Below are 56,842 nucleotides of genomic sequence, written 5' to 3'. Positions count from 1 at the left end.
ACGGCAGAAAATGCAGTTGGATGAAAGCTACAAACTGCTGGAGCAGCTGACAAACTATAGCGACTCGCCGTCCTGCAAGGAGAAAAAAGTCTGTTCCCTGACGGAGGCGAAAGATACGTTCAGCGCCGATTATGAAAAAGAGCCGGGCGTCTCCGGGCCGCTGAAAGTGGGTAACTCGCTGGTGGATGCGTTCACCCTACAGTATTACGAAGGATTCCCGGCAGACCAGGTGGCATGGGGGGAAATCAAAACCGATCAGCAGTGGCGCGTGCTGTCGAAGCTGAAAAACGGCTACCAGGACTCGCTGTTTACCTCGACGGACGTGGCGCAGAACGTGGCTAAACCGTTGGTGAAGTACATTGATAAAGCGCTGGTGACCGAACAGGCCAAAGCGCCAAAAATTACCCTGCTGGTGGGGCACGACTCCAACATTGCCTCGCTGCTGACCGCGCTGGATTTCAGGCCGTATCAGCTGCACGACCAGCAGGAACGAACCCCGATTGGCGGTAAAATTGTCTTCCAGCGCTGGCATGACAAAAACACTAACCAGGAGCTGATGAAAATTGAGTATGTCTACCAGAGTTCAGAGCAGTTGCGTAATGCCAGCGTGCTGTCGCTGCAATCTCCTGCGCAGCGCGTGACGCTGGAGCTGAAGGGCTGTCCGGTAGATGGCAACGGCTTCTGTCCGATCGATAAATTCAATGCGGTGATGAACAACGCGGCGAAATAGAAGAAACCCCCCCGCGCGGGCGGGGGGAACATTCAGACGTTTTTACGTTCGATGGTTTGCTCGCCCCAGAACAGCGAGTCTTTGTCGGTTTTTTCGAAGGCGCGAACCAGCACTTCATCGTTGCCTTCTTCCCAAATCTGCTCAGCCAGCTTTTCGTCATACCTGGCGACTTCAAAGATGGCTTCTGCAATCTCCGGAGAGGTATTGCGTAAACTTGCCCATTCGCCCACGTGGTGAGCTTTGGATTCTTGAGTTGGCATACTTGTCCTCCTGTTGGGTTAGCCGTTCAGTTTTTTGGCAAGACCCGCGACGTATTCACCCTGATAGCGGGCGATCGAAAGTTCTTCATTGCTTGGCTGACGTGAACCATCCCCACCGGCAATGGTTGTCGCGCCATACGGTGTCCCGCCACGAACCTGGGAAACATCAAACAGTTCCTGCGCGCCGTAGCCAATCGGCACAATCACCATCCCATGATGTGCAAGGGTAGTCCAGGTTGAGGTGATCGTCTGCTCCTGGCCGCCGCCTGTGCCGGTAGAGCTGAACACGCTGGCCAGCTTGCCGTATAACGCGCCGGAGGCCCAGAGCCCGCCCGTCTGGTCGAGGAAGGTGCGCATCTGGCCGGACATATTGCCGAAGCGGGTCGGGGTGCCGAAGATAATGGCATCATAGTCCGCGAGCTCCTGCGGGGTGGCGACCTGGGCGTTTTGTGTTTTTCCCCCGGCTTTGGCGAAGGCTTCCGCCTGCATGGTTTCCGGTACGCGTTTAACCACAACCTCAACGCCGTCTACTCTGTTTGCGCCTTCTGCAACTGCGTGAGCCATGGTTTCAATGTGTCCATACATGGAATAATAGAGCACCAGAACTTTTGCCATTTTGCATCACTCCTCGTTGGTTTTTCTTACAGCGGATCGCTGCGTTACTTTAAAGATATGACATCACGGCCAGACTGCAAAAATGAACGGCATTTATTTGATATATAACAATATCTTTTCGTTACGTGCTTTGTAGCAAAATGAAACAACTTTAGCGGCGCTGATTTTTCAAAATATAAGAATGGCTTATGGATGACCTCCTCAATATTTCATACGAAAGGCTGAGATCATGTTGCAGAATATTACCTCTCGCTTGCCGGATAGCCGCATTACACTAAGCTTAGATTCACGCGGCACAGATAAAGGCACTGTCCTTGAGCCGCGAGGTGAAAGAATCCTCTTTTACTGAATGCAATATGATGTCTAATGTTTCACACTCTGGAGGTTAGAGATGGCAAACCATCGTGGTGGTTCAGGTAATTTCGCTGAAGACCGTGAAAGAGCATCAGAAGCAGGTCGTAAAGGTGGCCAGTCTAGCGGGGGCAATTTTAAAAACGACCCTCAGCGCGCATCAGAGGCTGGCAAAAAAGGGGGTAAAAATAGCCACGGCAGCAACAAGTAGTACGCCGGGTTAACTCTCTGCCGCCGGGTTTCCCGGCGGTTTTTTTATGTCTGCTACATTGAACTGTAATCTAAGGCATCGCACACTACAGGATTGATTCTTCGTGCTGGTGTCCCATGTCCGTTTCCCGTTTTACTTTCTCCATTAAGCCTCAGGAAGCCATCCTGATTTTGATCACCATGTTCTGGGGCGGAACCTTTCTTGCCGTTCAGTACGCGGTCACGATGAGCGATCCGTTTTTCTTTGTAGGGCTGCGTTTTGCAACCGCGGCGGTTGCCGTGGCGCTTATTTCGCTGAAAACCCTGCGCGGGTTGACCCTGACAGAGCTTAAAGCGGGTGTCGCTATTGGCGTGGCGATTGCCATGGGCTATAGCCTGCAAACGTGGGGGCTTCAGTCTATCTCCAGCAGTAAATCCGCTTTCATCACCGCCATGTACGTACCGCTGGTGCCGCTGTTGCAGTGGCTGTGCCTGGGCAGAATACCGGGCCTGATGTCGTGCATTGGTATCGTGCTGGCGTTCATCGGCCTCATTTTATTAGCCGGGCCGGGAAATAATCTGCTGGCGCTGGGGCCGGGAGAGATCATCACGCTGGTGGGGGCCGTTGCCATTGCGGCAGAAATTATTTTGATTAGCGCCTGGCAGGAAAAGTGGACGTCAAGCGGGTGACGGTCGTGCAGCTTGCCACCGCGTCGCTGGTGGCGTTCGCGACGATGGTGCCGGCAGGGGAGTCCGTCCCGCCGATGTCTACCGGGCTTATCGTCGTGGCGCTGGGGCTGGGCTTTTTTAGCGCCATTATTCAGGTCACCATGAACTGGGCGCAGCGCAGCGTATCTCCGACACGGGCGACGGTCATCTATACCGGTGAACCGGTGTGGGCGGGTATTTTCGGGCGACTCGCCGGGGAGCGTCTGCCGCTGCTGGCGCTGGTGGGCGCGGCGTTTATTGTCGCCGGGGTGCTGGTGAGCGAGTTAAAGTTAAAAAAACGACGTAAGTCGATTGCCGGGTTGGGCACTGAACAAGGGGCAGATAGCTAACAACGCGCACGCTGCCCGTTTGCCCGGCGGCGCTTCGCTTGCACGGGCCTACAATTGGCATGTAGGCCGGGTAAGCGTAGGGTATGAACCGGAAACATGGGTAACACTTTAGACCGGATACATGGGTAACAGTTATAACTGGCATAGAAGAGGAGACTCGCTATGCCCTGGACTGAGACCCGACCTATGCAACGCCTTGATTTTATCCGTGCCTGCCATGCAGGTACGGATTCTTTTTCTGCCCTCTGCCGTCTCTTCGGCATCAGTCGAAAAACCGGTTACAAATGGCTTCAGCGTTTTGACCCCTCTGACCTGTCATCTCTCTCTGACCGGTCGCGTGCTCCGCACTCCCACTCCCGGACAGTTCCTGATGATATCGCCGGGCAGCTTACGGCCCTGAGGCAAAAACACCCTGACTGGGGCCCCAAAAAACTGCGGATGTGGCTGCTCAATCATCACGTCGATTTTACCGTCCCCGCTGCCAGTACTATCGGCGATATCCTCAAGCGTGAAGGCCTGGTTCCGGATAAAAAGCGAAAACGCAGAACCCCGGGCAATCGCCAGCCCCTGACCATCATCAGTGAGAACAATCAGGTCTGGAGCGCTGATTTTAAAGGCAAGTTCAGGCTGCTGAGCCGGAAATACTGTCATCCCTTCACCCTCACCGACAATCACAGCCGGTATCTTCTGAGCTGCCGGGGAGCAGACCGGGAGAGCGAGCCCTTCGTCAGGCAGTGCCTGACGGATGCGTTCCTGGAGTACGGTCTGCCGGAAGTCCTGAGAACGGATAATGGTCAGCCTTTCGCAGGAACAGGTATCGCCGGGTTAAGTCGCCTTGCAGTCTGGCTGATAAAGCTGGGCATCAGACCGGAACGCATCAGAAAGGGGCATCCGGAAGAAAACGGCCGTCATGAGCGAATGCATCGTTCGCTGAAAAGTGCAGTAAAACAGGGCAACATATTTATGACGATGGAAGAACAACAGCGGTGGTTCAGTGGCTACCGGGAAGAGTTTAACTACGAAAGGCCGCATGAAGCCCTGGCGGGTGCAACGCCCGGAACGGTATGGCACCCCTCAGGCCGGCACTGGGATGGCAGGGTTCCTGAATATGCTTATCCGGAAGGAGGTACGGTCTACAGGGTGAAATCAAGGGGGACACTCTATATGGGGAAAAAGGGGACGGTGTTCCTGAGTGAAGCGCTGACTGATGAGTACATCATGCTGGAAGAACAAGATGATGGCCTGGAGGCCATCATCTTTAATGGAATAACGCTTGCGTACTACGACCGAAAAACCCAGAGTGTGCTCCGGATAGACTGAAAAGTGTTACCTATGTTCCCGGTCTGATCTGTTACCTATGTATCCGGTCATACAGTAGCGTCACCCGGCTATTTCAGGTTCAGGGGGTGATGGCTTCCGCTTGCGCTTCATCCCCTTTGCGGCGGCTAAGCAGGGCGTTGAGCAGGATCGCGCCGAAGGTCGCCGTACCAATCCCGCCCACCGTAAACCCGCCCAGCGTCAGGGCGAAGTCGCCTGCGCCCAGCACCAGCGTGACCGCCACCATGATCAGGTTACCGTTCTGGCTCAGATCAACATGATTCTGCACCCAGATGCGTGCCCCCGCGACGGCAATCAGACCAAATACAACAATCGAGGCGCCGCCAATCACGGGTGCCGGGATGGTGTGGATCAATGCGCCGAATTTTGGGGAAAAGCCGAGCAGTATCGCCATCACCGCCGCCGCCACGAAGACCAGCGTCGAGTAGACTTTGGTCACTGCCATCACGCCGATGTTTTCCGCGTAGGTCGTCACGCCGCTGCCGCCGACCGAGCCGGAGAGCATGGTCGCCAGACCGTCTCCCACAAACGCCCGCCCCATATACGGGTCCATATTGCGCCCGGTCATTCCCGCTACGGCTTTCAGGTGGCCCAGGTTTTCAGCCACCAGAATCACCGCGACAGGCGCGATGAGCATCATCGCCTGAGCGTTAAAGGTGGGCGAGGTCATGTGCGGCATCCCGAACCAGGCGGCCTGGTGAATCAGTGTGAAATCAACCGGCTTGCCGAGACCAAACACGTTCGCCAGCAGCGCGTAGATCAGACAGGCCGCAATCAGCCCGACCAGGATCAGCAGCCGCTGGATCATCCCGCGCGTAAAGACCGCCACCACGCCGATGCACAGCACCGTAATCACCGCCATCCAGCTTTCAAACGGCGAGCCGGATACGCTCTTCACCGCAATCGGCGCGAGGTTCAGGCCTATCGCCATCACCACCGCCCCGGTGACGACGGGGGGCATCATCCGCTCGATCCAGCGCGTGCCGACTTTCATCACCACCAGACCGGTAAGGGTGTAGACCAGCCCACAGGCGATAATGCCGCCGAGGGCCACGCTCAGGTTGGGGTTAATGCCCTGACCGTTAAACCCGGTCGCTGCAATAACGACTCCCACAAAGGCGGCGCTGGAGCCCAGATAGCTGGGCACGCGCCCGCCGGTGACAAAAAAGAACAGCAGGGTACCCATACCCGACATCAAAATGGCGAGGTTAGGATCCAGCCCCATCAGCATGGGCATTAGCACCGTCGCACCAAACATCGCGACCGCATGCTGCACGCCCATCACCATTGTCTGCCCGAGCGGGAGCCTTTCATCCGGCGCGACCACGCCTGCTTCTGTGGAGGTCGATTTCAACTGCCAGTGGGGAAGTCCGAACATGTTCTGTCTCCTGAATGCGGATTAACAGGCGGGTCGCATAAGTGCGTGATAGCCGCGGTCGAACCACACCAGCCCTTGCGGTGCCGGGTGGCGAACGATGGATACGATGTCGCAAAACAGAATGTCGTGGGTGCCGACGCTAACCACCTGGCTGATGCGGCAGTCGAACGAGGCCAGGGCATTTTCCAGACGTGGACAGCCCGTGTCGCCTGTCTGCCAGCGGGCAGCGGCAAAGCGGTCCTCCATCGGCGTTTTACCGCCAAACAGGTTGGATAATGGCTCCTGTCCGGCACTCAGCGTGTTAACGCACAGGGTGCGGTTCTCGTTGAAAATCGGCCAGACGGACGCGCCACGGTTGAGGCAAACCAGCAGAGTGGGCGGGGAATCGGTCACGCTGCATACCGCGCTGGCGGTAAAGCCCGCCATTCCCGCAGGGCCGTCGGTGGTGATGATATTGACCGCCGCACCGACGCAGGCCATGGCATCACGGAAGGTTTGCTGATCGGGTGTCGTCATGATGGCTCCTTACGCCAGCCCGCAGGCGTCTTCGAAGGTCAGACGCGGTAAGCGCCCATAGACTTTGCTCATATCGCCATAGCCGATGTTAATCAGCAGATTGCTTTTAAGCAGCGTGCCCGTGAAAAAGGCCGCGTCCACTTTTTCCCGGTCAAAGCCGGACATCGGCCCGGTGTCGAGCCCGAGCGCGCGGCAGGCGAAGATCAGGTACGCGGCCTGCATCGAACTGTTGCGAAAGGCGGTCTCTTCCGCCAGTGCGGGGCTGGAGGTAAACCAGCTTCTGGCATCGCCGTGCGGGAACAGTACAGGCAGGCGCTCATAAAACTCGCTGTCCCAGGCGACAATTGCCGTGACCGGGGCGGTGAGCGTTTTCTCAAGGTTGCCGCTGGAGAGCGCCGGGCGCAGCTTCTCTTTTCCTTCCGGGCTTCGCACAAAGACAATGCGCGCCGGGGAACAGTTGGCGGACGTCGGCCCCCATTTCATCAGGTCATAAATCTCGCGCAGCGTCTCGTCACTGACCGGTATATCCAGCCAGCCGTTATGGGGACGTGCGCCGGTAAACAGCGTTTCCAGCGCGGCGGGCGTGATGGCTTCGCTCATTCAGGCTCCTTACAAAGCGGGTTCAGGGCTGTGCAGCAGGCTGGCAAGCCCGTTCAGCAGCAGCGTGTTAAAGATGTCCGGCGCGGTCACGTTGCAGGCATGCCCGCCCTGGCGCATGACCGTTTTGCGGGCGTGCGGGAGGGCGGCGTGCAGTTCCGCGGAGCAGACGGACGGCACCAGCAGATCGTCGGTGGAACAAATAATCTGCACGGGGCAGCGAACGCGTGCAGCGTGGCGGCTGAAATCGGCCTGTTTCAGCGCATGCAGCCTGCGCAGCAGATTGGCTTTGCCCTGGAAATGGGCCAGCGCCAGCGCTTCCTCGGCCTCCAGCCGCGGAGCGCGGGCAGCCATCCAGTCTGCCGGGTAAAGAAACAGCGGCTGTGCCTCTACCCACGCCTGAGCCCCGCCCGCATGCAGCAGACGTTCGCGAACGTCAAAACAGCGTCGGGTATGGGCATTGAGGGTCAGCCAGCCGTTGACACAAACCAGCGCGGTGAGGGCGTCAGGCTTATCGATAGCCAGCCGCAGGCCGACCAGCGCCCCCAGCGCGTGGCCGACCACGCAGTAACGGGCGATCCCGGCCCCGGCTAACGCCAGCGCGAGCTCGTCGGCCATGTGTGCGAGGGTGTAATCTTCCGGCAGGGTATCCGGGTTATTCCCCGTGCCCCGCTGGTCGTAGCACACCACCTGATACTCCTGCCCCAGCACGGCGAGCTGAGGCAGCCAGTAGCTCCCGCTGCCGCCGAGCCCGGCAATCAGCACCACCACGGGCGCGCCCGCAAAGGGGGGCGGGGAAATGGACAGTTTCATGGCGGCCTCACTTCGCGATGTGCGCAACGGTGGCAATTTCAACCAGCGCTTCAGGCTTTACCAGCCCGCACTGGATGCAAAATCGCGCCGGTTTATCGCCGGGGAAAAACTCCGCGTAGATCTCGTTAATCGCGGCGTAGTTTTTCCAGTCGGTGATAAAGATGCTGTTGAAGGTCACGTCCTCCATCGTGCCACCCGCCGTTTCGATCACGGTTTTGATCGTCTCCAGCACGTGGCGGGTTTGCGCCTTTGGGTCATCGATAAACACCACGTTGTTGTCTTTATCAAACGGCAGCGTGCCTGAGACATACACCACGCCGTCGGCGAGGGTACCGGGGACAAACGGGGCTATCGGGGTGCTGGTGCCCGGCGGAATAATCACGGATTTCGGCATAGCGGTTCTCCTCAGGCGATGCGGGCGAGCGGGGGATCCAGCGCGTCGCAGAAATCATTGACGTTACTGACCCAGCCAAAAAAGGTTTCGATATTGAACAGGGCGGCTTTCTGGGCAAAATCCGGCCCGGCCTGATGGGTAGCGTCTTCCAGCACAACGCCAAAATACTCGAGGAAGAAGCCGTCGCGCAGGGTGGACTCCACGCAGACGTTGGTGGCAATGCCCGTAAAGACCAGATGACGAATGCCCCGGCTGCGCAGCAGGCTGTCGAGCGGGGTATTGAAAAAGCCGCTGTAGCGCGGTTTCGGCAGCACGATATCGCCAGCTTCCGGTACCAGATCATCCACCAGCTGATAATCCCAGCCGCCTTTCGCCAGCAGCGTGCCCTGGAGTTCAGGCCGTTGGCGCATGGTTTTCAGGGCATTGGATTTGTGAAAGTTGGGTGAGCCGGGACCGCCAGCTTCGACGTACTGGTCGTCCCAGCCATTCTGGAACCAGACGATCAGCATGCCCGCAGCACGCGCGGCGCTCACGGCGGTTTTGATATTCTCAATCACCGGCTGCGTGGCCGAGACGTCGAACCCGGCCAGATCCAGATACCCGCCTTTACTGGCATAAGCGTTTTGCATATCCACCACGATCAGCGCGCTCTGCTGCGCGTCAAAGGTGATGGCCTCCGGGCGAGCGTTGAGGGTCGTCATTACGCCACCTCCTTCGTCACGGCAGGGATGTGGGCGCGGCACTGCATCAGCGGCTGAATACGCTCGCCGAAGGTTTCCACGCCGGTGAGAAAATCATCGAAGGTCAGCAGCACGCCTTCGGCGCCGGGCACGGCAGCTACTTCGTCGAGCATTCTGGCGACGCTGGCATACGAGCCAACCAGGGTGCCCATGTTGATATTAACGGCAGACGTCGGGTCGGCCATCTGGCGAACGTTGGTGTCCGCGCCGGAGCGGGTATCCTTCTGGCTCTGCTCGGTCAGCCAGCTCAGGGCTTCCTCGTCGGCGCCGTCCTTGTATCGTTCCCATTTGGCGCGCGCGGCGTCGTCGGTTTCGTCGGCAATCACCATAAACAGCACGTAGGAGCCCACGTCGCGCCCGATTTTGTCGGCGGCCGCTTTCATGCGTGCCGCGGTGGGCGCGAAGGCGGCAGGGGTGTTAACGCCTTTGCCGAAGCAGAAGTTGAAGTCGGCGTATTTGGCGGAGAATTCCATCCCCGCGTCGCTCTGCCCGGCGCAAATCACCTTCATCGGCACCGACGGCTGGGGGCTGACACGGCAGTCGTTCATGGTGAAGAAGTCACCCTTGAAGTCACTTTTGCCGGTGCCCCACAGATCGCGTAGCACCTGCACGTATTCAGTCAGGTAGTCGTAGCGACGAGAGAAGTAATCATCCCCCGGCCAGATCCCCATCTGCTCGTACTCCGGCTTTTGCCAGCCGGTGACAAGGTTGACGCCAAAGCGCCCGCCGGAGATGGAGTCGATGGTGGAGGCCATCCGCGCCACGATTGCCGGGGGAAGGGTAAGGGTGGCGGCGGTGGCGTAAATCTGGATGCGCGAGGTTACCGCCGCCAGGCCCGCCATCAGGGTAAAGGACTCCAGGTTGTGGTCCCAGAATTCGGTCTTACCGCCGAAACCGCGCAGCTTGATCATCGAGAGCGCAAAGTCGAAGTGGTAATGCTCCGCTTTCTGCACGATGGCTTTATTCAGCTCAAAGGTCGGCATGTATTGCGGGGCAGTGGTCGAGATAAGCCAGCCGTTGTTGCCGATCGGTACAAATACGCCAATTTTCATCACGAACCTCTCTTCATTACGTCGCAGGTGTCACGACGTTTTTGCAAAGGGAGTGCCAGTTTTGAAAAATACTTTGTTATTAGAGTGTTAACTGGTGGCTGTTAAATTTAACAGCGAAAATGTGGACTAAGTGGTCAAAATCATTGCACAGAAAACAGGCACTCATGCGCGCTGAGGGTGCAGAAGGTCGTGGCGAGACGGGGGTTTTGCTATGCTGAGCGCAGGACAGAAAATGGAGAGCGAAAATGACACAAGGCGCAGTGAAAACACCCGGTAAACGTTCGCAGGCGGTGAGCGCCAAGAAACAGGCGATCCTCAGCGCCGCGCTGGAGACATTTTCGCAGTTTGGTATTCACGGTACGCGCCTTGAGCAGGTGGCGGAGCAGGCCGGGGTGTCCAAGACCAATCTGCTCTACTACTACCCGTCGAAAGAGGCGCTATATGTGGCGGTGATGCAGCAGATCCTGGATATCTGGCTCGCACCGCTTAAAGCATTTCGCGAAGAGCTGGCCCCGCTGGTTGCGATAGAGGAGTACATACGCCTGAAGCTGGAGGTATCGCGTGATTATCCCCAGGCATCGAGGCTGTTTTGTCTGGAGATGTTACAGGGCGCGCCGCTGTTGCAGGCGGAGCTGACGGGAGATCTAAAGCAGCTGGTGGACGAAAAATCGGCCATTATTGCCGGATGGGTCGCCAGCGGAAAACTGGCGCCCGTCGATCCGCATCATCTGATCTTCATGATTTGGGCCTCAACCCAGCACTACGCTGACTTCGCGGTCCAGGTCGAGGCGGTAACCGGTAAAACGCTCCAGGACGAGGCGTTTTTCCAGAGCACCCTGGAAAACGTGCAGCGGATGATTATCGAAGGGATCCGTGTGCGCTAATTTCCCTCACCCTAACCCTCTCCCTGTGGGCTGAGGGATCCCCAGTAATTTTTTTATGCAGAAGCAATAAAGTTGCTTTCTAAATGACTGAGGGCTGTCAGCGATGCCCTGGTCCGGCTGTAAATCGCTGAGGCGTTTGCCTTCCGGCCGGGGCGAGGCGCAGGGATGCGCCGAGAGGGCGGCTTTACAGGGACGTTGCCTCCGCCCGTACCCGATAAGCCGGAAGGAATAAGCCGAGGGCACCGCGAAGCGGCGATTTTCCGCCGGGAGCCCGGGTCGCCAGGGTGGTGGCGACTGAGCCACCCTGGCACGTTCACCGGTCATGTCGTTACAGAGTAGCAAGGAACATAAAGTGAACGGAATGACCACCACCGCCGTATGTTCCCCTCACCCTAACCCTCTCCCCGGAGGGGCGAGGGGATTGCTCAGTGCTCGCATTAATTTGTGGGGAACCCTCAGCCCTGTGGGAGAGGGAATAGTTCAGTGCCGCGTCAGCCCGGCGGGAAGGGACAGCTTAAGTCGCCCTCTTCACACTGCATCAGCGTGGCCAGAAACGCTTCGCGCTCCACGGTTTTTTCCGCCAGACACTGGTTCACAATCATTGGCTGAACGCTCCCGCCTTCCGTACCCGAACCGATAAACGCACAGTCCGCGTCGCGCAGGCTGATCCACGCCTGCTGCGCCTTTTTCAGCAGATCGCGCTGAGGTGCAGCCGCACGTTTGATGGCGGCCTGATAGGTCTCGTTGAGCTTTTTATCGGCGGCCTGGTACTGCTGCGCGCTACAGGTGTTCAGTTCAAGCTGGGTGGTTGCGTTGTTGCACTCGTCGGCAAGCGCGCTGGCGCTCATGAGCAGGGCTGCACCTGCGAGAAATACTCTTTTCATCATCCCCTCCATGTAAAAAAGCCGGATGCGCTGTGCTTATCCGGCCTGCGGCTGTTTTATAGCCCCGGTAAGCGTAGCGTCACCGGGGAGAGTTTACACGATTAACCGATGGTCATCAGGCTGGCGTTACCGCCCGCCGCCGCGGTGTTAACGCTGAGCGAGCGCTCAACGTACAGGCGCTCCAGCAGCAGGTTGGTTTCCCCACGGGCGAAGCCCTGCACCGAGACAATCGCGCCGCTGCGGGCCGCCACCTGCTCGCACAGTTCGCGCAGCTGGTCGGAATCACCGTGGTAGATCACCGCGTCAAACGGCTGGGTCAGCAGGGCATCGGCCTTCGCAAAGCGAATGCGAGCCGAGACCGCTTTTGGCAACTGTTTGGCGAGGTCGCGATGCAGCGCATCTTCCGGCCACAGCACCTCACAGCCCGTTGCTGTAGCGGCTGCCAGCTGCACCAGCGCATCCTGCTCGTCATCCGCCATGCACAGCACCCGCTCGCGCGGCATCAGCGTCCAGGTGTTGCGCTCACCGGTTGGACCCGGCAGCAGGCGCTGGGTACCGGCCTGCGCCAGCTCGCCGTACTGCTGCGCAATTGCACGCAGTTCAGGGCGGTTTTCTGCCCACTTAATCAGCGCGTCCAGCGGCTGGGTCAGCACGGCTTTCACCTGCGCATCCACCGGATAGTCCGCGTCCTGACGCGCCAGCGTCACGCCCAGCGCATTTTCCGGACGGTTTGCCAGCAGACGGTACAGATAGAGCGGACCGCCCGCTTTCGGGCCGGTGCCGGAGAGGCCTTCGCCGCCGAACGGCTGCACGCCCACGACTGCGCCGACCATATTACGGTTGACGTACAGGTTGCCGACTTTAGCATTGCCGGTCACCTGGGCAATGGTTTCGTCGATACGGGTATGCACGCCGAGCGTCAGGCCGTAACCCGAGGCGTTGATCTGATCGATCAGCTCGTTGAGGTTGTTACGGTTGTAGCGCACCACGTGCAGTACCGGGCCGAAGACCTCTTTTTTCAGCTCGTCGAAGCTTGCCAGCTCAATCAGCGTTGGCGGCACGAAGGTGCCGGTCTGCCACTCGCGGGCATCTTCGCTGTTCTCGCGCACCGCCTGGAACACCGGACGGCCTTTGGCACGCATGGCCTGAATGTGGTTTTCGATGTTGGCTTTGGCTTCCGCGTCGATCACCGGCCCGATATCGGTGGTGAGACGGCCCGGGTTGCCCATGCGGCATTCCGCCATCGCACCGCGCAACATCTTCAGCGTGTGGTCAGCCACGTCATCCTGTAAGCACAGCACGCGCAGGGCGGAACAGCGTTGACCCGCGCTGTCGAAGGCAGAGGCCAGCACGTCAACGACGACCTGCTCAGTGAGCGCGGAGGAGTCCACGATCATGGCGTTCATGCCGCCGGTTTCAGCGATCAGCGGCGTTGGACGGCCCTGCGCATCCAGACGGGTGGCGATGTTGCGTTGCAGCAGGGAGGCTACTTCGGTCGAACCGGTAAACATCACGCCGCGCACGCGGTTATCGGAGGTCAGTTTGGCACCCACCGTTTCACCGCGCCCCGGCAACAGCTGCACCACGCCCGCCGGTACGCCCGCTTCCAGCAGAATGTTGATGCCCTGAGCGGCAATCAGCGGAGTCTGCTCTGCCGGTTTTGCCAGCACGCTGTTGCCTGCGGCAAGGGCCGCGGCAATCTGGCCGGTGAAGATTGCCAGCGGGAAGTTCCACGGGCTGATACAGACCACCGGGCCGAGCGGACGGTGCGTTTCGTTGTCGAAATCATCACGCACCTGACCGGCGTAGTAGTGCAGGAAGTCGACCGCCTCACGCACTTCGGCGATGGCGTTGCTGAAGGTTTTACCCGCTTCACGCACCAGAATGCCGATAAGCTGCTGCATCTGATCTTCCATCAGCACCGCCGCGCGTTCCAGAATGGCGGCACGCTCCTGCGGCGGGGTGGCAAACCAGATTGGCGCGTTGTTCACCGCGCTCTCCAAAGCCTGATCCACTTCCGCTTCTGTGGCTTCGCGCACGTAGCCGACGATATCCTTCGGCTCTGCCGGGTTGATCACCGGCTGCATTTCACCGTCTTCAACGGACTGCTCAAGGATCGGTTTGGCCTGCCACTTCTGCAATGCGCTGTTAAGCAGGGCAGAAGAGAGCGACGCCAGACGGTGTTCGTTGGCGAGATCCAGACCCGCCGAGTTGACGCGACCTGCACCATACAGCTCGCGCGGCAGGGCAATCTTCGGATGCGGCAAACCAATCTGGCCTTCCTGCGCCGCCATCTTCTCTACGGCCTGTACCGGATCGGCCACCAGTTCGTCCAGCGGCAGGGTGGTATCGGCGATGCGGTTAACGAAGGAGGTGTTCGCCCCGTTCTCCAGCAGACGACGCACCAGGTAGGCCAGCAGGGTTTCGTGGGTACCTACCGGGGCATAAATACGGCACGGACGGTTCAGCTTGCCGTCAGCCACTTTACCGGTCACCTGCTCGTACAGCGGTTCACCCATGCCGTGCAGACACTGGAACTCGTACTGGCCCGGATAGTAGTTCTGACCCGCCAGGCTGTAGATCGCCGCCAGGGTGTGGGCGTTGTGGGTGGCGAACTGCGGATAAATCAGGTTCGGCACGCCGAGCAGTTTTTTCGCGCAGGCGAGGTAAGAGACGTCGGTGTAGACCTTGCGGGTATAGACCGGATAGCCTTCCAGACCCTCCATCTGGGCGCGTTTGATTTCGCTGTCCCAGTAGGCGCCCTTCACCAGACGGATCATCAGGCGGCGACGGCTACGGCTGGCCAGGTCGATCAGGTAGTCAATGACGAACGGGCAGCGTTTCTGGTAGGCCTGGATAACGAAACCAATCCCGTTCCAGCCCGCCAGCTCCGGCTCGAAGCACAGTTCTTCCAGCAGATCGAGGGAGATCTCCAGACGATCCGCCTCTTCGGCGTCGATGTTGATGCCGATGTCATACTGGCGCGCCAGCAGGGTCAGGGACTTCAGGCGCGGGTAGAGTTCTTCCATCACCCGGTCGTACTGCGCGCGGCTGTAGCGCGGGTGCAGGGCGGAAAGCTTGATAGAGATGCCTGGCCCTTCATAAATACCGCGACCGTTGGACGCTTTACCGATGGCGTGGATCGCCTGCTGGTAAGAGACCATGTAGGCCTGCGCGTCGGCGGCGGTCAGCGCCGCTTCACCCAGCATGTCGTAGGAGTAGCGGAAGCCTTTGTCTTCCAGCTTGCGGGCGTTCGCCAGCGCTTCGGCAATGGTTTCCCCGGTGACGAACTGCTCGCCCATCAGGCGCATCGCCATGTCCACGCCCTTACGGATCAGCGGCTCGCCGCTCTTGCCGATAATACGGTTCAGGGAGCGCGACAGGTTGGCTTCGTTATGGGTGGAGACCAGCTTGCCAGTAAACAGCAGGCCCCAGGTGGCGGCGTTCACAAACAGGGACGGGCTGCGGCCAATGTGGGAGTGCCAGTTGCCGTTGCTGATTTTGTCGCGGATCAGGGCATCGCGGGTGGCTTTATCTGGGATACGCAGCAGCGCTTCCGCCAGACACATCAGCGCCACGCCTTCCTGCGAGGAGAGGGAGAACTCCTGCAACAGACCCTGCACCATACCGGCGCGTCCGCTGGCGGTTTTCTGATTACGCAGCTTGTCGGCGAGCTGATACGCCAGGCTGTGCGCCTGAGCGGCAACGGCTTCCGGCAGGCGCGCCTGCTCCAGCAGCATCGGCACGGCGTCGGTTTCGGCACGGCGATAGGCGCCGGTAATGGCGGCGCGGCTGACGGACTGCGGCAGGATCTGCTCGGCAAATTCCAGGAACGGCTGGTGGTTCTCATCAGCGGCCGTCGCGGCCTCTTCGCCTTCGTTCGCAGCGCCCGCCAGCAGGGCAGGCAGCTCCGGCAGACCTTCTTCACTCTCCAGTCTTTCCAGATAGTTAAAAATCGCCTGCTTGATTAACCAGTGCGGCGTGCGGTCGATACGGGTCGCAGCGGTTTTAATCCGTTCGCGGGTAGCGTCATCCAGCTTAACCCCCATGGTGGTCATCCCCATGCCAAAACTCCTGTTGTTCTGTAATAGCGTTCTGTTGATAGCGTGAAATATCCACCATGTTGCAACTTTGTGCAACCGTGTTAAATGTGACCTGGTCTGCAAGCTGGAAAATGAATGGATTGTTAACGATTAGTTAGCTGTGAAAAAGAACGCGCGGCGGTTTCTGAGCCCAGTTTTTATGCGGTGCTTAACACTTTTTAAAGGTGCAACCCATAAAAGCGTGAGCGAGTGCAACCTATAGGAAAGACGTATAAAACCAGGGATGAAATTCATGTAAATGCAGTGTTAAATCGTTTGTCAGTGGGATGCGTATACGGCAGGATAGCGCGCCCAACGGAAACACATACACACATCACTACGTTCCGGTGATGACATAACAAGGCAGCCCGGACGGCTGTCGCTCGACATTTTGGAGAATTTGAATGGCTATTAGCACACCGATGCTGGTGACATTTCTCGTTTATATTTTTGGCATGATCCTGATAGGGTTTTTGGCATGGCGTTCCACTAAAAACTTTGACGACTACATCCTCGGCGGGCGCAGCTTGGGCCCGATGGTCACCGCACTCTCAGCGGGCGCATCCGACATGAGCGGCTGGCTGCTGATGGGGCTGCCGGGCGCGATTTTCATCTCCGGTATCTCCGAAAGCTGGATCGCCATCGGCCTGACCGTTGGCGCATGGATCAACTGGAAGCTGGTAGCAGGCCGTCTGCGTGTGCATACCGAAGCCAACAACAACGCCCTGACGCTGCCGGATTACTTCACCGGACGCTTTGAAGATAACAGCCGCATATTGCGTATTATCTCTGCGGTGGTGATCCTGCTGTTCTTCACCATCTACTGTGCCTCCGGCATTGTGGCGGGCGCGCGCCTGTTCGAAAGCACCTTCGGCATGAGCTATGAAACGGCGCTGTGGGCCGGTGCGGCCGCGACCATCCTCTATACCTTCGTGGGCGGATTCCTGGCGGTAAGCTGGACCGATACCGTGCAGGCGAGTCTGATGATTTTCGCCCTGATCCTGACCCCGATAATTGTGATTTTTACCGTCGGCGGCTTTGGCGAATCGCTGGAAGTGATCAAGCAGAAGAGCATCGAAAACGTCGATATGCTGAAAGGGCTGAACTTCGTGGCCATCGTCTCCCTGATGGGCTGGGGCCTGGGCTACTTCGGTCAGCCGCACATTCTGGCGCGCTTTATGGCGGCGGATTCTCACCACACCATCGTTCACGCGCGTCGCATCAGCATGACGTGGATGATCCTGTGTCTGGCGGGGGCGTGCGCGGTCGGTTTCTTCGGTATCGCCTACTTCAACAACAACCCGGCGCAGGCGGGCGCGGTGAACCAGAACGCCGAGCGCGTGTTCATCGAGCTGGCGCAGATCCTGTTCAACCCGTGGATTGCCGGTATCCTGCTCTCCGCGATCCTGGCGGCAGTCATGTCCACCCTGAGCTGTCAGCTGCTGGTGTGCTCCAGTGCCATCACCGAAGACCTCTACAAAGCGTTCCTGCGTAAGGGCGCGAGCCAGAAAGAGCTGGTGTGGGTAGGGCGTTTTATGGTGCTGCTGGTGGCGCTGGTGGCGATTGCGCTGGCGGCTAACCCGGAAAACCGCGTGCTGGGGCTGGTGAGCTACGCGTGGGCGGGCTTTGGCGCCGCATTTGGTCCGGTGGTGCTGTTCTCCGTTCTGTGTTCACGCATGACCCGCAACGGCGCGCTGGCGGGGATGATCATCGGTGCGGTTACCGTTATCGTCTGGAAACAGTTCGCGTGGCTGGGCCTGTACGAAATCATCCCGGGCTTCATCTTCGGCAGCCTCGGTATTGTGGTGTTTAGCCTGCTGGGTAAAGCGCCGTCTGCATCTATGCAGAAGCGCTTTGCGGAAGCGGATGCGCATTACCACTCAGCGCCGCCGTCTAAGCTCCAGGCTGAGTAATTTCCCCCTCACCCTAACCCTCTCCCCAAAGGGGAGAGGGGACAGACCGTTCACCCGTTCGAGATGAGAATGATGATTAAAACAGGGTTGATGATGGCAGCATTACTGCTGCTGGCGGGCTGTAACGCACCCGCGCAGCATGCGGCGGTGGAAACCTGCAAAGCAGAAAATCAGATGCAGCAAACCACGCTCTATTTCGGCTTAAACCGTCCTGCCGGGGCGCAAATTACAGGCAACGAATGGCAGCAGTTTGTCGACCAGGACGTGACGCCGCGCTTTCGCGATGGCTTAACGGTGTTTGATGCCCGTGGTCAGTGGCTGGGTAACGACGGCAAGGTGGCGCGCGAGCCGAGCAAGGCGCTGATGCTGATCCACGGCAAAGACGCGCAGAGCGAGAAAAACATTGAGGCTTTACGCGGTATTTATAAATCCCGCTTCGCACAGGAGTCGGTGATGCGGGTCGACCAGCCGGTGTGCGTACAGTTTTAATAAAAAACGGCGGGAAATCCCGCCGTTGTTGTATCGTAGGCCCGTGTAAGCGAAGCGCCGCCGGGCATTAACCGCACAAAACTTACAACACCAACCCCGCAAAGCTCGCCGACAGCAAACTCACCAGCGTTGCCCCGTATACCAGGCGTAAACCAAACCGCGACACCACATTACCCTGTTGCTCGTTCAGGCCTTTTATTGCCCCCGCCACAATACCAATGGAGGCAAAGTTAGCGAACGACACCAGGAACACTGACAAAATCCCCAGTCCGCGCGGTGACATTTGGTGGGCTATTTTTTGCAGCTCGATCATCGCCACAAATTCATTCGCCACCAGTTTGGTTGCCATAATACTGCCCGCGCTTAAGGCATCGCTCAGCGGAATACCAATAAGCCACGCCAGCGGATAAAACACGTAACCCAGAATCTGCTGGAAGCTCAGGCCAAATACGCTGGAGAAGAGGGCATTAACGGCGCTAATAAGGGCGATAAAGCCAATCAGCATCGCCAGAATAATCATCGCCACCTTAAAACCGGCCAGAATATATTCGCCCAGCATTTCAAAGAAGCTCTGGGATTCATGCAGCTTTTCCAGTTTGATATCGGGTTCGGCTTCCGGGCGGGCCGGGTTAATGACCGAAAGGATAATAAAGGTGCTGAACATGTTCAGGATCAGTGCCGCGACGACAAATCTGGCGTCGAGCATGGTCATATAGGCACCGACAATCGACAGCGAAACCGTCGACATCGCCGTTGCAGCCATCGTAAACAGGCGGCGTGAGGAGAGATCGCCCAACACGCCCTTGTAGGCAATGAAGTTTTCAGACTGACCGAGTATCAGTGAGCTCACCGCGTTAAAGGATTCCAGCTTGCCCATGCCGTTCAGTTTTGACAGCAGCGTCCCGATAACCCGAATAAAGATCGGCAGAATACGCCAGTGCTGCAGAATACCAATCAGCGCCGAGATAAAAATAATGGGGCAGAGCACGCCAAGGAAAATGAACGCCAGCCCTTTTTCACCCATCCCGCCAAAGACAAAATTCGTCCCTTCGGCAGCGAATTTAAGCAGTGACTCAAAGAAACCGGAGACATGTTTAATAATGAACAGGCCGCTTTCTGCATGCAGAAAAAAGAATGCCAGCGCGATTTCAATCACGATCAGCTGTAAAACGAAACGAATGCGAATTTTTCGGCGGTCGAAACTCACCAGCCAGGCAAGCGCAAGAATAATCACCAGCGCCAGCAGGAAATGGACAATTTTAAACATGGTTTATTTTCAGTTGGTTTTCGAGGCGGACATTTAGCCACAGCCCCGGTTAACCGTAAATGGGCATTTTCGTTATACCTTATAAACGCAACGGTTACTCAGGCAATTATTATTCCGCAATGCGTTTACATCTGGTCATCAAAACTCCACATATTTCGCTTGTTTTTCTTGTAGCCGTAATGATAATCACTATCACAAGAATTTACCTTTCTTTGCATCAGTTGACCGCGATAAACATTTAAGGTGTCTGCATGTTTGTTCCTTTTCTCATTATGTTACGTGAAGGCCTTGAAGCGGCCCTGATTGTTAGCCTTATCGCCAGTTATCTGAAGCGCACCCAGCGTGGACGCTGGATCGGCGTGATGTGGGTTGGCGTCTTCCTGGCCGCGGCGCTCTGCCTGGGGCTGGGTATTCTTATCAACGAAACCACCGGTGAATTTCCTCAGAAAGAGCAAGAGCTTTTTGAAGGCATTGTTGCCGTAATAGCGGTGGTGATCCTCACCTGGATGGTGTTCTGGATGCGCAAGGTCTCCCGTAACGTGAAGGTACAGCTGGAGCAGGCGGTGGATAACGCCTTGCAAAAAGGCAACCAACACGGCTGGGCGCTGATCATGATGGTTTTTTTCGCCGTGGCGCGTGAAGGCCTGGAGTCAGTGTTCTTCCTGCTCGCGGCTTTTCAGCAGGACGTGGGCATCTGGCCGCCGCTGGGCGCGATGCTTGGGCTGGCCACGGCGGTTGTGCTTGGCTTCCTGCTCTACTGGGGCGGCATTCGTCTTAACCTGGGCGCGTTCTTCAAGTGGACCAGCCTGTTTATTTTGCTGGTGGCCGCGGGGCTGGCGGCAGGGGCGATCCGCGCCTTCCATGAAGCGGGCCTGTGGAACCACTTCCAGGACGTGGCGTTTGATCTTAGTAACGTTCTCTCCACCCACTCACTGACCGGCACGCTCCTTGAAGGTATCTTCGGCTATCAGGAAACGCCGAGCGTCAGCGAGGTGGCGATGTACTTTATCTATCTTATTCCGGCGCTGGTGCTGTTCTTCATGCCATCGCGCCCCAGCGCTCAGCCGTCGCGTACTGCGCCGTGAAGCGCTTTGTTTAGTTACAACATACTTTAAAGGGAAGAGACATGGCTATTCAATTCCGTCGTAGCGCGTTACAGGTTGGTGTGGCAGCGCTGTTCGCGTCTGCCTTCGCCGCTCAGGCAGCAGATATTCCGCAGGTAAAAGTCACCGTCAACGATAAACAGTGCGAGCCGATGACCATCACGGTTAACAGCGGTAAAACCCAGTTTATTATTCAAAACAACAGCCAGAAAGCGCTGGAGTGGGAGATCCTGAAAGGCGTGATGGTGGTAGAAGAGCGTGAAAATATCGCGCCTGGCTTCAGCCAGAAAATGACCGCTAATCTTCAGCCGGGGGAATATGACATGACCTGCGGCCTGCTGACTAACCCGAAAGGTAAGCTGATCGTCAAAGGCGCAGCGACGGCGGACGCGGCCAAAGGCACCGCGCTGCTGAGCCTCGGCGACGCCATTACCGCCTATAAAGCCTACGTCACCAAAGAGACGGCTGACCTGGTGGCAGGCACCAAAGCCTTTACCGACGCGGTGAAAGCGGGCGATATCGAAAAAGCGAAATCCCTGTATGCGCCTACACGTCAGCACTACGAGCGCATCGAGCCGATTGCCGAGCTGTTCTCTGACCTCGATGGCAGCATTGACGCCCGCGAAGATGACTACGAGCAGAAGGCCGCCGATCCGAAATTCACCGGCTTCCACCGCCTGGAAAAAGCCCTGTTTGGCGATAGCTCCACCAAAGGGATGGAGAAATACGCCGATCAGCTCAACAGCGACGTGCTGGAGCTGCAAAAACGCATCAGCGAGCTGGCCTTCCCGCCGTCGAAAGTGGTGGGTGGTGCTGCGGGTCTGATTGAAGAAGTGGCCGCGAGCAAAATCAGCGGCGAAGAAGATCGCTACAGCCACACCGACCTGTGGGACTTCCAGGCAAACGTCGACGGCGCACAAAAAATTGTCGATCTGCTGCGGCCCCAGCTGCAAAAAGAGAACGGCGAACTGCTGGCGAAAGTGGATGCCAACTTTAAGAAAGTTGACGCCATCCTGGCGAAATACCGTAGCAAAGACGGGTTCGAAACCTACGACAAGCTGACCGATGCTGACCGTAACGCGCTGAAAGGCCCGATTACGACGCTGGCGGAAGATCTCTCCCTGCTGCGTGGCGTTCTGGGTCTGGACTAAGCGATGAACAAGCATGATGAGTACGACGTGGCGGAACCTTCCCGACGTCGGTTGTTAAAAGGGGTAGGGGCGCTGGGCGGCGCGTTTGCCCTGGCGGGCGGCTGTCCGGTGGCGCATGCGGCAAAACCGCAAAGTGCCCCCGGCACGCTCTCCCCGGATGCGCGTATGGAAACGCAGCCGTTTTATGGTGAGCACCAGGCAGGAATCCTGACGCCGCAGCAGGCCTCGATGATGCTGGTGGCTTTCGATTCGCTGGCGAGTGATAAGGCTGACCTTGAGCGTCTGTTCAGGCTGTTGACCACGCGCATTGCCTTCCTTACGGCGGGCGGTCCGGCACCGGAAACACCGAATCCGCGCCTGCCGCCGATGGATTCCGGGATCCTCGGGGCGTTTATCGCTCCCGATAATCTGACCATCACCGTGTCGGTGGGGGAATCGCTGTTTGATGATCGCTACGGTCTGGCGAAGCAGAAGCCGAAAGCGCTGCAAAAAATGACGCAATTCCCGAATGACTCTCTCGACGCGGCGTTGTGCCACGGCGATCTGCTGTTGCAGATCTGCGCCAATACCCAGGATACGGTGATCCACGCCCTGCGCGATATCATCAAGCACACCCCGGATCTGCTCAGCGTGCGCTGGAAGCGGGAAGGTTTTATCTCTGACCACGCCGCGCGCAGTAAAGGGAAAGAGACGCCGGTCAACCTGCTGGGCTTCAAAGACGGTACCGCCAACCCGGACAGCAGCAATACCGTGTTGATGAAAAACGTGGTCTGGGTGACGGCGGATCAGGGCGAACCGGCCTGGGCGGTGGGTGGCAGCTATCAGGCGGTGCGTATCATTCAGTTCCACGTGGAGTTCTGGGACCGCACGCCGCTGAAAGAGCAGCAGACGATCTTCGGCCGCGATAAGCAAACCGGCGCACCGCTCGGCATGAAGCACGAGCACGATGAACCCGACTACGCCCGCGACCCGAACGGAGATGTCATCGCGCTGGACAGCCATATTCGTCTCGCCAATCCTCGCACCAAAGAGACCCAGTCCAGCCTGATGATGCGCAGGGGCTACAGCTACTCGTTGGGGGTGACCAATTCCGGTCAGCTTGATATGGGACTGCTGTTTGTCTGCTATCAGCACGATCTGGAGAAAGGGTTCCTCACCGTGCAGAAGCGGCTCAACGGCGAAGCGCTGGAGGAGTACATCAAGCCCATCGGTGGCGGCTATTTCTTTGCCCTGCCCGGCGCGCGTGACGCGAAGACCTGGCTCGCTCAGGGTCTGATAGAAGCCTGATAATTGTCCCTGCGACAGTTCGCGGGGACATTATTTTTCCATATGACTATCTTGTTGTTATATTTCTTTAATATTCATATATGAGACTGATTCCGCTGCAGGAGCAGTCTTAAAGGTTGCATCTAGGTAAAATAAATGTTGCATTTATGATAATTCCTGATGTACTTAAGATAAGACAGCGGTAGTTCCCGGCAGTGATATTGACTCACTATGGAGATCGCGAATGGTTGCGTCCTGTACTGGACAAGGTAAACACATCAACCGCAGCACCCGGCGCGGAGGCTCAGACTCCGGCAGCGATTTCCTCACCACAAAATTCTCCCCTCCACCTCTAAATACGATTTCTACCGACGTGCATAACGGTGCGCGTAGCCGTTCTGTATCGTCATCCGGTAATGCAAGCAATGGCTTACAAGGAAGCCAACCCTCTGATGTTCGTGCGCATAATCGTGCCGATGCTGGCGCGTGTGATGAATACCAACAACTCAAGGTGCTATCCATGGGAAGACAGAAAGCAGTGATCAAAGCTCGTCGCGAAGCAAAACGTGTGCTGAGACGGGATTCACGTAGCCATAAACAGCGTGAAGAAGAATCGGTCACCTCGCTTGTGCAGATGAGCGGCGTAGAATCCATTGGCATGGCGCGGGACAGCCGCGATGCATCGCCAATAGTGGCGCGGAATGAAGCTCAGGCGCACTACCTGAATGCTATCGAGAGTAAACAGCTCATCTTTGCAACCGGGGAAGCCGGATGCGGGAAAACCTGGATCAGTGCCGCCAAAGCGGCGGAGGCGCTGATTCATAAGGACGTGGAAAGGATCATCGTTACCCGTCCGGTACTGCAAGCGGATGAAGATCTGGGCTTCCTGCCTGGCGATATTTCTGAGAAGTTTGCCCCGTACTTCAGGCCCGTCTATGACGTGCTGGTGAAGCGGTTGGGCGCTTCCTTTATGCAGTACTGCCTGCGACCAGAGATTGGCAAGGTGGAAATCGCGCCGTTCGCCTATATGCGCGGACGTACATTTGAAAATGCGGTCGTTATTCTTGACGAGGCTCAGAACGTGACCGCTGCGCAAATGAAGATGTTTTTAACGCGCCTCGGGGAGAACGTGACGGTTATCGTCAACGGCGATATTACCCAGTGTGACCTGCCGTCGGGCGTGAAGTCTGGCCTGAGCGATGCCATGTCACGTTTTGAGGAAGATGAGATGATAGGGGTGGTCCGCTTCACAAAAGAGGACTGCGTCCGCTCAGCGCTGTGTCAACGAACGCTGGAAGTGTACTCCGACTAAGATCATTTCACATTTTAAGTCATTTCTTCCCGGCGTCATGCCGGGAAGCTTCTTTTATTCCCTCTGTTCGCATGGCTTTTTTTAAATCATATTTATTTCCTATAGCATTCAACGGCATTTACGCACCGTTTTGCGGTAATAATAATATTACTGTTAATTTGCTGCGAACGCTTTTTATACAGTTAGAAAAAATGTGATATGTATTTACAATACCCACAAAATACCTGTGAATATAATGATCGCGCTAATTGTTAGGTGAAAATTAAACGTGAATGTTGTCACAGAACATGACTAAGCAGTAAAAATTAAGTTGGTGTCTTTTGGGTAATTATCTATGTTTCGTACTTGTTCAAATTAAATTCTAAGAAGAAACACACCAGGGGATCGTTTCCTCTGGAACATCACGCTGAGGGTCATACATGAACGAACTGGTTAGTGCAATTAACGGTGTTATCTGGAGCCCTGCGTTAATATTTTTATGTCTGGGTGTCGGTCTCTATTTCTCACTGCGTAGTCGTTTTCTGCAATTACGTCATATAAAACATATGATTACCCTGATGTTTCAGGGCGGGGCTACCGATGCCGGCGTATCATCGTTTCAGGCGTTGACGATGACGCTGGCGGGCCGCGTAGGGACAGGGAATATCGCCGGTGTGGCGACCGCCATTACCTTTGGTGGCCCCGGTGCGCTTTTCTGGATGTGGGTAGTGGCATTTTTAGGCGCCAGCTCTGCTTTTGTTGAATCCACGTTAGGTCAGGTTTATAAAGAAAAAATTAACGGCGAATATCGTGGGGGACCTGCCTTTTATATTGAAAAAGGGTTGGGGGTGAAGTGGTACGCATGGTTATTTGCTATTGTGACCATTTTCTCCTGCGGTTTATTACTTCCGGGCGTACAGGCAAACTCAATTGCCGCCAGCCTGGATATTGCCTTCGGTCTTAACCCAAACGTTACGGCGGCAATACTGGCTGTACTGTTAAGCTTCATTATTTTCGGTGGTGTAAAAAGGATCGCCAGCTTTAGCAGTATGGTCGTTCCGTTTATGGCGCTCGGCTATATTATTGTTGCCTGCGTTATTATCGCGATCAATATTGAAAAACTGCCTGCTGTTATCCTGCTGATCTGGAAAAGTGCATTTGGCCTTGAAGCGGGATTTGGCGCTATTCTGGGCCAGGCTATCATGTGGGGCGTTAAACGCGGCGTCTATTCCAACGAGGCGGCGCAGGGCACCGGGCCACATGCATCCTCGGCAGCAGCCGTAAGTCATCCGGTGAAACAAGGGCTGGTTCAGGCGTTCTCCGTATATATCGACACGCTGTTTGTCTGCTCCGCGACCGGGTTTATGCTGTTGATCACCGGGCTTTATAATGTTCAGGGCGTCGACGGCGCAGCCCTTTATACCGGTATTGCAGGCGTGGCGGCCGGTCCTGGCTATGTGCAGACAGCGATGGAAAGTATGATGCCGGGCTTTGGTAATTACTTTGTCGCCATCGCGCTATTCTTCTTTGCCTTCACCACCATCATTGCCTATTACTATATCGCTGAAACCAATATCGCCTACATCAACCGTAAAATTCACCGTCCGTGGCTGACATTCCTGCTTAAATTATGTCTGATGGCTTCCACGGTATATGGCACAATCCGCACCGCGGATCTGGCATGGGGATTAGGGGATATCGGGGTAGGGCTGATGGCCTGGCTCAACATTATTGCCATTGTCCTCTTGCATAAAAAAGCCTTTGCCAGCCTGAAGGATTATGAAACCCAGAATGCGCAGGGAATTGATCCACAGTTTGATCCGGTTCGGCTTGGGATTAAAAATGCGGATTACTGGCTGGGGGAGCGCAGAGATGAAGAGGGGGGATTGCCGGGGCAGGTTTCTTCTCCTGAAGGTAAGCAGCCGGCGGGGAAGTTGAATAACTGAGGAATAGTTTAAAACGGGCCCGTGCTTATGCACGGGCTTTTTTTATGGGTGAGGCGGTATCACCCGCACCGGCGGGGATTGACTCGCTTCGCTCTCAGTCTGTCCAACTGGCTGCGCCAGTTGTCGAACCCCGGTCGGGGGTTCTCATCCCCCCGCAGACGTGCAACATGCGAAAAAAAAGCCCGCATTTTCATGCGAGCTCTTCTTAAAATATGGCGGTGAGGGGGGGATTCGAACCCCCGATACGTTGCCGTATACACACTTTCCAGGCGTGCTCCTTCAGCCACTCGGACACCTCACCATATTGTTTTGCTGCCTGACCGCTTGGGGGGCAACGGGGCGCTACTATAGGGAGTTGCGCGAAAGCGGTCAAGCAGATTTTCTGCATTCGTGCCTGTTCGGTTAAGCCTTAATCAGCTTATGGCGCACCGCGCAGGATCAACGCTGCGAATCGAGCACTTCGCTGTTTTTCACGACGTCCTGCGCTTTGCTGTAACTTTCGATCAGCAGCTGGTAGGCAGGGAAGATGTGTGTGTACACCTCTGCCCATTCTCCCGCATCTTCACGGTTCCACGTGCGCTGGATCTCTGAGGCCACTGCCGCTGTGTCCATCGGTACCACGCCTGCCTGCACCACGCGCGCCAGGGTGATCTCTTGCGCCATTTTGCTGTAGGTGCCGGAGGCATCAATCACCGCAAATACTTTATATCCGTCCGCCACCGCGCTGATGGACGGGAAGGCCATGCAAACGCTGGTAATCGTCCCCGCGATAATCAGCGTTTTGCGTCCGGTGGCTTTCACCGCCGCCACGAACTCCGGATTATCCCAGGCGTTGATCTCACCCTTGCGTGCCACATACTGTGCGTGCGGCGCATTGGCGTGGATCTCCGGGATAAGCGGGCCGTTCGGTCCCTGTGGAACCGACGCCGTGGTGATCACCGGGATCTTCGCCAGCGAGGCGATCTTTGCCAGCGCTGCTGCACGAGCGCGCAGCTCAGGCATTGGCATGTCTCCAACAGTCTGGAACAATCCGCTCTGGTGATCGATAAGCAGCATAACGGCATCATTGACGTCAATAACGGGACGTGCACCGTTGAAGTTTGCAGGGGTAGACATAATGTGCTCCTTTATTACGTTTAGATTTGGCCAAAGCGGCCGGAGTTGAAATCGCGAATAGCTTCGGCGATTTCGGTTTTACTGTTCATCACAAACGGGCCATAGCCCACGATGGGTTCATTCAGTGGCTCCCCGGCCATCAGCAACACTTTGGCATCGCTGCTGGCTTCGAGATGCAGCTTGTCGCCGCTCTGACTCAGCACGACCAGCTGCGCCTCACCCGCAGGCGTGGTGCCGTTCACTGTCACGCTGCCCTCAACAACAACCAGCGCCGTGCTCCAGCCTTCGGGCTGATTGAGCGTCAGGTGGCTGCCCTGGTGCAGCGCGAGATCCCATACGTTAAGCGGTGAGAAGGTATGCGCCGGGCCGGTTACCTCTCCAAAGCGGCCAGCAATCACGCGCATTGTTCCGCTGTTATCCGGCAGGGTGACCACCGGGATATCCGCCTGAGTGATGCTCTGGTAGCCAGGCGTCGCCATTTTGTCTTTGGCGGGCAGGTTGACCCACAGCTGCATCATTTTCAGTTCACCGCCTTTCTGCGAGAACGCGCTGGAGTGGAACTCCTCGTGCAAAATGCCTGCGCCTGCCGTCATCCACTGCACATCGCCTGGACCAATAACGCCGCCTCTGCCGGTGGAATCACGGTGCTCAACTTCGCCTGAGTAGACGATGGTCACCGTTTCAAAACCGCGATGAGGATGCTCGCCCACGCCGCGTTTTGCGCCATCCGCCGGGAAGGTATGTGGTCCGGCGTAGTCAAGCAGCAGGAACGGGCTCAGCGGTTCGCCGTGCGTCTGGTAAGAAAACATCGAACGAACCGGAAAACCATCACCGACCCAGTGCGGACGAGGTGCGGTATACACGCCTGTTACGTTTTTCATGATTAACTCCTGATGTCCTGTTGATGTAATTAGCTTATATTCAAGGTTAATATCCCGGTAGATAGCAAAAATGACATTCACTGTTCCTTAAATAGAACAATGGGGGCGTATGCAGGATCTCAATGATTTCGTATGGTTTGTGAAGGTGGTGGAGCATGGCGGCTTTGCGGCGGCGGGGCGGGCGCTCGATCAGCCAAAGTCGAAACTGAGCCGTCGGATTGCGCAGCTGGAAGAACGCCTGGGTGTTCGGTTGATACAACGTACCACGCGGCAGTTTGCGGTGACTGAAGTGGGGCAGACGTTCTATCAGCACTGTAAAGCCATGCTGGTGGAGGCTGAAGCTGCGGAGGAGGCGGTGGCTGCTTTACAGGCTGAGCCGCGCGGTATGGTCAGGATCACTTGCCCCGTAACCCTACTGCACGTTCACGTGGGGCCCATGCTGGCGAGGTTTATGGCGCGCTATCCGGGGATCAACCTCCAGCTTGAAGCCACCAACCGCCGGGTCGATCTGGTGGGGGAGGGGGTGGATGTGGCGATCCGCGTTCGTCCGCGCCCGTTTGATGACAGCGATTTGGTATTAAGGGTGCTGGCGGACAGGGGACACTGTCTGGTTGCCGGGCCGACACTGATTGAACGGATGGGCAACCCGGCGATGCCTTCTGAGCTCAGCGAATGGCCGGGTTTAAGTATGGGCGCTGGTAAACACCTGCATAAGTGGGAGCTGAGCGGGCCGGAGGGGGCGAAAGCAGACATTCACTTCACGCCGCGCCTGGTGACTACCGATATGCTGGCGCTGCGGGAGGCAGCGATGGCGGGCGTGGGCGTGGTACAGTTGCCCATTTTGATGGTGAAGGATCAGCTGGCTTCAGGTGAGCTTGTTCGGGTGCTGAATGCCTGGGAACCCAGAAGGGAAGTGATCCATGCGGTGTATCCTTCCCGGCGCGGCCTGCTGCCATCGGTCAGGACGCTGGTGGATTTTCTCACCGAAGAATATGCCCGGATGGTGGAGGAGTAACGTTTCCAGGGGACAACTGAATGCGAGCACCTAACTATCCCCTCTCCCCTCCGGGGAGAGGGTTAGGGTGAGGGGGGGATTGACTCGCTTCGCTCGCCCTGCGGGCAGCCTGTTCGCTTCGCTCTCAGTCTGTCCAACTGGCTGCGCCAGTTGTCGAACCCCGGTCGGGGGTTCTCATCCCCCCCTTGCGGAGAATATATAAGAAAAAAGCCCGTACTTTCGTACGAGCTCTCGTCTTGAATATGGCGGTGAGGGGGGGATTCGAACCCCCGATACGTTGCCGTATACACACTTTCCAGGCGTGCTCCTTCAGCCACTCGGACACCTCACCATATTGTCATCCCGTTGTTGTCGGGACGGGCGCTAATGTAAGGAAAAGCCGTACTGCCGTCAACCCACTTTTTCAGTAATTTAGCGTGTTTAGACAAACTTCAGGCAACCTGATTTCGAAATGTGCGAAAAGCGCCTCTTTTATCAGCAACGCGGTTTAGCGATAAATTTGTTATGCTGACAAGCCAGTTGAAAATGAAAATAAAACAGCGCACTAAAAGGCAATGACTATGGATATTATCTTCTATCACCCCACTTTTGATACGGCTTACTGGATTAAGGCGCTCACGGCGGCACTGCCTGGCGCACGCGTTCGCGAATGGAAACAGGGCGATAATGAACATGCCGACTACGCGCTGGTCTGGCATCCCCCGGTCGAAATGCTACAGGGACGCCGTTTGAAGGCGGTGTTTGCTCTTGGTGCGGGGGTGGATTCCATTCTCAGTAAGCTGAAGGCTCACCCTGAAATGCTGCCGGAAGAAATTCCCCTGTTTCGTCTGGAAGATACCGGTATGGGGGAGCAGATGCAGGAATACGCCGTAAGCCAGGTGCTGCACTGGTTCCGCCGCTTCGACGATTATCAGGCGTTTAAACAGCAATCCCACTGGGAACCGCTGCCGGATTATCAGCGTGAAGATTTCACCATCGGCATCCTCGGGGCGGGTGTGCTGGGTTCGAAAGTCGCCGAAGCGCTCGCCCCGTGGGGCTTCCCACTGCGCTGCTGGAGCCGGAGCCGTAAGGATTATCCGGGCGTCGAGAGCTTTGCCGGAACGGACGAACTCCCGGCGTTCCTGAAAGGGACACGCGTTCTCATTAACCTGCTGCCGAATACGGCGGAAACGGTCGGCATTATCAATGGCACGCTCCTCAACCAGTTGGCAGAAGATAGCTACTTAATGAACCTGGCGCGCGGGGTACACGTTGTGGAAGACGATCTGCTGAAAGCGCTGGATAGCGGTAAACTGAAAGGCGCAATGCTGGATGTGTATAGCCGCGAACCGCTGCCGACAGACAGCCCGCTCTGGGCACATCCGCGCGTGGCGATGACGCCCCATATTGCGGCCGTGACGCGACCGGCGGAGGCCGTGGCGTATATCTCGCATACCATCAGCGAAATAGAGAAGGGCAACGCGGTGACCGGACAGGTAGACAGACAGCGAGGCTACTGAGAGAAACCCGGCGTTCGCCGGGTTTTTGCTAATATTCGCCGCTGATAACTGCTATCCTTTGGAAAAACCGCAGAGGAGAGAAAGATGTATCCCGTTGACCTGCATATGCACACCGTCGCCAGTACCCACGCTTACAGTAACCTCCATGATTATATCGCTCAGGCGAAGCTGAAAGGCATCAAACTGTTTGCGATAACCGATCACGGTCCGGATATGGCGGATGCGCCGCACTACTGGCATTTTGTGAATATGCGTATTTGGCCACGTCTGGTTGACGGTATCGGGATACTGCGCGGCATCGAAGCGAACATCAAAAATACCGACGGGGAAATTGACTGCACCGGCCCGATGCTGACCTCGTTAGATCTGATCCTCGCCGGCTTCCACGAGCCGGTCTTTGCGCCCCAGGATAAAGAGACCAACACTGCGGCGATGATTGCCACCATTGCCAGCGGCAATGTGCACATTATCAGCCACCCGGGAAATCCGAAATACCCGATCGATATTCAGGCCGTGGCACAGGCCGCAGCGAAGCACCGCGTGGCGCTGGAGATCAACAACTCCTCGTTCGTGCATTCGCGTAAGGGCAGTGAGGCCAACTGTCGCGACGTTGCGGCGGCCGTGCGTGACGCGGGCGGAATGGTGGCGCTGGGCTCTGATTCACACACGGCCTTCACGCTGGGTGATTTCAGCGAGTGCCTGAAAATATTGCGGGACGTGAATTTCCCGGAAGAACAGATCCTGAACGTCACGCCGCGTCGTATGCTCGACTTCCTTGAGTCGCGCGGCATGGCGCCGATTGACGAATTTGCCGATCTTTAATTAATAACGGAATAAAAACATGAATGAGTTTTCCATCCTTTGCCGCGTGCTGGGCACCTTATATTACCGCCAGCCGCAGGATCCGCTGCTGGTTCCGCTGTTTACCCTGATTCGTGAAGGTAAACTGGCGCAGAGCTGGCCACTGGAACAGGATGAGTTGCTGGAACGCTTGCAAAAAAGTTGCGATATGCAGCAGATTTCAACGGATTACAACGCGCTGTTCGTGGGGGAAGAGTGTCGCGTGTCGCCGTATCGTTCTGCCTGGCAGGAAGGTGCGACCGAAGCGGAAGTTCGGGCGTTTCTTTCAGAACGCGGCATGCCGCTGACGGATATGCCTGCCGATCATATCGGTACCCTGTTGCTGGCGGCCTCATGGATTGAAGATAAAGCAGGTGATGATGAGAATGAGGCGATTGAAACCCTGTTCGAAACGTATCTGCTGCCGTGGGTCGGAACCTTCCTGGGTAAAGTTGAAGCCCACGCCACCTCTCCGTTCTGGAGAACGCTGGCTCCGCTGACGCGTGACGCTATCGCTGCCATGTGGGATGAGCTGGAAGAAGAGAGTGAAGAGTGATTTAAATCACAAAAATCTTGCAACGATACATTTCAACTTGCACGTAACGTGCTTCTGATCTCATTTCTAGGGTGCGCATCTGCTAAGATGCGCACCATGAACATATTACTTTGTATTGCAATCACGACTGGCATCCTCTCCGGCCTCTGGGGTTGGGTGGCGGTATCTCTCGGTTTGTTGAGCTGGGCCGGTTTTCTTGGCTGCACGGCCTATTTCGCCTGTCCGCAGGGTGGTTTTAAAGGGCTCTTTATTTCAGGCAGCACGTTACTGAGTGGCGTGGTCTGGGCGCTGATCATTATGAAGGGCAGCGCGCTGGCGCCGCATGTGGAAATCCTGGGGTACCTCATGACCGGTATTGTGGCTTTCCTGATGTGCGTTCAGGCAAAACATCTGCTGTTGTCCTTTGTGCCCGGCACGTTCATGGGTGCCTGCGCGACCTTTGCAGGCCAGGGGGACTGGAAGCTGGTGGTCCCTTCGCTCATGCTGGGATTACTGTTTGGCTACGCTATGAAGAACAGCGGTCTCTGGCTTGCAGCCCGACGCGAGAAGAGCCAGAACGTTCCTGTGGTAAGTAAATAAAAAAAAGGCGAGACGAAAATCTCGCCTTTTTATACGCCGCCAATCATGACTCCGGCGGAACCGACATCTCACGGTATTTCACCAGCACCGCATTACTCACGTCACTTTTATTCTGAAGATCCCACAAGCCGCGATCGATGCCGTCATTAATCAGGAAAATCACCCCGGTTTCGATGGCCGACATCAGACATAGCATGACCGGCTCGTTAGAGGTATAGCCAATTTCAGCCTCCAGCAAACGCTGGTAGTCGATAAAGCGGAATACCCCCGCCTGCACTTCATATGAGAGAATCGTTTTACTGGTGGTCACGGAGGATAAAATTTCACCCGTGCTTACGTTAACCACGCGCAGGTTGACGGCAATCTGATCCAGCTGATACTGCGTGTCGGCCCCGATACCAAAGTAACGGGCACCCGCGCCGCCCGATTTCACGTTACTTTCGTAGCCGATAATCGAGCCTTCAACCATGATATTGGCTGCGGTGAGAGACTGTAGCGGCATGCGGTTATTGACGCCAACGGTACCATTCTCCTGTGCAGCACGAATGATTTTTCGTTCGTTAAGCAGGTTTTGCAGCCCCTGGCGTTCCAGCGGGATAAACCAGCGCGAATCTTTCAGGGCGGTAACCAGCATCGCGGTGGCACTCTGCGGTACGGCCGTGGAGAAGTTACTGGCCGGATACGGTTTGAACTGGCCCGTCTCATCCTGAATGTTATAGACCGAGACGAATATCTTCCCGGTAGGGCCGGGCAGATGCGTCAGATCCCGATAGCTCTGGGCACGGGGCATTAGGGTGGGTTTAGCGGCTTCTTTTGGCGGGGCAGTTAAACAACCGCTTAATAAGCACACTGCAACTAAAATAAAAAAGCGCTGCATGATAATTGTCCTTATTTCGGGGTCGTTTAGAAATCAGTTGAACTGGTCTGCAAACCGGAAACCTGGATTGTCGACGTCTTACCGGTTTTTCGGTCTGTCACATTTAACTGAAGCTGCCCGTCTTTATTGGCAATATCGACGATAAAGTCGTTAGTGACCATCCGGCCGGGTTTTCCGGTATTAATGTTGGTTAATAAACCACCTAATATTTGCGACTGGATGGCCTGAGTAAAATTATCCAAAGCTGACGGGGTCTCGATACCGAAATCATCGTCATAGCTGGGGTCTTTATAGGAATTTTGAGCCTGCGCCTGGTTAAGCATAAAGGCTCCGTTATTCGGGTTGCCGCCAAAATTAGGGTTGCGGAACTGGAATGTCATATTTCCGGCCCAACTCAACGGCGCAATGAGCATTAACGAAATCACTGTGTGTGCGAGACGCATTACAGCCTCCGAAATAGGTGTCGTTGCTAGAACTCATCTTTTGCTAAATCGCCTGTGCTCAAAAGGGCTTTATCTAAGGAAGGTGCGAACAAGTTCCTGATATGAGATCATCATATTCATCCGGAGCGCATCCCAGAGGGACATCATGAGTCATCAACTCACCTTCGCCGATAGTGAATTCAGCACTAAGCGCCGTCAGACCCGAAAAGAGATTTTCCTCTCCCGCATGGAGCAGATTCTGCCATGGCAGAATATGACCGCTGTCATCAAGCCGTTTTATCCCAAGGCGGGCAATGGCCGACGGCCCTATCCGCTGGAGACCATGCTGCGTATTCACTGCATGCAGCATTGGTACAACCTGAGCGACGGTGCCATGGAAGATGCCCTGTACGAAATCGCCTCCATGCGTCTGTTTGCCCGGTTATCCCTGGATAGCGCCTTGCCGGACCGCACCACCATCATGAATTTCCGCCACCTGCTGGAGCAGCATCAACTGGCCCGCCAATTGTTCAAGACCATCAATCGCTGGCTGGCCGAAGCAGGCGTCATGATGACTCAAGGCACCTTGGTCGATGCCACCATCATTGAGGCACCCAGCTCGACCAAGAACAAAGAGCAGCAACGCGATCCGGAGATGCATCAGACCAAGAAAGGCAATCAGTGGCACTTTGGCATGAAGGCCCACATTGGTGTCGATGCCAAGAGTGGCCTGACCCACAGCCTAGTCACCACCGCGGCCAACGAGCATGACCTCAATCAGCTGGGTAATCTGCTGCATGGAGAGGAGCAATTTGTCTCAGCCGATGCCGGCTACCAAGGGGCGCCACAGCGCGAGGAGCTGGCCGAGGTGGATGTGGACTGGCTGATCGCCGAGCGCCCCGGCAAGGTAAGAACCTTGAAACAGCATCCACGCAAGAACAAAACGGCCATCAACATCGAATACATGAAAGCCAGCATCCGGGCCAAGGTGGAGCACCCATTTCGCATCATCAAGCGACAGTTCGGCTTCGTGAAAGCCAGATACAAGGGGTTGCTGAAAAACGATAACCAACTGGCGATGTTATTCACGCTGGCCAACCTGTTTCGGGCGGACCAAATGATACGTCAGTGGGAGAGATCTCACTAAAAACTGGGGATAACGCCTTAAATGGCGAAGAAACGGTCTAAATAGGCTGATTCAAGGCATTTACGGGAGAAAAAATCGGCTCAAACATGAAGAAATGAAATGACTGAGTCAGCCGAGAAGAATTTCCCCGCTTATTCGCACCTTCCCTAACTGTAGGCGGTTAATAGCTTCTTCTGTTTGTGCCAGTGCGAAAGCGACGTTCTGATCGAAGTCTCTTTTCGTTGGGAATAAAAAAGTCTGGTAAATAACGTCCTGATTAGCGGTTATTGTGATCCAGCTTCCCCACCGCGCACTGGGCCGTTCGTTGATGGTTAAATTACCCGGATAATCGCTTTCCCACTTATCGCTGAAGGCACGATAAAAATCGTGTCCGACAGAGGTGACGGTGTGGTCGGTCAACAGTCCAGGAACTTCCACCTCAACAGCCTGAAGGTTTCCGGCAGCAAGCATAATGCCTGCGGCGGCAATCCAACTTAGGGTGCGTTTCATGCTATTAACGCCTGAGGTTATCGTTTGCCCACGACACCGCCTGCGTGCGATTTTTAACAGCTATCTTTTTGAAAAGATTATAAAGATGCGTCTTAACCGTATTTTCGCTGATAAATAACGAACGGGCGATTTCAATATTTGAAGCACCAATACGCAGTTTGTTCAGGATCTCTTTCTCACGGTGCGTCAGAAGGGCCGATTCCGAACTGTTATAGCGATAATTTCCGGAGTGGGTAATGAGGTAGCTGGCCAGTTTTTGCGAGAAATAACACTCCCCCCGCAATATGCCCTGCAAACCCTCCACGACACGGTTTTCTTCTTCTGTAACGTAAAACACGCCGTTAATATGCGGCCAGCTCTCAATTTCGCGGAAAGGATACTCATCAGGCGTATTCAATAACAATACGCGGATATTATTGTTTTTCCTGCTTAAATTATCTTGCCAGTAATGGATCAGTTTTTTATCCGCTTCCATCATATCGAGAAGAATGATGCTGCCAGGAGCGATATCATCAAAAGAACGTTGAATGTTATGAAGTTTCCCGTTAAGTGACAGGCATTGTTTTAAATGCTGCAATAACGCTGTCGCTTGTAAGGAAGGTTTTGTGATCAACAATAATGTATGACCGGGTAAGCTATGGACTTCATTAAACATGATGAAACCCCACGTTATTTATGACACCCGGCAGCTGCCCTCGTATTATTGAAAAGGGCACCAGAAGGGCTTTGTTGAATAAATCGAACTTTTGCTGAGTTGAAGGATCAGATCACGCATCTTCCCGACAACGCAGACCGTTCCGTGGCAAAGCAAAAGTTCAAAATCACCAACTGGCCCACCTACAATAAAGCCCTCATCAACCGTGGCTCCATAACTTTCTGGCTGGATGATGAAGCTATTCAGGCCTGGTATGAGTCGGCAACGCCTTCATCACGGGGAAGACCTCAGCGCTATTCTGATCTCGCCATCACCACCGTTCTGGTCATTAAACGCGTGTTCAGGTTGACCCTGCGGGCTGCACAGGGTTTTATTGATTCCATTTTTACACTGATGAATGTTCCGTTGCGCTGCCCGGATTACACCAGTGTCAGCAAGCGCGCAAAGTCGGTTAATGTCAGTTTCAAAACGTTCACCCGAGGTGAAATCGCGCATCTGGTGATTGATTCCACCGGGCTGAAGGTCTTTGGTGAAGGCGAATGGAAAGTCAAAAAACACGGCAAAGAACGCCGTCGTATATGGCGAAAGTTGCATCTGGCAGTTGACAGCAAAACACATGAAATCATCTGTGCAGACCTGTCGCTGAACAATGTGACGGACTCAGAAGCCTTCCCGGGTCTTATCCGGCAGACTCACAGAAAAATCAGGGCAGCATCGGCAGACGGCGCTTACGACACCCGGCTCTGTCACGATGAACTGCGGCGTAAGAAAATCAGCGCCCTTATCCCTCCCCGAAAAGGTGCGGGTTACTGGCCCGGTGAATATGCAGACCGTAACCGTGCAGTGGCTAATCAGCGAATGACCGGGAGTAATGCGCGGTGGAAATGGACAACAGATTACAACCGTCGCTCGATAGCGGAAACGGCGATGTACCGGGTAAAACAGCTGTTCGGGGGTTCACTGACGCTGCGTGACTACGATGGTCAGGTTGCGGAGGCTATGGCCCTGGTACGAGCGCTGAACAAAATGACGAAAGCAGGTATGCCTGAAAGCGTGCGTATTGCCTGAAAACACAACCCGCTACGGGGGAGATTTACCCGAAATCTGATTTATTCAACAAAGCCCACCAGAAGTACTGCAGGTGTGGCACTGCTGTGTGTAGTTAAAAAACCTTCCTCCAAAGGAGGCGGTAAAATTAAAAACAAATAACGTACTGCTGTTTTCAATCTAGCTATTGCAAACTTTAAAGCAAGTGTTAATCGTGTAACAGAATGTAAAATTCGATATTTATTTGTGTATTTTGCAGGGTTAATAGTTTTTAAGATAAGGGGAAAGTTGTACAGGTGTATAAACGTGCACAGATTTTAAAAACCATACGGTATATTATAATGAGTTGTATTATCTGGTTTTTTATTATTGTAAGCCAACCGGTAAAAAGTATGAACTCTGCTAAAAACATAAGACTTCCCTAAGCCGGAATTTTTTCTTAAGAAAACTTGCTTCGTGTCACGCGCGTGACAAAGGGCATTGTCGTTTTTGTCTGAAGAAGCCGGTACAGGTTGGACAACCTGTCTCGCTGTTGTACAAGCGCAGGAAGACATTTTTGGTTTCTGCTTTAGGCGAGTATCCCGTCGTTTCAGGCGAGATTTACGACTTTGAGGTGAAGGGGAATATAAAAATAAGGCGCACGGGTGAGATATTAAACATGTTTCGGCAGACATACTCTTTTCCGTAACGCGGCGTTAACAAAACGAATCGCGTTAACGGAGTAAGGAATACCTTTTTTATAGCCAGGTCCAGGGTGACAGCATGAAAAACAAAACGTTGTTTATGATGTTTACATTACTGGGTGCGCCTGGGTTTGTAATCGCAGGTGATTCAGATTTAGCCAGTTCTGAATATAATTTTGCGATAAATGAATTAAGTAAAGCTTCATACAATCAGGCAGCCATTATTGGTCAACAGGGTTCAGGAAATAATGCTGATGTACGCCAGGGCGGTTCTAAATTGCTGTCCGTTATTTCCCAGGAGGGCGGGAATAACCGCGCGAATGTTGATCAGTCAGGGACGTATAACCTTGCTTATATCGATCAGACCGGCAACGGCAACGATGCGAGTATTAAGCAGGGCGCTTTTGGCAACACCGCCATGATTATCCAGAAAGGCTCGGGTAACAGGGCGAATATAACGCAGTATGGTACGCAGAAAACAGCAGTTGTAGTACAGAGACAGTCGCAAATGGCTATTCGCGTTATTCAACGCTAGCGATGTGTGACGCCTTAATCAATCCGATGGGGGTTTACCATGAAACTTTTCAAAGTGGCAGTTATTGCAGCAATCGTAGTTTCTGGCAGTGCTTTCGCAGGTGCGGTACCACAATTTGGCGGCGGTCACGGTGGTGGCTGGGGTGGCGGCAATAACGGCCCTGACTCAACCCTGAGCATTTACCAGTACGGCGGCGGTAACTCCGCGCTTGCTTTGCAGACGGACGCCCGAGATTCTGAATTGACCATTACCCAGCATGGTGGCGGTAACGGCGCAGACGTTGGCCAGGGCTCTGATGACAGTTCTATCGATCTGCTGCAAAAAGGCTTTGGTAACAGCGCCACCATCGACCAGTGGAATAGCAAAGATTCTGTTATCAACGTGAAACAGTTCGGCGGCGGCAACGGCGCGGCGGTAGACCAGACAGCGTCTGGCTCAACGGTGACTGTGCACCAGGTTGGCTTCGGCAACAACGCGACCGCACACCAGTACTGATTCATTTCTGTACCAAAAAACAGGGCATGCGCCCTGTTTTTTTTCGGGAGGATCTCATGAGCACATTCATTCTCCTTGCCGCGCTTGCCAGCCAGATAACGTTCAGTACTTCACAGCAGGCAAATGTGACAACCATTATTCCTCAGGTCACGCTGGCAGACGCCTGCGAATGTCAGGTTGAGGTGTTATCTGTCCGGCAGGGGCAGGGGGGACAAAGTACATCGCGGCAGAAAAATACTCTTTTTATACCCGCTAATCAGCCGATTGATCTAACGCGAATCAGTTTAAATATTCGCTCAGGGGATGCGGTAAAAATAATCGTCACCGTTTCCGATGGAAAATCGCTTCATTTATCACAGCAGTGGAACGCATCGGCAAGTACGCTTTAATCATTCATAAAATCAATGATTTAATAAAGTGGCGGCGCTGCACAGGTAAGCTATGCTGATATCAAGAACCCAGCAAACGGGTTGCTTAAATTGATACGTCATAACGGAGCGTTTTTACCCCTCAAGGACGAATTTCATTGAGGAGTACAAATAATGTTCAAATCCGCAGCGTGTATTATTTCTGGTCTGGGACTGATCCTGTCCTCTTTTTTTTCTCCGGCTTATTCAGCAACTATAGAGAATGGTGGGGTGATTCATTTTCGTGGCGCGGTGGTCGCTGACCCGTGCGAAGTCACGCCCCGGCATCAGCAGTTTGCAATTTCCTGCCCGGAAAATAACCGTATGAAAACGCATACCATCAGTTATGACGAGGCGCTCCGGGGCCATCATCCTCACTCAGCGCTGGCCGCTGTCACCATGAAATACCTGAATGAAAAGAAAACGCTTGCGGTCGTTCAGGTGGATTACCGTTAATCGCCGTTTTTTTCGCGACAGTTTTTCTCCTTCTCCCTCTGCGATACACTGATGAAAAAGGCGGGTTGCAGAGGGTGTTTATGAGACCGCAAATCGACGTTATTCATGGCGATATCACGACGGTGCACGTTGACGTGATCGTCAACGCAGCCAATTCCTCCCTGATGGGTGGGGGCGGGGTAGACGGTGCCATTCACCGGGCCGCGGGCCCTCAGCTCCTTGAAGCATGCAAAACCGTGCGCCAGCAGCAGGGAGAGTGCCCGCCGGGGCATGCTGTTATTACGCTTGCGGGCGATCTCCCGGCCAAAGCGGTGATCCATACCGTTGGACCCGTCTGGCACGGTGGCGACCGCCATGAGGCTGAGATTCTGGAGCAGGCTTATCGTAACTGCCTGCGGCTTGCGGCAGATAACGGCTATAAGACCATGGCATTCCCCGCCATTAGCACCGGGGTTTACGGTTATCCAAAGGAAGCGGCAGCTACGATCGCCGTGAATACCGTTTATCACTACCTTTCCCTCAAACCCATGCCGGAAAAAGTCATTTTTGTCTGTTTCGATGAGCACACCGCCGACCTGTATCAGCGGATTTTGACCGCGCGCAGCCAGGCATTTTGATGTCTGAAAAGCAAAAACGGCGCCCTGGAGGCGCCGTTTTGTTATCCCGCTTTAACCTGAGGTTTGCCTGAGAACAGGAAACGCAAAAGCGGGATCCGCAGGTGGATTTCATACAACACGATGGCAATGCCAACCACAAAGACCAGACCGGTGAAGAAGCCCAGCGCATTCGATTTGATATGCGGCGTAATGTACGCCCCGAAAAACAGCGTCAGCGGATGGTGGACCAGGTAGATAAACAGTGAAGCATTAACGAAATAGGTGACGCGACTTGATTTAAAATTCAGCAGACGATGGCCAAGGGCGAACACCACGTTAACCATCCACAGGCCCATCAGCATCGTTATCACGCTCTCTGTCTCATACATCCACGCGTCCCCGCTGCCAAAGCGCTGATTGAGAAGATAGGCGGCAAAGGCCAGCGCAGCACCCACCGCACACCAGGGGGAGGGGGTGGTAAACAGCGCTTTAAGCCGGGGATGAATAAATGCCAGCGCCCCAATCAGGAAGAAGGGAATGTAGAACAGGGTCTGCATCACCACGAAATTAAACAGCCCATCGCTCAGAATGGGAGGGTAGACAATGAGCAGCGTACGCCTGACGGCGGCATACGCGACCCCCAGCGCAAGAAACAGCAGCGACAGCTTGCCCAGGGTGATGTTGGCGAAGAAGGTCGAGGTTGCGGCGCTCGCGCGCTGGCGCAGTTGAGTGAAGATCAGCAAACTCACCGTGGTTAGCACCACCAGTACCAGCAGGAACCAGAGGTGGGAAATCAGCTCCCAGACCAGGGTGTTGTATTTCTCATAGAACGAGAGATTAGGCCAGTTTTCCGCCTTGCCTTTAACATGCTGCAACATGATGAACTGCGGCAGCGTCAGCAGCGGAATGGCCGTCAACATTGGTATGCCCACGCGCTCCACGCGCACTTTCCACCACCGCTTGAGGGGATAGCGCAAGAAGAGCATGTAAGAGAAATAGCCTGAAATGACGAAAAACACCTGCATGCGGAAGGCATGGATAAAATCATTGAACAGCGTCAGCCACCAGGAGGGCATCTGGCTGTTCACATGCCAGGTGTGGCTGGAATAGATCAGTGAAATATGAAAAGGGATCCCCAATAGCATGAGCCATGCGCGGATCGAGTCGAGGAAATATTCACGTTGTACAGGGGTTGTGCTCATATAACTTTGCGCATTCTCAGACTTTTCGCCTTATCCCTAAGGCTCATAATGGTTACATTCGGAGCCAACCCTACACCAAGACCGACACCCTGTCTCCAGGATAAGCACGCAAAGTGAAAAGCGGGTTCTTTCATTTGCTTAATCCATGAGCCAGCGAGCTGAACAAAGCAGTGATAATGTTGTCGGATTGCCTGAGTTTCCATTAAAATGGATCGGATCGATATAAGCACACAAAGGGGGAAGTGCTTACTTATTATGAAACATAAACCACAAATGATGAAAATGCGTTGGTTGGGTGTAGCAGTGCTGTTGTCACTGTATACCTCATCTGCACTGGCCTTTAACATCGATGATGTCGCAAAACAGGCTAAATCGATGGCGGGCAAGAGCTACGAAGCGCCAAAAAGTAACCTGCCCTCCGTTTTCCGCGACATGAAATACGCGGACTATCAGCAGATCCAGTTCAATCACGATAAAGCGTACTGGAACAATATTAAAACCCCGTTCAAGCTTGAATTTTACCACCAGGGTATGTACTTCGACACGCCGGTTGCCATCAATGAAGTGACGGCGACCGCGGTACGTAAAATCAAGTACAGCCCGGATTATTTCAATTTTGGCGATGTGCAACACGATAAAGACACGGTGAAAGACCTCGGCTTCGCAGGCTTCAAGGTGCTTTACCCGATTAACAGCAAAGATAAAAACGACGAAATCGTCAGCATGCTTGGCGCCAGCTACTTCCGCGTGATTGGCGCGGGGCAGGTGTACGGGCTTTCTGCGCGCGGTCTGGCAATTGATACCGCGCTGCCATCAGGTGAAGAATTTCCACGTTTTCGCGAGTTCTGGATCGAACGTCCAAAACCAACCGACAAACGTCTGACAATTTATGCGCTGCTGGACTCCCCTCGTGCGACAGGCGCTTATCGCTTCGTGATCATGCCAGGGCGTGACACGGTGGTTGACGTGCAGTCTAAAGTTTACCTGCGCGATAAAGTGGGCAAACTGGGCGTCGCGCCGCTGACCAGCATGTTCCTGTTCGGGCCGAATCAGCCGTCTCCGGCGACTAACTTCCGCCCTCAACTGCATGATTCTAATGGCCTTTCCATTCATGCTGGTAACGGCGAGTGGATCTGGCGTCCGCTGAACAACCCGAAACACCTCGCCGTCAGCAGCTTTGCGATGGAAAACCCGCAGGGCTTTGGTCTGCTGCAACGTGGCCGTCAGTTCTCCCGCTTTGAAGATCTGGACGACCGCTACGATCTGCGCCCAAGCGCCTGGGTTACACCGAAAGGCGACTGGGGTAAAGGCAAGGTTGAGTTGGTTGAAATTCCAACCAATGATGAAACCAACGATAACATCGTGGCGTACTGGACACCGGATCAGCTGCCTGAAGCCGGTAAAGAGATGAACTTCAAGTATGCGATCACCTTCAGCCGTGACGAAGACAAACTGCACGCACCGGATAACGCGTATGTGATGCAGACGCGTCGTTCTACGGGGGACGTGAAGCAGTCCAACCTGATTCGTCAGCCGGATGGCACGCTGGCATTTATCGTGGACTTCACCGGGCAGGATATGAAAAAACTGGCGCCGGATACTGCCGTGACGGCACAGGCCAGCATTGGCGATAACGGTGAAATCGTTGAGAACGCCGTGCGTTACAATCCGGTCACCAAAGGGTGGCGTTTGACCCTGCGCGTGAAGGTGAAAGATCCGAAACAGACCACTGAAATGCGCGCCGCGCTGGTCAGTAACGATAAGCCGCTGAGTGAAACCTGGAGCTATCAGCTACCTGCCAATGAATAATACATCTGAATATATTGATGCCATGCCGCTAACGGACATTGAAAAAGCGGCACTCCCTGCGAGCGACATCCGCGCGGTTCACACCGCGCTGGATGGTGAACATCGTCACTTTTCCCGTGATGATGATACGCCGCTGGGGTCAGTGAAGGCACGTCTGGAGCAGGCATGGCCAGACTCGCTGGCAGAAGGGCAGTTAATCAAGGATGACGAAGGGCGTGACCAGCTACAGGCGATGCCGAAGGCCACGCGTTCCTCTATGTTCCCCGATCCGTGGCGCACCAACCCGGTGGGTCGCTTCTGGGATCGCCTGCGTGGGCGTGACGTGACGCCGCGCTATCTGTCACGTCTGACCAAAGAACAACAGGCGTCCGAGCAGAAATGGCGTACCGTGGGAACGATTCGTCGTTACATTCTGCTGCTGCTGACGCTGGCACAGACGGTTGTCGCCACCTGGTACATGAAAACTATTCTGCCGTACCAGGGCTGGGCATTGATTAACCCTGCTGACATGATTGGCCAGGATATCTGGGTCTCCTTCATGCAGCTGCTGCCGTATATTTTACAGAGCGGCATCCTTCTGCTGTTTGCCGTGCTGTTCTGTTGGGTCTCCGCCGGGTTCTGGACGGCGCTGATGGGCTTCCTGCAACTGCTGATGGGGCGTGACAAATACAGCATTTCCGCGTCGACGGTCGGGGATGAACCCCTCAATCCTGAGCACCGTACCGCGCTAATCATGCCTATCTGTAACGAAGATGTTGACCGCGTATTCGCCGGGCTGCGTGCCACCTGGGAGTCCGTAAAGGCGACCGGTAACGCGGCGCATTTCGACGTCTACATCCTGAGCGACAGCTACAACCCGGATATCTGCGTGGCAGAGCAAAAAGCCTGGATGGAGCTGATTGCTGAAGTGCAGGGCGAAGGGCAGATCTTCTACCGTCGTCGTCGTCGTCGTGTTAAGCGTAAGAGCGGGAACATCGATGACTTCTGTCGTCGCTGGGGTAACCAGTACAGCTACATGGTGGTACTGGATGCGGACTCCGTGATGAGCGGCGACTGCCTGAGCGGGCTGGTCCGTCTGATGGAAGCCAATCCGAACGCGGGTATTATTCAGTCCTCGCCAAAAGCGTCCGGTATGGACACGCTATATGCGCGCTGCCAGCAGTTTGCGACCCGCGTCTACGGGCCGCTGTTTACTGCCGGTCTGCACTTCTGGCAGCTGGGTGAATCTCACTACTGGGGCCACAACGCTATTATCCGCGTGAAGCCATTCATCGAGCACTGCGCCCTGGCGCCGCTGCCGGGTGAAGGATCGTTTGCCGGGTCCATTCTGTCGCATGACTTTGTGGAAGCCGCGCTGATGCGTCGCGCAGGGTGGGGCGTCTGGATTGCCTACGATCTGCCGGGCTCGTATGAAGAGCTGCCGCCGAACCTGCTGGATGAGCTCAAGCGTGACCGCCGCTGGTGTCACGGTAACCTGATGAACTTCCGCCTGTTCCTGGTGAAGGGGATGCACCCTGTTCACCGTGCGGTGTTCCTGACGGGCGTCATGTCCTATCTGTCTGCGCCGCTGTGGTTTATGTTCCTGGCACTCTCGACCGCGTTGCAGGTTGTGCATGCCCTGACGGAGCCGCAGTACTTCCTGCAACCGCGCCAGCTGTTCCCGGTGTGGCCGCAGTGGCGTCCGGAGCTGGCGATTGCGCTGTTCGCGTCGACCATGGTGCTGCTGTTCCTGCCTAAGCTGCTCAGTATCATTCTGATCTGGTGTAAAGGTTCGAAGGAGTACGGTGGTTTCTGCCGCGTAACCCTTTCACTGCTGCTGGAAGTGCTGTTCTCGGTCCTGCTGGCACCGGTGCGTATGCTGTTCCACACGGTATTCGTGGTGAGCGCGTTCCTGGGATGGGAAGTGGTGTGGAATTCACCGCAGCGTGACGATGACTCTACGCCATGGAGTGAGGCCTTTATGCGCCACGGCTCTCAGCTGCTGCTGGGCCTGGTGTGGGCCGTTGGTATGGCCTGGCTGGATCTGCGTTTCCTGTTCTGGCTGGCGCCAATCGTCTTCTCACTGATCCTGTCGCCATTTGTGTCGGTGATCTCCAGCCGTTCTACGGTGGGCCTGCGTACCAAACGCTGGAAGCTGTTCCTGATCCCGGAAGAGTATTCTCCGCCGCAGGTGCTGGTGGATACCGATACCTATCTGGAGCAGAACCGCAAACGCACGCTGGATGATGGCTTTATGCACGCCGTGTTTAACCCGTCATTCAACGCGCTGGCAACCGCGATGGCGACTGCGCGTCACCGCGCCAGCCAGGTGCTGGAGATCGCCCGCGATCGCCACGTTGAGCAGGCGCTGAATGAGACGCCAGAAAAGCTTAACCGCGACCGTCGTCTGGTGCTGTTGAGCGATCCGGTGACGATGGCACGGCTTCACTACCGCGTGTGGACTTCTCCGGAGAGATACTCTTCGTGGGTGAACTACTACAAGGACGTGAAGCTGAATCCGCTGGCCCTGAAGGCGAAGTAAGTTGTTAAGTAGGGCTGGTAAGCGAAGCGCCACCCGCCAAATAAAATACCGGCTGTGAGGCCGGTATTTTTTTAGAGGTCAGAAATGAAAGTAATCATCGTCGTCATGATGGCATGCCTGCTCAGCGGCTGCGGCAGCATCATCAGCCGCACCATTCCCGGACAGGGCCACGGGAATCAGTACTACCCCGGCGTACAGTGGGATGTCCGCGATTCCGCATGGCGCTATCTCACCGTGCTCGATCTGCCGTTTTCGCTGATTTTCGACACGCTACTGCTGCCCATCGATCCAGCCACGGCCCTTACGAGTAACGAGAGCTTATCGCTCGTCCCATTCGTCCGCTGCGGCCTGACCTTCTTCGGTATCCAGCGGCGGTTCGAGCTGAAACTCACCTTCATCCCATTCATGCAGCGTATTTTCTTCCAGCCACTCCTGACGTAACTCAATTTCGTCATAGTCGCCGTCGAATACCGCCTGCGCACCTTCACCACTCAATATCGGCAGACATTCTCCGTCCTCACCTTCATCAGCAAAGAATTCGGCCTGCCACATAATATCGCCGTCCTGAAGGACGTATTTTTGGATATTGAGTTGTTGCACGTCAGCATCTTCTTCCTCAATGCCGGGATTATCGGCGAGGAATTCTTCGCGAGCGGCATCGATAGCTTCTTCCAGCGTGCTGTAAAATACATATTCTTTATCAGACATAATGATTTCCTCAATGATTAAGTTTATCAAATGTATAGGTGCCTGAATGCGAACTGTCAAAGCGTATGTGTATAGCAGGGTATCAAGTATGCAACAGGTTGATGCCTTTGGCTTAGACAGACTGACCTGCTCCCCGTTGATTAGTACACCCCGATGTTAGTAATGTCTTCATAAGCCACATGAGGACATCCCCATGAAGAAGCGTTTTTCCGACGAACAGATCATCAGTATTCTCCGCGAAGCCGAAGCTGGGGTACCCGCCCGTGAACTCTGCCGCAAGCATGCCATTTCCGATGCCACGTTTTACACCTGGCGTAAGAAGTATGGCGGTATGGAGGTGCCTGAAGTTAAGCGCCTGAAGTCGCTTGAGGAAGAGAACACCAGACTCAAGAAGCTGCTTGCCGAAGCCATGCTGGATAAAGAGGCGCTTCAGGTGGCTCTTGGGCGAAAGTACTGACGACAGACCAGAAGCGGGAAGCCGTGATGTTGATGTGTGATGCGACCGGTCTGTCGCAACGTCGTGCCTGCAGGCTTACAGGTTTATCCCTGTCGACCTGCCGCTATGAGGCTCACCGTCCGGCTGCTGATGCGCATTTATCAGGGCGCATCACTGAGCTGGCACTGGAGCGCAGGCGTTTTGGCTACCGTCGTATTTGGCAGTTGCTGCGCCGTGAAGGGCTTCATGTTAATCATAAGCGCGTGTACCGGCTTTATCACCTCAGTGGCCTGGGCGTAAAACGCAGAAGACGTCGTAAAGGGCTGGCAACAGAACGTCTGCCGCTGCTCCGTCCGGCGGCGCCCAATCTGACCTGGTCGATGGATTTCGTCATGGACGCACTTTCCACCGGTCGCAGGATCAAGTGTCTTACCTGCGTCGATGATTTCACAAAGGAATGCCTGACGGTCACTGTTGCCTTTGGGATTTCAGGCGTTCAGGTCACGCGTATTCTGGACAGCATTGCACTGTTTCGAGGCTATCCGGCGACGATAAGAACTGACCAGGGGCCGGAGTTCACTTGCCGTGCACTGGATCAATGGGCCTTTGAGCATGGTGTTGAGTTGCGCTTAATCCAGCCGGGCAAGCCAACGCAGAACGGATTTATTGAGAGCTTTAACGGACGATTTCGCGATGAATGTTTGAATGAGCACTGGTTCAGCGATATCGTTCATGCCAGGAAAATTATTAATGACTGGCGGCAGGATTATAACGAATGCCGCCCGCACTCCACGCTGAATTATCAGACACCGTCTGAATTTGCAGCGGGCTGGAGAAAGGGTCATTCTGAGAATGAAGATTCCGACGTTACTAACTGAGTGTTGTATCTAATCGTGGGGGCAGGTCAGGACATGCCGATACCTAAACCTACATGTTAAAAGATGTTAACGCATCTTCATTTATCCATGATTATCTGTAGGTTAATTCATACAAGGGAAGTTACGACAAATGGCAATAAGCGAAGCAGCAATAAAACGTACATTTACTGGAACAAGGGCGTTATTGATAGCCTCAATCCTTCCTGCTGGGATTGTATTGGTTGGTGTACGTAACGACATAACTGAAGCTGGGTATGGTGATGATCTAACATTCTCTGGGATTTTCTTTACTTTCGTGGTGGCCTATATCATCGCGGTATTTGCAGGCTGGGCTACTATGCTTATGGGGTTAGTAACACCATACATAGCAAAACTTTTTGATATTCAGAATAGCTCTTTACGCTGGTTATTCACAATATTGTATTTTTTAATATTCTCTACCATTACTTTTTACATCTTAACTCTTGTAATGGAGTGGGTTTCAGAATCAGCTACTTTACAACAAATATATCCTTCATTAGCATTTTCATCATTTGTTGTTTCTATAATGCATGCAGGTATGTTTAAAGAATTACTTTCGAAATAAGTTAATCGCCTCGTTAAAGAGGCGAATTGTTTTGAAGTGAATTTATTGCTTGTTTTTTGGTTTGAATATACGATCACTTACAATAAACGCAACTATCAGGAATATAACAGTAGATATTAATGCGCAATCTTCCCAAAGGGTCACAGCGAGTATACCAAAGATAAAAGTTAAACCAATAGGTATATAAACTTGCATCACAAGCCTAACTAATTCTTTCCACCACACGCTAAGCATCTTTTCCATTGTACTATCCTAAGAATATCAGAAACAATATCGTTATCACTTTTTTGATATTGGTTGTGTAGGTCAACACGATCAATTTTTGGTTCAACCAGGAAGTGGCTTTGTTGAATAAATCAGATTTCGGGTAAGTCTCCCCCGTAGCGGGTTGTGTTTTCAGGCAATACGCACGCTTTCAGGCATACCTGCTTTCGTCATTTTGTTCAGCGCTCGTACCAGGGCCATAGCCTCCGCAACCTGACCATCGTAGTCACGCAGCGTCAGTGAACCCCCGAACAGCTGTTTTACCCGGTACATCGCCGTTTCCGCTATCGAGCGACGGTTGTAATCTGTTGTCCATTTCCACCGCGCATTACTCCCGGTCATTCGCTGATTAGCCACTGCACGGTTACGGTCTGCATATTCACCGGGCCAGTAACCCGCACCTTTTCGGGGAGGGATAAGCGCGCTGATTTTCTTACGCCGCAGTTCATCGTGACAGAGCCGGGTATCGTAAGCGCCATCGGCGGCGGCTGACCTGATTTTCCGGTGGGTTTGCCGGATTAACCCGGGGAAGGCCTCTGAGTCCGTAACGTTGTTCAGCGACAGGTCAGCGCAGATGATTTCATGTGTTTTACTGTCAACGGCGAGATGCAGCTTACGCCAGATACGGCGGCGTTCCTGGCCATGCTTTTTGACTTTCCACTCGCCTTCACCGAAGACCTTCAGCCCGGTGGAATCAATTACCAGGTGTGCGATTTCACCCCGGGTGGGCGTTTTGAAACTGACATTAACCGACTTTGCCCGCCTGCTGACACAGCTGTAATCCGGGCAGCGTAGCGGAACGTTCATCAGAGAAAAAATGGAATCAATAAAGCCCTGCGCAGCGCGCAGGGTCAGCCTGAATACGCGTTTAATGACCAGCACAGTCGTGATGGCAAGGTCAGAATAGCGCTGAGGTCTGCCTCGTGAAGAAGGTGTTGCTGACTCATACCAGGCCTGAATAGCTTCATCATCCAGCCAGAAAGTTATGGAGCCACGGTTGATGAAGGCTTTATTGTAGGTGGGCCAGTTGGTGATTTTGAACTTTTGCTTTGCCACGGAACGGTCTGCGTTGTCGGGAAGATGCGTGATCTGATCCTTCAACTCAGCAAAAGTTCGATTTATTCAACAAAGCCCCAGGAAGTATAACATCTCAAGATCGCGACTGTAGAGATCTCTATAGTACTTGTACTTGATGCTTTGGTATTGTGGTTATCCAAGTACCATTAGGACAACTACTGCAAGTACTATTGATTATGGTTGGGGGGCAGTAAAATCCCCCGAAGAGAATTTTGATTGATTGTATTACAAAAAACATTTTTATTGTAAGGGGGTGAAAACTTCGTTCTCTTCCATAAATTCCTGCAGTGTAGAATAAAAGTAATCTTCATCTGGCTTGGAACCACAAATTCTTATAAGCTCACGACCAATGTTAGTTAACAGTACCATACCGATGTCAACACTATTTGGTTTTTTAGGCAAAAAAGGATTCTTATTTGATGTGTTAATTTTTATCACAATCGTTCTGCCATAGTAAATAAAATAACCAAAATCTTTCTCAAATTGAACGGAATAACTCATATTTCCTAATGTTATTACTCCTATTGACTCTAAGTGTCTTAAAGAATCATAATTTAAGCCAATTTTTTGGATTGAATCGTCCTCATAACTAAAGACAATGGGTAGTGGCAAGTTGTGCTGATTCCATACGGTTGTGCCTAAAGTTGTAATCAGTTCAGCATCTCTTTTATCCAGCGTTGATAAGAAATTTAATGTTCTTTTTGAAAAACTACCATTTTTTTTAGCCTCGCCTGTTAATACTCTCGACCAAAGCCCTTGCATCATATCATCACTAATATCTTCACACTGATTAAAGAAGTGATTAATCCAGTCTTCATCTAAGAGCTCAATATCATTTTGCTCTTGTTCGTCGATCTCTTTTCAGCTTTGATTGTTATGCTATCTATATTACGTTGCTTTCTGGCTTGTGAATTTATGGTTCTCCTCAAAGCTCGCTCTTCTAAATCAGAAAGCTCTATTGAACTTTGAAATTCAATTTTCTTTACTTCGGACTGTGCTTTAGCGATATTTTTCATTTTGGTTGGTTCATAAAGAACGCCTATGGCATCACTGATTTTTTCTACAAGCTTCGTTGCAGGTTCAGATAGTCCAGAGAAATCAACATTAATTAAACTCATATTAATTTTTCCTAAATAACCGTACAACAACTGTACAAGAGTATTTTATGGCAAGACTTACGAAAAAGGAATCTACTAATCACATAAAAGTGATGGAATTAATCCACTCGGATAAGCAGCTCACATATGAAGACAAAGAATTTATTTTTAATAACTATAGGGGGATGGTATAGGTGCTACTGGTGCTTTCTTTTCCCTGAAATGCTTGCATAGGTTTTCATACTCGGCGCTGGCTGTACTGGTCAATGCATAGAACTGTGTGCGGGTATCGGTCGCCTTAGCTACTACCAGGACTTAAGGAATAGACCTACGTATATCACATGCGTTGAACTCATTTCAGAGTACGTTATGATCGGGAAGAGCGTACTACCAGAGGCAAAATGGATCATTGGTGACGCTCTCCAGTACTCACCAGACCGTTTCTACGATGTTGCCTATGGCAATCCACCTTTCGGTAAGATCAACACATCAAAAGCGTATACAGGCCGTTATACAGGCTCAGAGTTTGAATACAAGGTCGTTGTACATGCCAGTAATTTTCGTCCTTTGGGGCATGGATCGTACCGCATGGTTCCGCCGGGTTTAAGTACTCAGGTCAAAGATACTTTGACGCCACAGTACAGACACAGAAGTACCATAAGTTTTTAAAGGATACTGGCTATGAGTTACATCCAGGCGTAGGCATTGATACGAGTATCTACCGTGATGAATGGAACGGTACAAAGGTGATATGTGAGAGCGTTTTGGTTGATTATGACGGTACAAATTTATGATGTATTTTACTTTACGCTTCTTCCAGCGTGGCGTACATGGTCATTGGTGTCTCCCTGTTTTTCGTGAAGGTATTCAGGGAAAGAATAGCTGATTATATGATTTTGCAAGTATGAATGCGTAAATTAGCCGTCACGATGTTGTGTTATGCGCGCCGGGCGTAGCGCCCGGGATAAGCTGAGCCAGGAATAAACAGCGTTGAACAGCACGACGCCTGCCGTCACGATAAAGACCGCCCGGAAACCGAAACTGGCCGAAACCCCCGCGCCGACCAGCGGCCCGGTGACGTTACCCAGATCGCGAAACGACTGGTTGTAGCTGAAAATACGTCCGGCAATCTGGTTGGTGGAGTTATAAACCAGCAGCGTCTGCACCGCCGGAAGCAACGCGCCGTCCGCTGCGCCCAGCAGAAAGCGCAACACGCCGAGCTGCCAGGGAGACTGCACCATCGACATGGGGATCAGCAGCAGAACGGAGAGGATCAGGGCGCAGATCAGGATTTTTTCCGGGCCAATGCGATCGCCCAGCCTACCGAGCCGTGGCGCGCTCAGCAACGCGGCCACGCCGGGAACAGAGGCGATCACGCCGCTGATAAAGGCGATATTGCTGACGTTGCCGGCCAGGTCGCGGACATAGAGCGTCAGAATAGGCGCGATTGAACCGGTGGCCACCTGAATAATCATGGTGGTCACAAACAGGCTCAGCACCAGCTTTGGGTTTTTCAGCGAGGCCAGCACATCCCGGGCGTGCAGCATCTCTTTTTTGGCTACCGGCGTGAAATTCTCACGGATGCAGATAAGCGTCACGAGGAAGCAGAGGAACAGCACGCTGGCGGTAATGAAGAATACCGGCCGCAGTCCGTAATGGTCGGCCAGCAGCCCGCCCGCCAGCGGACCCAGCAGTGCGCCGCTTACGCCGCCAGTGGAGAGCGTACCTAATGCCCAGCCGCTTTTATGGCGTGGGATTTGGGTTGCGATCAGGGCGTTGGCATTGGGGATAAATCCCCCGAGCAGACCCAGAAGCGCGCGTAATATCAGGAACTGCCAGACATTCTGCGCCACCCCCATCAACAGCATTATGATCGCCATGCCGAGCGCGGAGCGCAGCAGCATAATTTTGCGGCCTTTGCGATCCGCAAGCCCACCCCAGAAAGGCGACGCAATGGCGGAGAACAGGAACGTAATGCTGAACACCAGGCCGGACCACATATTCAGTGCGCTATGGCCGGTGACGCCGAGCTGTTCAACGTAGAGGGGCAGGAAGGGCATTACCAGGCTAAAGGCGGCGCCAGTAAGAAAACAACCCAGCCATGCAACCGTCAGGTTGCGTTTCCAGTTTATGGGAGCATCTGTGGAGGACATAACTATCCGCATAATGAGGTGCAGGGCACCGTGACCAGTGAGGTAATAAGCCTGCTAATTATGCGCCTGGGGTATGATTGCCGCAATGACGGGGAGCTTTTAAAGCTAAAACAGCTTGCGGCCCGGAAGACCGCATGCAGATTAATAACGAGAAGGGACGCCCTGAGGCCGGGTTTTGAAGCGGCGATGCAGCCACATGTACTGCTCGGGAGCGAGCATAATGCATTTCTCCACAATGCCGTTCATCCAGCGCGCGGTGGTTTCTGCATCATCCAGTGGCGGCGTGAGTTCCGGCTCCAGCATGATGAGCTGATAGCCTGAACCGTCTGGTTTACGGCGCGGTACAAACGGCACGATAGCCGCTTTGGACATCCGCGCCAGCATCCAGGTCCCGGTGGTTGTCGCCGCATCTTCCACCGCAAAGAACGGGACAAACACGCTGGATTGTGGGCCATAGTCATGATCCGGGGCATACCAGACCACTTCACCTGATTTGAGGGCGCGGATCATCCCTTTAAGGTCTTTGCGGTCGATCATGCTTTTATTCGAGCGCATGCGTCCGTTGGTCTGTATCAAATCGATCACCGGATTATCGTTGGGACGATAAACGCCAATACCCGGCGCCTGCATGCCGAACATGCGCGCGCCAATTTCGAGCGTCAGGAAATGAACGCCAATCAGCAGGACGCCAGTCTGGTTGGCCTGGAGATTATGCACCGGATCCATGCCGGTTCCGGCCACTTCCGTCCAGCGCGCCATGCGCTTATCCGACCAGAACCAGGCCATACCGGTCTCCATCAGTCCCATGCCGACAGATTCGAAGTTTTTAACCACCATGTCGTGACGCTCAGATTCGCTCATCTGAGGAAAGCAAAGCTCAAGATTTCGATACGCGATCCTGGCGCGACGCTTCATAAATTGTTGAGCAATGCGGCCCAGTCCTTTACCCATGCGGAAAATTACGGGATAAGGCAGCTGTACAATTAGCCACAACAAGCCAATGCCTGACCATGTTAACCAATAGCGTGGGTGTAAAAGCGCGGCAGTAAATTTCGGTAACTGGGTCATGTCTGTCCTGTGTTCTAACGTCCTGAAGGGCTATTGTCTCATTTTTTGAGGCATAGCCAAAATGTCTGTCATCGAAACATGAAAGAATATGCAAGTGTTAAGTCTGATTAATCAGGTTGACTGAAATGTAGCGTAAATTGTGTGGATGTAAATTGTCTTTGTTTGCTATATCATGCCGACCGATTTTTATTTCTCAACGATTGCAGGACTTGTACACCATGCCAGTGTTACACAACCGCGTTTCGAATGAGATGTTGAAAGCGCGTATGTTGGCCGAAACCGAACCGCGCACAACGATCTCTTTCTATAAATATTTTACCATCAACGATCCACAGGCGACCCGCGATGCGCTTTACCAGGCTTTCACCGCCCTGAACGTGTTTGGTCGCGTCTATCTGGCGCGTGAGGGTATTAACGCGCAGATCAGCGTGCCGGAAAGCAAAGTCAGCGCCTTCCGCGAGCTCCTTTATGGTTTTGATCCGGCGCTTAACGGCTTACGCCTGAACATTGCGCTGGATGATGACGGCAAATCGTTCTGGGTGCTGCGCATGAAGGTGCGTGAGCGTATTGTGGCGGATGGCATCGACGATCCGAGCTTCAATGCCGCGAATGTGGGGGAGTACCTCAAGGCCGCTGAAGTGAACGCGATGCTCGACGATCCGGATGCAGTGTTCATCGATATGCGTAACCACTACGAATATGAAGTGGGCCACTTCGAGAATGCGATGGAAATTCCTGCCGACACTTTCCGTGAACAGCTGCCGAAAGCGGTTGAGATGATGCAGGAGCATAAAGACAAAAAGATCGTTATGTATTGCACCGGGGGGATCCGCTGCGAAAAAGCCAGTGCCTGGATGAAACACAACGGTTTTAATAAAGTCTGGCATATTGAGGGTGGGATCATTGAATATGCCCGCCGCGCCCGCGAGCAGGGGTTACCGGTGCGTTTTATCGGTAAAAACTTTGTGTTTGATGAGCGTATGGGCGAGCGAATTTCAGAGGACGTAATCGCTCACTGCCACCAGTGCGGTACGCCGTGCGACACGCATACCAACTGCAAAAACGACGGTTGTCATCTTCTGTTTATTCAGTGTCCTGCATGTGCCGAGAAGTTTAATGGCTGCTGTAGCGAGCTGTGCAGTGAAGAGAGTATCTTGCCTGAAGAAGAGCAACGTCGTCGCCGTGCCGGGCGCGAGAACGGGAATAAGATCTTTAATAAATCCCGGGGCCGACTGAATACCAAACTGGGTATTCCAGACCCGGAGTAAAACATTGCCCGGCGGCGTAAAAGCCTGCCGGGCCTGTTTTATGACTTCTGCTGAACGCCTTCCACCGAAATAATCAGCTCTACATCCTGCGATGCCGGTCCTAAATCTGTGGTGATATTAAAATCTTTCAGATGAATTTTGCCGGCGGCTTCAAAGCCAGCACGTTTTCCGCCCCACGGATCGTCGCCCTGGCCGATTAATTTCGCATCCAGTGTTACCGGTTTTGTTACGCCGTTCAGCGTAAGATTACCGGTAATAGCGAGCTTATCACCGTCTTTCTTCACTTCTGTCGACGCGAAAGTAGCTTGCGGGAATTTGCCTACGTTCAGGAATTCAGCGCTGCGCAGATGTTTATCACGCTCGGCGTGATTAGTGTCGACGCTGTTAGTATTAATGGTGACGTTTACTTTATCGGCAGCAGGGTTTTTCTCGTCGAAACTAAATGTGCCATCGAAATCATTGAACGTACCATATAACCAGCTGTAACCCAGATGCTGAATACGGAAATTGACGAAGGCATGCTGGCCTTCTTTATCAATTTTATAGTCGGCGGCAATGGCCGAACCGGTGGTAAATAACAGCGAACCTAATGCGATACCCAACAGGCGTTTTTTCATTTTATGCTCCAGAGTCAACTGACGAACGGCCAAGCATGCGCTTCAGCGTATCGTCTTTATCAATAAAGTGGTGTTTCAGGGCCGCAAGGCCATGCAGAACAGACAGGATCACCACGCTCCATGCCAGCCACAGATGAACCACACCTGCGGTGTCAGCCTGTGAACCGGCGTCAGCCAGCGTGGCAGGGACGTCAAAGAGCCCAAACACGCTGATCGGTTTGCCGTCTGCGGTCGAAATGAGATAACCGCTGATCAGAATGGCGAACAGCAGGGCATAGAGTGCGATATGTGCGCCAACAGCGCTTATGCGGGTAAGACGTCCATGGCTTTTGGGGGCAGGAGGGGGCGGAGAGAGATGTCGCCAGACCACGCGAAAAACCAGACCCATCATCAGCAGAACCCCAATGCTTTTGTGCAATTCGGGGGCCTGATGATACCAACCGTCATAATAGCTTAATGTCACCATCCAGAGGCCGAGACCAAACATGGCATAGACAGCAAGTGCAAATAGCCAGTGTAAACACATGGATATTATTCCGTAGCGGCTGGAGGAGTT

56 protein-coding genes, 2 tRNA genes, 1 other RNA gene and 2 pseudogenes (2 of these 61 only partly in view) are annotated in these 56,842 nt (G+C 54.2%); 30 read left to right on the top strand and 31 right to left on the bottom strand.

Annotation, left to right across the window (positions count from 1 at the left end):
- A protein-coding gene (gene agp, locus L350_RS14165) for a bifunctional glucose-1-phosphatase/inositol phosphatase (RefSeq protein WP_032624509.1) crosses the window boundary here: on the top strand, positions 1–730 show its 3' portion. The gene continues 512 nt to the left of window position 1, outside the view; only the last 730 of its 1,242 coding nucleotides appear in the window; the start codon falls outside the window, past its left edge; its stop codon occupies positions 728–730.
- A gap of 32 nt (positions 731–762) precedes the next feature.
- On the opposite strand, the gene L350_RS14170 is transcribed toward agp, so the two are convergent.
- The gene (locus L350_RS14170) at positions 763–990 is read right to left on the bottom strand and encodes a YccJ family protein (protein WP_022647674.1); all 228 of its coding nucleotides are present in this window, start codon (positions 988–990) and stop codon (positions 763–765) included.
- A gap of 18 nt (positions 991–1,008) precedes the next feature.
- Positions 1,009–1,605, bottom strand: coding sequence for an NAD(P)H:quinone oxidoreductase (wrbA, locus tag L350_RS14175; protein ID WP_022647675.1), 597 nt, complete (start codon positions 1,603–1,605; stop codon positions 1,009–1,011).
- Positions 1,606–1,996: 391 nt separating this feature from the next.
- On the opposite strand from wrbA, the gene L350_RS14180 reads away from it, so the two are divergent.
- The 3 genes and pseudogenes from L350_RS14180 (at position 1,997) to L350_RS14185 (ending at position 4,523) form a co-directional block, all read left to right on the top strand.
- A complete protein-coding gene (locus L350_RS14180) occupies positions 1,997–2,167 on the top strand; it encodes a con-10 family general stress protein (RefSeq protein WP_001273664.1) in 171 nt (56 codons plus the stop codon).
- 116 nt (positions 2,168–2,283) lie between these two features.
- A pseudogene (locus L350_RS0122330) lies at positions 2,284–3,203 on the top strand (DMT family transporter).
- 162 nt (positions 3,204–3,365) lie between these two features.
- Positions 3,366–4,523, top strand: a complete 1,158-nt coding sequence (locus tag L350_RS14185; protein ID WP_032624508.1) for a DDE-type integrase/transposase/recombinase — start codon at positions 3,366–3,368, stop codon at positions 4,521–4,523.
- A gap of 79 nt (positions 4,524–4,602) precedes the next feature.
- Here the strand turns inward: L350_RS14185 and rutG are convergent, their stop codons facing one another.
- From rutG to rutA, 7 genes are read right to left on the bottom strand one after another with little or no spacing between them, the layout of a single operon-like run.
- Positions 4,603–5,919 (bottom strand): pyrimidine utilization transport protein G, encoded by a 1,317-nt coding sequence (rutG, locus tag L350_RS14190; RefSeq protein ID WP_032624507.1) that lies wholly within the window; start codon positions 5,917–5,919, stop codon positions 4,603–4,605.
- A gap of 21 nt (positions 5,920–5,940) precedes the next feature.
- On the bottom strand, positions 5,941–6,435 hold the full coding sequence (gene rutF, locus L350_RS14195; RefSeq protein ID WP_022647678.1) for an NADH-dependent FMN reductase RutF: 495 nt from the start codon (positions 6,433–6,435) through the stop codon (positions 5,941–5,943).
- A gap of 9 nt (positions 6,436–6,444) precedes the next feature.
- Entirely contained in the window at positions 6,445–7,035 is a 591-nt protein-coding gene (locus tag L350_RS14200) for a malonic semialdehyde reductase (protein ID WP_032624506.1), read from the bottom strand.
- A gap of 9 nt (positions 7,036–7,044) precedes the next feature.
- Positions 7,045–7,845, bottom strand: coding sequence for a pyrimidine utilization protein D (gene rutD, locus L350_RS14205; RefSeq protein WP_022647680.1), 801 nt, complete (start codon positions 7,843–7,845; stop codon positions 7,045–7,047).
- 7 nt (positions 7,846–7,852) lie between these two features.
- Entirely contained in the window at positions 7,853–8,239 is a 387-nt protein-coding gene (gene rutC, locus L350_RS14210) for a pyrimidine utilization protein C (protein ID WP_015570870.1), read from the bottom strand.
- 11 nt (positions 8,240–8,250) lie between these two features.
- Complete coding sequence (rutB, locus tag L350_RS14215) at positions 8,251–8,940, bottom strand: pyrimidine utilization protein B (RefSeq protein ID WP_032624505.1); 690 nt, start codon at positions 8,938–8,940, stop codon at positions 8,251–8,253.
- Positions 8,940–10,031, bottom strand: coding sequence for a pyrimidine utilization protein A (rutA, locus tag L350_RS14220; RefSeq protein ID WP_023305836.1), 1,092 nt, complete (start codon positions 10,029–10,031; stop codon positions 8,940–8,942). The genes rutB and rutA overlap by 1 nt, the downstream gene beginning before the upstream one ends.
- 245 nt (positions 10,032–10,276) lie before the next feature.
- Between rutA and rutR the strand changes: the two genes are divergently transcribed.
- Positions 10,277–10,915 carry an HTH-type transcriptional regulator RutR gene (rutR, locus tag L350_RS14225; protein ID WP_032624504.1) on the top strand — a complete coding sequence of 213 codons (639 nt, stop codon included), beginning with the start codon at positions 10,277–10,279 and terminating at the stop codon, positions 10,913–10,915.
- Between the two features lie 491 nt (positions 10,916–11,406).
- On the opposite strand, the gene L350_RS14230 is transcribed toward rutR, so the two are convergent.
- Positions 11,407–11,799, bottom strand: a complete 393-nt coding sequence (locus L350_RS14230) for a lysozyme inhibitor LprI family protein (protein WP_032624503.1) — start codon at positions 11,797–11,799, stop codon at positions 11,407–11,409.
- 101 nt (positions 11,800–11,900) lie between these two features.
- A complete protein-coding gene (putA, locus tag L350_RS14235; protein WP_032624502.1) occupies positions 11,901–15,863 on the bottom strand; it encodes a trifunctional transcriptional regulator/proline dehydrogenase/L-glutamate gamma-semialdehyde dehydrogenase in 3,963 nt (1,320 codons plus the stop codon).
- 422 nt (positions 15,864–16,285) lie between these two features.
- On the opposite strand from putA, the gene putP reads away from it, so the two are divergent.
- Positions 16,286–17,794 (top strand): sodium/proline symporter PutP, encoded by a 1,509-nt coding sequence (gene putP, locus L350_RS14240; RefSeq protein ID WP_032624501.1) that lies wholly within the window; start codon positions 16,286–16,288, stop codon positions 17,792–17,794.
- 69 nt (positions 17,795–17,863) lie between these two features.
- Positions 17,864–18,283: a DUF3574 domain-containing protein gene (locus L350_RS14245; RefSeq protein ID WP_032624500.1), complete on the top strand. Its 420-nt coding sequence runs from the start codon at positions 17,864–17,866 to the stop codon at positions 18,281–18,283.
- A gap of 82 nt (positions 18,284–18,365) precedes the next feature.
- On the opposite strand, the gene L350_RS14250 is transcribed toward L350_RS14245, so the two are convergent.
- On the bottom strand, positions 18,366–19,550 hold the full coding sequence (locus L350_RS14250) for a NupC/NupG family nucleoside CNT transporter (protein ID WP_023305841.1): 1,185 nt from the start codon (positions 19,548–19,550) through the stop codon (positions 18,366–18,368).
- Between the two features lie 251 nt (positions 19,551–19,801).
- Here L350_RS14250 and efeU point away from each other — a divergent pair, with 251 nt between their 5' ends.
- The 5 genes from efeU to L350_RS14270 all read left to right on the top strand — a co-directional run bounded on the left by efeU (position 19,802) and on the right by L350_RS14270 (position 26,307).
- The gene (gene efeU, locus L350_RS14255; protein ID WP_032624499.1) at positions 19,802–20,635 is read left to right on the top strand and encodes an iron uptake transporter permease EfeU; all 834 of its coding nucleotides are present in this window, start codon (positions 19,802–19,804) and stop codon (positions 20,633–20,635) included.
- A gap of 41 nt (positions 20,636–20,676) precedes the next feature.
- Positions 20,677–21,804 carry an iron uptake system protein EfeO gene (gene efeO, locus L350_RS14260; protein ID WP_032624498.1) on the top strand — a complete coding sequence of 376 codons (1,128 nt, stop codon included), beginning with the start codon at positions 20,677–20,679 and terminating at the stop codon, positions 21,802–21,804.
- A 3-nt stretch (positions 21,805–21,807) separates the two neighbouring features.
- Positions 21,808–23,091: an iron uptake transporter deferrochelatase/peroxidase subunit gene (gene efeB, locus L350_RS14265; RefSeq protein WP_032624497.1), complete on the top strand. Its 1,284-nt coding sequence runs from the start codon at positions 21,808–21,810 to the stop codon at positions 23,089–23,091.
- Positions 23,092–23,590: 499 nt separating this feature from the next.
- Positions 23,591–24,382 carry a phosphate starvation-inducible protein PhoH gene (gene phoH / locus L350_RS0122325; protein WP_017384762.1) on the top strand — a complete coding sequence of 264 codons (792 nt, stop codon included), beginning with the start codon at positions 23,591–23,593 and terminating at the stop codon, positions 24,380–24,382.
- Between the two features lie 419 nt (positions 24,383–24,801).
- Entirely contained in the window at positions 24,802–26,307 is a 1,506-nt protein-coding gene (locus L350_RS14270) for an alanine/glycine:cation symporter family protein (RefSeq protein ID WP_022647693.1), read from the top strand.
- A 213-nt stretch (positions 26,308–26,520) separates the two neighbouring features.
- Here the strand turns inward: L350_RS14270 and L350_RS14275 are convergent.
- The 3 genes from L350_RS14275 to L350_RS14285 form a co-directional block, all read right to left on the bottom strand.
- Positions 26,521–26,608: transfer RNA gene (locus L350_RS14275), tRNA-Ser, on the bottom strand.
- Between the two features lie 137 nt (positions 26,609–26,745).
- Positions 26,746–27,423: an isochorismatase family protein gene (locus tag L350_RS14280; RefSeq protein ID WP_003858068.1), complete on the bottom strand. Its 678-nt coding sequence runs from the start codon at positions 27,421–27,423 to the stop codon at positions 26,746–26,748.
- Positions 27,424–27,443: 20 nt separating this feature from the next.
- Entirely contained in the window at positions 27,444–28,304 is an 861-nt protein-coding gene (locus L350_RS14285; RefSeq protein WP_022647694.1) for a pirin family protein, read from the bottom strand.
- A gap of 109 nt (positions 28,305–28,413) precedes the next feature.
- Between L350_RS14285 and L350_RS14290 the strand changes: the two genes are divergently transcribed.
- Entirely contained in the window at positions 28,414–29,319 is a 906-nt protein-coding gene (locus L350_RS14290) for a LysR family transcriptional regulator (RefSeq protein ID WP_023299771.1), read from the top strand.
- A gap of 62 nt (positions 29,320–29,381) precedes the next feature.
- On the opposite strand, the gene L350_RS23170 is transcribed toward L350_RS14290, so the two are convergent.
- A non-coding RNA gene (locus tag L350_RS23170) (RtT sRNA) lies at positions 29,382–29,518 on the bottom strand.
- A 44-nt stretch (positions 29,519–29,562) separates the two neighbouring features.
- A tRNA-Ser gene (locus L350_RS14295) sits at positions 29,563–29,650 on the bottom strand.
- A 229-nt stretch (positions 29,651–29,879) separates the two neighbouring features.
- Between L350_RS14295 and ghrA the strand changes: the two genes are divergently transcribed.
- The 4 genes from ghrA (at position 29,880) to L350_RS14315 (ending at position 32,793) form a co-directional block, all read left to right on the top strand.
- Positions 29,880–30,818: a glyoxylate/hydroxypyruvate reductase GhrA gene (gene ghrA / locus L350_RS14300; RefSeq protein ID WP_032624496.1), complete on the top strand. Its 939-nt coding sequence runs from the start codon at positions 29,880–29,882 to the stop codon at positions 30,816–30,818.
- A gap of 84 nt (positions 30,819–30,902) precedes the next feature.
- Positions 30,903–31,640: a phosphatase gene (locus L350_RS14305; protein ID WP_022647697.1), complete on the top strand. Its 738-nt coding sequence runs from the start codon at positions 30,903–30,905 to the stop codon at positions 31,638–31,640.
- A 19-nt stretch (positions 31,641–31,659) separates the two neighbouring features.
- On the top strand, positions 31,660–32,214 hold the full coding sequence (locus L350_RS14310; RefSeq protein WP_022647698.1) for a TorD/DmsD family molecular chaperone: 555 nt from the start codon (positions 31,660–31,662) through the stop codon (positions 32,212–32,214).
- 96 nt (positions 32,215–32,310) lie between these two features.
- On the top strand, positions 32,311–32,793 hold the full coding sequence (locus tag L350_RS14315; protein WP_205247541.1) for a DUF1097 domain-containing protein: 483 nt from the start codon (positions 32,311–32,313) through the stop codon (positions 32,791–32,793).
- A gap of 43 nt (positions 32,794–32,836) precedes the next feature.
- Here the strand turns inward: L350_RS14315 and csgG are convergent, their stop codons facing one another.
- Both csgG and csgF read right to left on the bottom strand, forming a co-directional pair.
- The gene (gene csgG / locus L350_RS14320) at positions 32,837–33,670 is read right to left on the bottom strand and encodes a curli production assembly/transport protein CsgG (RefSeq protein ID WP_023299773.1); all 834 of its coding nucleotides are present in this window, start codon (positions 33,668–33,670) and stop codon (positions 32,837–32,839) included.
- Positions 33,671–33,696: 26 nt separating this feature from the next.
- The gene (gene csgF / locus L350_RS14325; protein ID WP_003858054.1) at positions 33,697–34,113 is read right to left on the bottom strand and encodes a curli production assembly/transport protein CsgF; all 417 of its coding nucleotides are present in this window, start codon (positions 34,111–34,113) and stop codon (positions 33,697–33,699) included.
- 145 nt (positions 34,114–34,258) lie between these two features.
- On the opposite strand from csgF, the gene L350_RS14330 reads away from it, so the two are divergent.
- Complete coding sequence (locus L350_RS14330; RefSeq protein ID WP_001575870.1) at positions 34,259–35,239, top strand: IS5-like element IS5 family transposase; 981 nt, start codon at positions 34,259–34,261, stop codon at positions 35,237–35,239.
- Between the two features lie 108 nt (positions 35,240–35,347).
- On the opposite strand, the gene csgE is transcribed toward L350_RS14330, so the two are convergent.
- Together csgE and csgD are read right to left on the bottom strand one after the other, a co-directional pair.
- On the bottom strand, positions 35,348–35,728 hold the full coding sequence (gene csgE / locus L350_RS14335) for a curli production assembly/transport protein CsgE (RefSeq protein ID WP_032624494.1): 381 nt from the start codon (positions 35,726–35,728) through the stop codon (positions 35,348–35,350).
- Positions 35,729–35,732: 4 nt separating this feature from the next.
- Positions 35,733–36,383 carry a biofilm master transcriptional regulator CsgD gene (csgD, locus tag L350_RS14340; protein ID WP_006809293.1) on the bottom strand — a complete coding sequence of 217 codons (651 nt, stop codon included), beginning with the start codon at positions 36,381–36,383 and terminating at the stop codon, positions 35,733–35,735.
- A gap of 99 nt (positions 36,384–36,482) precedes the next feature.
- Here csgD and L350_RS14345 point away from each other — a divergent pair, with 99 nt between their 5' ends.
- The 6 genes from L350_RS14345 (at position 36,483) to ymdB (ending at position 40,623) form a co-directional block, all read left to right on the top strand.
- Complete coding sequence (locus tag L350_RS14345) at positions 36,483–37,451, top strand: IS5 family transposase (protein ID WP_074181092.1); 969 nt, start codon at positions 36,483–36,485, stop codon at positions 37,449–37,451.
- A 741-nt stretch (positions 37,452–38,192) separates the two neighbouring features.
- Positions 38,193–38,648 carry a curli minor subunit CsgB gene (gene csgB / locus L350_RS14350; protein ID WP_023299774.1) on the top strand — a complete coding sequence of 152 codons (456 nt, stop codon included), beginning with the start codon at positions 38,193–38,195 and terminating at the stop codon, positions 38,646–38,648.
- A gap of 39 nt (positions 38,649–38,687) precedes the next feature.
- Complete coding sequence (csgA, locus tag L350_RS14355; protein WP_003858043.1) at positions 38,688–39,143, top strand: curli major subunit CsgA; 456 nt, start codon at positions 38,688–38,690, stop codon at positions 39,141–39,143.
- A gap of 56 nt (positions 39,144–39,199) precedes the next feature.
- Positions 39,200–39,532 carry a curli assembly chaperone CsgC gene (csgC, locus tag L350_RS14360; protein ID WP_032624493.1) on the top strand — a complete coding sequence of 111 codons (333 nt, stop codon included), beginning with the start codon at positions 39,200–39,202 and terminating at the stop codon, positions 39,530–39,532.
- Between the two features lie 153 nt (positions 39,533–39,685).
- Complete coding sequence (locus L350_RS14365; RefSeq protein ID WP_022647703.1) at positions 39,686–40,006, top strand: type 1 fimbrial protein; 321 nt, start codon at positions 39,686–39,688, stop codon at positions 40,004–40,006.
- Positions 40,007–40,086: 80 nt separating this feature from the next.
- Complete coding sequence (ymdB, locus tag L350_RS14370; RefSeq protein WP_015570849.1) at positions 40,087–40,623, top strand: O-acetyl-ADP-ribose deacetylase; 537 nt, start codon at positions 40,087–40,089, stop codon at positions 40,621–40,623.
- Positions 40,624–40,664: 41 nt separating this feature from the next.
- Here ymdB and mdoC read toward each other — a convergent pair whose 3' ends face one another.
- The gene (gene mdoC, locus L350_RS14375) at positions 40,665–41,804 is read right to left on the bottom strand and encodes a glucans biosynthesis protein MdoC (RefSeq protein WP_032624492.1); all 1,140 of its coding nucleotides are present in this window, start codon (positions 41,802–41,804) and stop codon (positions 40,665–40,667) included.
- A 255-nt stretch (positions 41,805–42,059) separates the two neighbouring features.
- Here mdoC and mdoG point away from each other — a divergent pair, with 255 nt between their 5' ends.
- The 3 genes and pseudogenes from mdoG to L350_RS0122320 all read left to right on the top strand — a co-directional run bounded on the left by mdoG (position 42,060) and on the right by L350_RS0122320 (position 46,445).
- Positions 42,060–43,613, top strand: coding sequence for a glucans biosynthesis protein MdoG (mdoG, locus tag L350_RS14380; protein WP_032622136.1), 1,554 nt, complete (start codon positions 42,060–42,062; stop codon positions 43,611–43,613).
- A complete protein-coding gene (gene mdoH / locus L350_RS14385; protein ID WP_023299777.1) occupies positions 43,606–46,134 on the top strand; it encodes a glucans biosynthesis glucosyltransferase MdoH in 2,529 nt (842 codons plus the stop codon). The genes mdoG and mdoH overlap by 8 nt, the downstream gene beginning before the upstream one ends.
- An 84-nt stretch (positions 46,135–46,218) precedes the next feature.
- Positions 46,219–46,445 (top strand): annotated as a pseudogene (locus tag L350_RS0122320) (YceK/YidQ family lipoprotein).
- A 7-nt stretch (positions 46,446–46,452) separates the two neighbouring features.
- On the opposite strand, the gene L350_RS14390 reads toward L350_RS0122320, so the two are convergent.
- A complete protein-coding gene (locus L350_RS14390; RefSeq protein ID WP_032104437.1) occupies positions 46,453–46,842 on the bottom strand; it encodes a MysB family protein in 390 nt (129 codons plus the stop codon).
- Between the two features lie 193 nt (positions 46,843–47,035).
- Here L350_RS14390 and L350_RS14400 point away from each other — a divergent pair.
- A protein-coding gene (locus tag L350_RS14400) for an IS3-like element ISSen4 family transposase (protein WP_085950818.1) occupies positions 47,036–48,156 on the top strand; the annotation gives its coding sequence in 2 pieces (ribosomal slippage) (positions 47,036–47,294 and positions 47,294–48,156; 1,122 coding nt in all).
- A 130-nt stretch (positions 48,157–48,286) separates the two neighbouring features.
- Positions 48,287–48,742, top strand: coding sequence for a hypothetical protein (locus L350_RS0122315; protein WP_032624491.1), 456 nt, complete (start codon positions 48,287–48,289; stop codon positions 48,740–48,742).
- A 42-nt stretch (positions 48,743–48,784) separates the two neighbouring features.
- On the opposite strand, the gene L350_RS14405 is transcribed toward L350_RS0122315, so the two are convergent.
- The 6 genes from L350_RS14405 to L350_RS14420 all read right to left on the bottom strand — a co-directional run bounded on the left by L350_RS14405 (position 48,785) and on the right by L350_RS14420 (position 54,401).
- A complete protein-coding gene (locus L350_RS14405) occupies positions 48,785–48,985 on the bottom strand; it encodes a hypothetical protein (RefSeq protein ID WP_032624490.1) in 201 nt (66 codons plus the stop codon).
- A gap of 153 nt (positions 48,986–49,138) precedes the next feature.
- The gene (locus L350_RS14410) at positions 49,139–50,107 is read right to left on the bottom strand and encodes an IS5-like element IS903B family transposase (RefSeq protein WP_080686357.1); all 969 of its coding nucleotides are present in this window, start codon (positions 50,105–50,107) and stop codon (positions 49,139–49,141) included.
- 216 nt (positions 50,108–50,323) lie between these two features.
- Positions 50,324–50,860: a DUF2806 domain-containing protein gene (locus L350_RS23160; RefSeq protein ID WP_240183876.1), complete on the bottom strand. Its 537-nt coding sequence runs from the start codon at positions 50,858–50,860 to the stop codon at positions 50,324–50,326.
- A gap of 41 nt (positions 50,861–50,901) precedes the next feature.
- Positions 50,902–51,201 carry a hypothetical protein gene (locus tag L350_RS23840; protein ID WP_050595064.1) on the bottom strand — a complete coding sequence of 100 codons (300 nt, stop codon included), beginning with the start codon at positions 51,199–51,201 and terminating at the stop codon, positions 50,902–50,904.
- 896 nt (positions 51,202–52,097) lie between these two features.
- A complete protein-coding gene (gene mdtG / locus L350_RS14415) occupies positions 52,098–53,333 on the bottom strand; it encodes a multidrug efflux MFS transporter MdtG (protein WP_032624489.1) in 1,236 nt (411 codons plus the stop codon).
- Between the two features lie 141 nt (positions 53,334–53,474).
- Complete coding sequence (locus L350_RS14420) at positions 53,475–54,401, bottom strand: Kdo(2)-lipid IV(A) acyltransferase (RefSeq protein ID WP_032624488.1); 927 nt, start codon at positions 54,399–54,401, stop codon at positions 53,475–53,477.
- A gap of 218 nt (positions 54,402–54,619) precedes the next feature.
- Between L350_RS14420 and L350_RS14425 the strand changes: the two genes are divergently transcribed.
- Positions 54,620–55,669 (top strand): oxygen-dependent tRNA uridine(34) hydroxylase TrhO, encoded by a 1,050-nt coding sequence (locus L350_RS14425; RefSeq protein WP_032624487.1) that lies wholly within the window; start codon positions 54,620–54,622, stop codon positions 55,667–55,669.
- 38 nt (positions 55,670–55,707) lie between these two features.
- Here L350_RS14425 and L350_RS14430 read toward each other — a convergent pair whose 3' ends face one another.
- Positions 55,708–56,286 carry a YceI family protein gene (locus L350_RS14430; RefSeq protein ID WP_022647711.1) on the bottom strand — a complete coding sequence of 193 codons (579 nt, stop codon included), beginning with the start codon at positions 56,284–56,286 and terminating at the stop codon, positions 55,708–55,710.
- A gap of 1 nt (position 56,287) precedes the next feature.
- Positions 56,288–56,842, bottom strand: the 3' portion of a protein-coding gene (locus L350_RS14435; protein ID WP_032624486.1) for a cytochrome b. Its footprint extends 12 nt past the window's final position; only the last 555 of its 567 coding nucleotides appear in the window; its start codon lies beyond the right edge, outside the window; it ends in the stop codon at positions 56,288–56,290.

The sequence above is a fragment of the Enterobacter sp. MGH 4 genome (assembly GCF_000534735.1).
GTDB lineage: Bacteria > Pseudomonadota > Gammaproteobacteria > Enterobacterales > Enterobacteriaceae > Enterobacter > Enterobacter intestinihominis.
Note: the sequence above shows the minus strand (reverse complement) of the source record. Positions and strands in the feature narration are given on the sequence as shown.

Coding starts and splice junctions, on each gene's coding strand:
- L350_RS14170 (WP_022647674.1), bottom strand. CDS start 990: ATGCCAACTCAAGAATCCAAAGCTCACCACGTGGGCGAATGGGCAAGT.
- wrbA (WP_022647675.1), bottom strand. CDS start 1,605: ATGGCAAAAGTTCTGGTGCTCTATTATTCCATGTATGGACACATTGAA.
- L350_RS14180 (WP_001273664.1), top strand. CDS start 1,997: ATGGCAAACCATCGTGGTGGTTCAGGTAATTTCGCTGAAGACCGTGAA.
- L350_RS14185 (WP_032624508.1), top strand. CDS start 3,366: ATGCCCTGGACTGAGACCCGACCTATGCAACGCCTTGATTTTATCCGT.
- rutG (WP_032624507.1), bottom strand. CDS start 5,919: ATGTTCGGACTTCCCCACTGGCAGTTGAAATCGACCTCCACAGAAGCA.
- rutF (WP_022647678.1), bottom strand. CDS start 6,435: ATGACGACACCCGATCAGCAAACCTTCCGTGATGCCATGGCCTGCGTC.
- L350_RS14200 (WP_032624506.1), bottom strand. CDS start 7,035: ATGAGCGAAGCCATCACGCCCGCCGCGCTGGAAACGCTGTTTACCGGC.
- rutD (WP_022647680.1), bottom strand. CDS start 7,845: ATGAAACTGTCCATTTCCCCGCCCCCCTTTGCGGGCGCGCCCGTGGTG.
- rutC (WP_015570870.1), bottom strand. CDS start 8,239: ATGCCGAAATCCGTGATTATTCCGCCGGGCACCAGCACCCCGATAGCC.
- rutB (WP_032624505.1), bottom strand. CDS start 8,940: ATGACGACCCTCAACGCTCGCCCGGAGGCCATCACCTTTGACGCGCAG.
- rutA (WP_023305836.1), bottom strand. CDS start 10,031: ATGAAAATTGGCGTATTTGTACCGATCGGCAACAACGGCTGGCTTATC.
- rutR (WP_032624504.1), top strand. CDS start 10,277: ATGACACAAGGCGCAGTGAAAACACCCGGTAAACGTTCGCAGGCGGTG.
- L350_RS14230 (WP_032624503.1), bottom strand. CDS start 11,799: ATGAAAAGAGTATTTCTCGCAGGTGCAGCCCTGCTCATGAGCGCCAGC.
- putA (WP_032624502.1), bottom strand. CDS start 15,863: ATGGGGATGACCACCATGGGGGTTAAGCTGGATGACGCTACCCGCGAA.
- putP (WP_032624501.1), top strand. CDS start 16,286: ATGGCTATTAGCACACCGATGCTGGTGACATTTCTCGTTTATATTTTT.
- L350_RS14245 (WP_032624500.1), top strand. CDS start 17,864: ATGATGATTAAAACAGGGTTGATGATGGCAGCATTACTGCTGCTGGCG.
- L350_RS14250 (WP_023305841.1), bottom strand. CDS start 19,550: ATGTTTAAAATTGTCCATTTCCTGCTGGCGCTGGTGATTATTCTTGCG.
- efeU (WP_032624499.1), top strand. CDS start 19,802: ATGTTTGTTCCTTTTCTCATTATGTTACGTGAAGGCCTTGAAGCGGCC.
- efeO (WP_032624498.1), top strand. CDS start 20,677: ATGGCTATTCAATTCCGTCGTAGCGCGTTACAGGTTGGTGTGGCAGCG.
- efeB (WP_032624497.1), top strand. CDS start 21,808: ATGAACAAGCATGATGAGTACGACGTGGCGGAACCTTCCCGACGTCGG.
- phoH (WP_017384762.1), top strand. CDS start 23,591: ATGGGAAGACAGAAAGCAGTGATCAAAGCTCGTCGCGAAGCAAAACGT.
- L350_RS14270 (WP_022647693.1), top strand. CDS start 24,802: ATGAACGAACTGGTTAGTGCAATTAACGGTGTTATCTGGAGCCCTGCG.
- L350_RS14280 (WP_003858068.1), bottom strand. CDS start 27,423: ATGTCTACCCCTGCAAACTTCAACGGTGCACGTCCCGTTATTGACGTC.
- L350_RS14285 (WP_022647694.1), bottom strand. CDS start 28,304: ATGAAAAACGTAACAGGCGTGTATACCGCACCTCGTCCGCACTGGGTC.
- L350_RS14290 (WP_023299771.1), top strand. CDS start 28,414: ATGCAGGATCTCAATGATTTCGTATGGTTTGTGAAGGTGGTGGAGCAT.
- ghrA (WP_032624496.1), top strand. CDS start 29,880: ATGGATATTATCTTCTATCACCCCACTTTTGATACGGCTTACTGGATT.
- L350_RS14305 (WP_022647697.1), top strand. CDS start 30,903: ATGTATCCCGTTGACCTGCATATGCACACCGTCGCCAGTACCCACGCT.
- L350_RS14310 (WP_022647698.1), top strand. CDS start 31,660: ATGAATGAGTTTTCCATCCTTTGCCGCGTGCTGGGCACCTTATATTAC.
- L350_RS14315 (WP_205247541.1), top strand. CDS start 32,311: ATGAACATATTACTTTGTATTGCAATCACGACTGGCATCCTCTCCGGC.
- csgG (WP_023299773.1), bottom strand. CDS start 33,670: ATGCAGCGCTTTTTTATTTTAGTTGCAGTGTGCTTATTAAGCGGTTGT.
- csgF (WP_003858054.1), bottom strand. CDS start 34,113: ATGCGTCTCGCACACACAGTGATTTCGTTAATGCTCATTGCGCCGTTG.
- L350_RS14330 (WP_001575870.1), top strand. CDS start 34,259: ATGAGTCATCAACTCACCTTCGCCGATAGTGAATTCAGCACTAAGCGC.
- csgE (WP_032624494.1), bottom strand. CDS start 35,728: ATGAAACGCACCCTAAGTTGGATTGCCGCCGCAGGCATTATGCTTGCT.
- csgD (WP_006809293.1), bottom strand. CDS start 36,383: ATGTTTAATGAAGTCCATAGCTTACCCGGTCATACATTATTGTTGATC.
- csgB (WP_023299774.1), top strand. CDS start 38,193: ATGAAAAACAAAACGTTGTTTATGATGTTTACATTACTGGGTGCGCCT.
- csgA (WP_003858043.1), top strand. CDS start 38,688: ATGAAACTTTTCAAAGTGGCAGTTATTGCAGCAATCGTAGTTTCTGGC.
- csgC (WP_032624493.1), top strand. CDS start 39,200: ATGAGCACATTCATTCTCCTTGCCGCGCTTGCCAGCCAGATAACGTTC.
- L350_RS14365 (WP_022647703.1), top strand. CDS start 39,686: ATGTTCAAATCCGCAGCGTGTATTATTTCTGGTCTGGGACTGATCCTG.
- ymdB (WP_015570849.1), top strand. CDS start 40,087: ATGAGACCGCAAATCGACGTTATTCATGGCGATATCACGACGGTGCAC.
- mdoC (WP_032624492.1), bottom strand. CDS start 41,804: ATGAGCACAACCCCTGTACAACGTGAATATTTCCTCGACTCGATCCGC.
- mdoG (WP_032622136.1), top strand. CDS start 42,060: ATGAAACATAAACCACAAATGATGAAAATGCGTTGGTTGGGTGTAGCA.
- mdoH (WP_023299777.1), top strand. CDS start 43,606: ATGAATAATACATCTGAATATATTGATGCCATGCCGCTAACGGACATT.
- L350_RS14390 (WP_032104437.1), bottom strand. CDS start 46,842: ATGTCTGATAAAGAATATGTATTTTACAGCACGCTGGAAGAAGCTATC.
- L350_RS0122315 (WP_032624491.1), top strand. CDS start 48,287: ATGGCAATAAGCGAAGCAGCAATAAAACGTACATTTACTGGAACAAGG.
- L350_RS14405 (WP_032624490.1), bottom strand. CDS start 48,985: ATGGAAAAGATGCTTAGCGTGTGGTGGAAAGAATTAGTTAGGCTTGTG.
- L350_RS23840 (WP_050595064.1), bottom strand. CDS start 51,201: ATGAGTTTAATTAATGTTGATTTCTCTGGACTATCTGAACCTGCAACG.
- mdtG (WP_032624489.1), bottom strand. CDS start 53,333: ATGTCCTCCACAGATGCTCCCATAAACTGGAAACGCAACCTGACGGTT.
- L350_RS14420 (WP_032624488.1), bottom strand. CDS start 54,401: ATGACCCAGTTACCGAAATTTACTGCCGCGCTTTTACACCCACGCTAT.
- L350_RS14425 (WP_032624487.1), top strand. CDS start 54,620: ATGCCAGTGTTACACAACCGCGTTTCGAATGAGATGTTGAAAGCGCGT.
- L350_RS14430 (WP_022647711.1), bottom strand. CDS start 56,286: ATGAAAAAACGCCTGTTGGGTATCGCATTAGGTTCGCTGTTATTTACC.